Here is a 47,518-nt window from a genome sequence, read left to right as displayed (position 1 = left end):
GTCCAACTCGCCATGCCACTGATCGACATCAACGTCCGTCACAGGCAGACCAACGAACGCGAGCCGAACTCGATTCGCCTACTGCCGTTGCAGTATTAGCGGACATGGTCGGGCGGCGATACCTCAGGCGCTTTGGCCCGGACACGCAGGCAGCCCGTCGGCTGGCGTGGAGTAGCGGAGCCGGGCCGCGCCAACCAGACAAGCCGTGGGTTATGAGGGTGGGAAGATTTGGCCGGCGGCCGACCGGCACGGCCTGGACGACGTGCACCAGCTGCCCACGTCCGGCCGCAGAGCGCGTCACGGTCGTCGAGCTCCGGGTGCGGCGGCGCGCATGGTGTCCGGCCACCCCTCCACCGTCAAAGGCGCTTCGCGTCGCAGGCAACGGCCACAGACCGGTCGCCCTTGAGTAGCGGAGCCTCTGCGACCCTATGCGGTCAGGAGTCAAGCGGCAGGCCGGTACCTGCCCGCACGAGGCGCACGCTGCCGCACCCGTCATCGACTCGAGGGCAGTGTGAGCGAGCGTCAAGGCCGCCTCGACGTCTAACGAGCCGAACGGAGGAGACGGCATGTGCCGGACATGGCTACCCTTGATCACGGAGCCGGTCGGTTGAACCCAGTGTTGACCCACTGGGCCGTGGTGCTGATTTTCCTTAGTTTGGCTTGCATCTCAACCCTGGTCTCAGTGTCCGTATCGGCAATGAGTCCTGAGAGCAAGGTGAGCCGGATGGTAGCAACGCTTGTCACCGTTGTTATGTCTGTCGAAGCAGGTCTGATGACCAACTTGGCAGCGTCAGCACTGGGTTGAGTCGATCGTCTCCACCCCAGTTACCCTTCCGAGTCGTATGGCAATTGGCAGGCCGGAGATGACGGGGTGGACACTGTGACTGGACGTGAGATCGCCGAAGTGGGAACCTGCGAGACCTGTCATGATCCAGTTGACCCTACGAACGCGCAAGCCGTGGCGTACCACACTTTGCGTACCAACGATGCCGCCTGTGACGCGTGCTGGCACTGCTGGAACAAGCCTCGTTGTTACAGGTGCTTCAACGCCGACTGCGAGTGCTCAAACCACTAGATGACCGGGACGTCGGCAAGCACCGACTCAACATCCCGTTGACGCCCAACCGCGGCCACTTCGCCTCCTGGAACGGCACCGCACCGCTGGACACCTCGTCTGGCGACCAGAAACGCCACCGACTGTCCGGGCCGGAACCGGCGCATCAACCGGTTCCTGCACATCACGGCGATCGTCCAGGTGCGGCACGACACCGAAGGTCGCGCGTATTACCGGCGCAAACTCGCCGCCGGCAAGACTCCGATGGAAGCCATACGCCGCCTGAAACGACGCCTGTCCGACGCCGTCTACAAGCAGATGATCAAAGACGCCGTCTTTGCGAGGACGGGCCCGCCGAACAACTGCCTAGAACACCACTACTCGCCGCCCCTTGACACAGAGGGGTGCCAGATGAGCGCGCCCGCTAGTGGCGCCATTCGGTCGGCCAGGACCCGAGGCGGGGTATCCCTTGACTCTCGACCCGGTCGAGGGCTGCCCCTTCCTGGGTGACGTCTGAAGCGCGCGACCAACGATCAGTCCCTCCCGCGATTGACCTGGAGATGCTGCGGCCGGTACTGCGCGGCGGCTGGGGAGCGGATACCTGTGACCCGCACGATGTGCAGGATTGGCACACCGGCAACCCAGCCCGTGGTCAATGCGGGGTGACTGCCTTGATCATTCAGGACCTGCTCGGCGGAGAGCTGATCCTCGGCGAGGTCCTCGCCGGAGACGCCAAGCTCGGGTACCACTACTGGAATCGATTGGCCGACAGCCGCGAGGTCGACCTGACAGCTGACCAGTTCCAGCCACCGGAAGTCGTTGTCGGCGGTCATGGCCAGCAACGCCCGCCGGGCCCACCTCGGCGATGCCGCGTAGGAACCGTGTGGCGGCGATGTCGCCGCCCACGTCGACCGCGACCGGCGCGAAACGACAGCGCCGACTCAACCGCACGGGCCGTCTCCGGCGAGCCTGAAATGATCAGGCGCAGATTCTCGCCCGCCACCCGCTGACCGTAGGCGAACCGAGGCGCCTCCGGGTTGCCGGTTGATCACCTACGGGCCGGATCCGTCCCGGTTTCCGGCGTGGTCGATCCGGCCCGGACCGTGTCATGCTGCACGGACCCGAACGGAGGACGACGATGGCTGCTGGCGATGCGGTACAGGTGCGGCCGGCGCGAGGGTCGCTGCGACCGCTGGTGTCCGGGGCGACGCTGGTCGCGCTCCTGGCGTTGCTGTTCGGGCTGCCGTGGTGGACGTTGACGGTGGCGGCGCGGTGGCCGGCGCCGGTGGTGGCTGCCGGCACGAGCGTGTTCGTCGTCGCGCTGGTCGCGTTCCCCGTTCTGATGTATCTCGGGCACGGCCGCCGGCGGCTGGACGCGGCGGCCCGCGCGGGGGACAAACTCCTTGGCCTGGTCTGGATCCTGTTCGTCTGGGCGCTGCTCAGCAACGTGGCCCGGCTCCCGCTGGCCGCCGCGGGGGTCGCCGATCCGGTGCGGTCGCGGGCTGTGGCGGTCGGTGTAGCGGTCGTCTCGGTCGTCCTGGCCGTCTGGGGGTACGCCGAGGCGATGCGAGTGCCCCGGGTCCGGCGGGTGGACGTCACCGTGGATCGGCTGGGTGCGGGTCTCGACGGAGTCCGGGTGGTGCTGCTGACGGACACCCACTACGGACCGATCGACCGTGCCCGCTGGTCCGCGCGGACCACCGAGGTGGTCAACGGGTTGGCTGCCGACATCGTCTGCCACACCGGCGACATCGCCGACGGTACGGTCGACCAGCGCCGGGGGCAGGCCGCGCCGCTGGGCGCCGTCCGGGCCGGGCTGGCCCGGGTGTACGTGACGGGCAACCACGAGTACTACGGGGAGGCGGAGGGCTGGGTCGAGCACATGCGGACCCTCGGCTGGGAGCCGCTGCACAACCGGCACCTTGTGGTGGAGCGGGGCGGCGCCCGGCTCGTCGTCGCCGGGGTCGACGACGTGACCGCCGCCTCGTCCGGCGTCGCCGGTCACCGCGCCGACCACGCCGCGGCGCTCGCCGGCACCGACCCGCGGCTGCCCGTGCTGCTGCTGGCGCACCAGCCCAAGCAGATCGACGACGCGGTCGCGGCCGGCGTGGATCTGCAACTGTCCGGGCACACCCACGGCGGCCAGATGTGGCCGTTCCACTACCTGGTCCGGCTCGACCAGCCGGTCGTGCAGGGCCTCAGCCGGCATGGCCAGACCCAGCTCTACACGAGCCGGGGGACCGGTTTCTGGGGTCCGCCATTCCGGATCTTCGCGCCGAGCGAGATCACCCTGCTCACCCTCCGAGCGAGGTAGCCCCGACCGGGCCCAACACCTACCGCCTCACCTGAACGTGACCGGGATTCCCCGGTCAACTCCGCTGGCTACCCGGGCCCAGGGATCCACCCGCATGCACCCATGAGGTCGACGAACAGTTCTTGCCGGAGACGATGGGGTGGATCCATCGCGAGCGGCGCAGCGGCGGGATGGCACTCACCGACAGAGTCTCCGTCGTGAGGCGTTGGTCGCGAGGGCGATCCCGTCCTGTTCCGCCGGTTGGGTGCCGACCCGGGACGTGAACTGGGAAACGACGTCAATTGAAGGGTGTCAGGGCAGGTTGTCAGCGGTCGTGTTGGTAGCCGACGCCGGATCGCGGCGTGGTGGGCGGGAAGCGCGACGGCGGCCACGTCGTGGACGACGGAGTCCAGTAGGCGCTGGACGCGGGGCTGCTGGCGGGAGACGAGTCGAATGTCGTCGATGATCATCGCTAGGATGGTGTCGTACGAGATGCTTCTCATCCGAGCGCGGACAGTGCCGTCGTCGTCGCGGACGATGTGGGTCGGGTCGGGCGGGTGGCGAGCCGGCGCAGGAGGTCGTGTGCCTCCTGCACGGCGCGTGCGGCGGTGGTGACGTCGTTGATGTCGGGGGACAGCGCGCGTTCGGCGATGTCGGCGAGCTGGCGGAAGCCGAAACCGAGGTCCTGGCCCGGGGTGCGTTCCACGCCGATGGTCACGCCCTGTTCGGCCGCCTCGACTGGCACGGGGCGAGGCGTGGCGTCGGCGGCCCGGGGGATGTGCAGCAGCGGTGCTCCCGCGACGACGAAGTCACCCGGTGTGGGCACGACGGTGATGGCGCAGTCGTGCTCGCGGGCCAGCCGCGCGAGCAGGGGGAGACCGACGTTGCTGACCATGCCGGGTTCTGAGGCCGGCACGGTCTGTATCACCGCACCGAGGACAACGACCTGGGGGTCGTCGGGCGAAGGAAGGCCGGCTATCGATCGTCGGGTCTGCGCGCCGATGGAGCCGATGATGTGCGACACCCGCATCGCCGTGGTGATGTGGTGCAGGTAGTAGATGAAGGTGGCGCTGCTGACCAGGACGAGCGCTATCGACACCGCCAGGGACAGCTCGGGGCAGCCCCTGGTTCGCCTGGTCCGGTAGCGCGGCCAGCACCACCATGGCGAACATGAACGTCGCGAACCCTGTTGAGCTGCTGTGCGAGCAGATCGCGGGCGCGTCGCCTGATGTGTTGCAGGCGATGATCAAAACGTTCGCGCAGGAGGTAAGTCCGCCGAGGCCGACGCGATGTGCGGCGCGCACGCTGCGTCGTCGGACCGGCTTCTTGTCGTACCTTCTCGACGAGGCGCTCCCGACGTCGCCGTGCCGCCTCCCAGTAGGCGGCCAGTTCGCCCGAGATCAGCACCTCATCGGCGGCGCTCCAGAAATAGTGCGGGTCATCGCCTAACAGTCCGAAGTCGAGATCGCCGTCAGCCAGGCGAGCCTCGGCCGCTTGAGTGTCTGCCCCGTACCTCAGCAGTTTGTCCGCAGCCCGCAGGTAGGTCGCCAGCGCTCCCGGAGGGTTGCAATGCAGCCCGTCCGGAAGCGACAGCTGGTCGAGACCACCAGACTCAGGCTGACGGTGAACCATCTCCCTGCCACGGACCTTGACGCGAGTGCACTCCGGGTCGGCGTGCCACACCTGCCCCGTCTTCGTCGTCCACATCTGAACGGACACGCCCGCCCAAGGACCCAACGGCAGATCGGCCAGGGTGACCTCACCACCATTCCGATGATCATCGCGTACCAGGTGCATAGCGACCACTCGCCTACCACATCGCGGCCACACCCGGCCGATCATGGGTGAAGGACCTGAGGTCGTCGATCCAGCTCGCGGGTGCCGAAGCCGTCGCGGAAGGCCCGGACGAAGGGCAGGTCTTGACCGGCGGGGTCCGAGATGTTCCCGTCGATGTAAGCGCTTGCCGGTGTGACCTGGGCAGGCGTCTCCTTGATCAGCGGCCGACGACTTCAGCGAGGGACCCTCCGGGCTGACTGGCACCTCCGTACAACCCGTCCGAATCGTCCTTGTCGCGGGGACGCGGAGTCGATCGGTGATGGGCCGGAGAGTCGTGGGGAATATGGGACGCCGCGGCGCGGGTGTGTCCGACGGTGCCGACACAAGTCGATTTGTGTCGCCACACTTGTTGGAACGTCGGTAGACGCCGGGGTGTCAGCCACCTCGCCGATCGGACCCACTGCGGACAAGGTCACATGCCTGGCGAGGTCGTGGGGACCTGTTGGTCGGTCACCATGCGCGGGTCGGCGCCGGTTTCGCCGATGGCGCCCGTCTTCTACGGTGCCGGTCAGCGGTCCCTCATCGTTGCCCCTTTACCGATCAGCTGACCACGCCAGATCTCGCCCGCGTCGGCCGGGCCGTCCAGGCGAAGGTCGGCGAGCTGCTCATCGAGGATCGCGCCGTGCACCTCGACCCCGCCGGAAATGTCATAGCCTGTAGTTGCCGGCCACCTAGCGAAGATCCGCGAGTAGATGGACATTTGTCCCTCGCCCTCACTCCCTCGCGGCATGTTCGTTGCCGCGTTGGTAGTCCCGCTTCGGGCTCGCTCGACAGGGCCGGAGGTCCCCGGTGAGCGGACTCTGACGGGAAGACCGTGGAGGCGTAGCCCATCGGGAAGAGGAGAGACGCCATGAAGGGACTTGTGTACGGCGGCCCCGGTTCGCGGTCGTGGACCGTGATCCCGGACCCGACGATCCAGGAACCCCGGGACGCGATCATCAGGGTCGACGCGGTCACCATCTGCGGCACCGACCTGCACATCCTCGGCGGCGACGTGCCGGAGGTCGCCGTCGGTCGAGTGCTCGGCCACGAGGCGGTCGGCACGGTTGTCGAGACCGGCAGCGGTATCAGCGGACTGGCCAAGGGCGACCGAGTGCTCGCGTCCTGCATTTCCGCGTGCGGGATCTGCCGTTACTGTCGGCAGGGCACCTACGGTCAGTGCCTGGGTGGTGGCGGCTGGATCCTTGGTCATCTGGTAGACGGGGTGCAAGCCGAGTATGCCCGGATCCCGTTCGCGGACCTGTCCACGTACAAGCTGCCGGAGCAGGTGACCGACGAAACGGCGGTGCTGCTCGCCGACATCCTGCCCACGTCGTACGAGGTCGGCGTGCTCAACGGCGACGTTCGTCCCGGCGACACCGTCGTGGTGGTGGGCGCGGGCCCGATCGGGCTCGCCGCCGTGCTGACGGCGAGGCTCTACTCGCCGGCGCGCATCGTGATGATCGACAAGGCCGAGAGCCGTCTGCAGGCGGCCAAGACAATCGGCGCGGACGACACCATCCTGGTCGGCACCGACGACCCGCTCGGCATCGTCCAGGCTCTGACCGGAGGCCTCGGCGCGGACATCGTCATCGAGGCGGTCGGCACCCCGCAAACCTTCGAGCTTTGCACCACGCTCGTCCGGCCCGGCGGCCACATCGCCAACGTCGGTGTGCACGGCAAGCCAGCGACTCTGCACCTGGAAGACCTGTGGAGCCGCGACGTCACGATCACCACGGGCCTGGTGGACACGTACTCCACGCCGCAGCTGCTCGACATGCTCGTCGCCGGCCAACTCGATGTCGGCCACCTGGTCACCCACCGGTTCGAGCTGGGCGATGTCGCCGAGGCGTACGACGTCTTCGCCGACCCGGCGCGCACCGGCGCGCTCAAGGTGGTGCTCTCGCGATGAGGATGTCGCTGCCAGCCGGCGGCTGGCCGGCGCTGACGGGCAACCTTCTTGCCTGCACACCGCCAGCCAGCCAGATCCCAGTGTCAGTGGTGATCACCACGCGCTGCACCGGTTGGCCCGTCGGGAGGGGTCGATCGGCCCTGACCAGGGCGTCCCGGCACTCGTAGCGTCGGTGGTGAGGAGAGAGGGAGGGCTGTGATGAAGGCCTGGAAAGTGGACGATGTGATGACCGAGGCGGTCGTGTCAGTGCAACAGACCGCCTCCTATCGAAGCCTGGTCGATCTGCTGGTCGGCTGCCGGTTCAGCGCGGTGCCCGTCGTGGACGACTTCCAGCGGGTCACCGGGGTCGTGTCCGAGGCGGACCTGCTGCGAAAGATCGAGTACGCGGGCGCGGAAACCCCCCGGCTGTTCGACGGCCGACGCCGGCGCGGGGCGCGAGCGAAGGCACGGGCCGGAACCGCCGCCGAGCTGATGAGCAGCCCGCCGGTCGTTGCCCTCGTCGGCACACCGCTCGCCGCCGCAGCGCGGCTGATGGACGCCGAGCAGGTCAAGCGCCTCCCGGTCGTCAACGACCTGGGCCGGCTTGTCGGCATCGTCTCCCGCGGTGACCTACTCAAGGTGTATCTGCGGCTGGACGACGAGATCCAACAGGACGTGCACACCGGTGTCCTCACCCCGTTGCTGGCCGAAGCGGCCAACAACGTAACGGTTGCGGTGGCCCAGGGTGCCGTGACGCTGACCGGACGTGTCGAGCGTTGGACGACGGCCGACACGGCTGTCCGGCTGACGCACCAGGTCGCTGGAGTCGTCGAGGTGTTCGACGAAGTCGAATTCGACGTCGACGACCGCTACACGGTTGCCCCCGGGCTCGTCTATGGCGTGGCCTGAGGCAACGAGGCAAGACCTTGCACGACGCTCGCTGACCTGCCCGTGGACTGGCCGCACCGACGGCCCGACGCGAGCCGGGCTGTTGACGCACCTGGCGGCTGATCATCGCGGTGCCTCCTGCGAGTCGCGGAGTTGGTCATCAGCCACGCCAGGACCTGGTGCGAGCTCTCTTTCGCGCCGTGGCTGGGCCAGGCCGAATTGGCAGAGCCGAACGTCCCGAACGGTCGGGCCCGAGCTCCTGTCCGATCGCGGGTAACGGGACCTTCGACCCTGTCTCGGCCGGTGCCGCACCAGGTAGACAGGGGAGATGATCCGTGTTTTCCTCCTCGACGACCACGAGGTCGTCCGACGTGGCCTGGCCGACCTGCTACACGCCGCTGGTGACATCGAAGTGGTGGGCGAGTCAGGGTTGGCCCGGGAGGCCACGGCGCGCATACCAGCATTGCGGCCGGACGTGGCGATCCTCGACGCACGGCTGCCCGACGGCAGTGGAATCGACGTGTGTCGGGACGTCCGTGCCGTCGACTCGTCGATCCGGGGTTTGATTCTCACCTCCTACGAAGACGACGAGGCGCTGTTCGCGGCGATCATGGCGGGCGCAGACGGGTACGTGCTCAAGCAGATTCGCGGCACCGACCTCGTCGACGCGGTCCGCCGCGTGGCGGCGGGACAGTCGCTGCTCGACCCAGCGGTGACCCAGCGGGTGCTGGAACGCATCCGCAACGGCGTCGAGCAGCCGCGCGAGCTGGAGACGTTGACCGAGCAGGAGCGCCGGATCCTGGAGTACGTCGCGGAAGGGCTGACCAACCGTGAAATCGCCGGGAGGATGTCTCTCGCCGAGAAGACGGTCAAGAACTACATGTCGAGCCTGCTGGCGAAGCTTGGGCTGGAACGGCGTACCCAGGCCGCCGTACTGGCCACCCGGTTGCTCGGCCAGCGCTCCTGAACCTCAGTCACCCAGCGGATCGCTCCCAGCGCAGCCGCATGCCGCGCGGATCGGCTGGTTCCACAGCGCCTTCGCTACTCAGCCTCAAGGCGCGCTCACGCAGGTTCACCAGGCCGCCAATGGCCGCGTCGGGCCCGTGCCAATCCCAATGTCGTCAACGGTGGGCAACCTGGCAGCGGTGTCTACGGCGTCGCTGATCTCGGTCCACAGGTCCGCAGCCATCGGGGTCCGCAGTTCGAAGATGGCACGCCGGATGTCCCTGATCGTGGAATCGAGTTCGTCGACTGCGGCGATGATCCGAGAGCCGACCTCCGGGTCGGGCGATCAGCGGCGGGCTGCTCTGCACCTGCAGCCCGGTGGCGAACAGCCTCTGAATCACGACGAGGGCCACGATCTTTTGGCGATCGCGACACCAGCTTGCGCCGATAAGAGTGAAGCGATGCAGGGACTGCTGGTGCTTTGGGCACGACAATGCCCGACCGGTGCACCGGCCGGGCATTGTCGATCGCTTCGGTCAGATCAGCCAGCGGTTCTTCTGCACGAAGGGCAGCTTGGCCCACTGCCGGCCCAGGCCCCAAGTGTGCCCGGCGTAGGTCAGAGCGAGCACGATGGCGCCGATCGCGTAGACGACGTGGTAGTCGGTGACCGGGTTGGTGGAACCGCTCGGCTTGCCCGCGCTGGTGTGCTGGGCGAGCGGCCATTCGGCTGCCCACATCATGGCCATCATGACGCCGGCCGCCGCCGCGGCCAGGCGCATACCGATGCCGAGGATGAGCGCGAGGCCGATACCGAGCAGGCCGAGCATGAACGCCCAGTTGGCCCAGGCGTCGCCGGCGATGCTGTGGAAGAAGCCCTGCAACGGTCCCACCTCGACATTGGCCAGGAAACCCTTGGTCGGTGACCCGCCGTTGATCCACGACTTCGCCGCAGGCGTCGCGTAGCCGAAGCCGAAGGTCTTGTCCAAGAACGCCCACAGGAAGACGAACCCGGTGGAGACTCGCAGCACGGCGAGGGCCCGGGCGGCGGTCTTGGTGAGCATGGCCCCGGGCGCCTCGACGTGTTCGAGGTGCGCCGTACGGCTCCGGTCGATGGTGTTCATCGTTCCTCCTCAATCGTTTCTTCCGCCCCTGACTCTGCTCCGATCGACACTTCGCCGCCCGGGTCGAAGCACCCGACTCGTACGGGACCAAAGTCCTGACCGCTCGGCCGAGGTGCGATGGTGTGTCTCGGCAGCTGTGGCCCGCAGGCCGTGCTCGTCGAGCGGATCGTCCACGAGCATGCGGTTCACCAATGCCCTCGCTCGGATCGCTGGGTCATCGCACGTGAGGCCACTATTCGTAGGCCACTGCCCGCAGGAAGGCTCCCGGTCCTGTCGGGCTGGAAGGGACGCCCGCCGAGCCTTGGACGCGGGGCGCCCGAAGCGGCCGGAGGGGTCACGTGATGGCGTCCGGCACAATGCGCGCCGTGGGTGCGACGAGCTGATCGAGGGCGGCGATCGCGGGCATCGGCTCGGATCTTCCGCAGCACACCGACCAGCGTGTTGATCGTGACGAGGACGATGACGGCCGTGTCGGGCAGGTCGCCCAGGATGGGGTGACCGTTCTCAGCCGCCGGTCGGGACCCGCCAGGTCAATGTTGTCCCGGTACCTTCGCGTGCGGCGCCGATTTCGAAGCTGCCGCCCAGATCTTGTGCGCGTTCACCCATGTTGACGACACCGCCACGGGCGAGGGCCGGGTCGAAGCCTTTGCCGTCGTCCTCGACGCACATGACGACTTCGCCGTCGGCGGCCCGCAGCGAAACCCGGGCATTCGTGGCTTCGGCGTGCCGGGCGATGTTCGACAGGGCCTCCCGAAGTACGGCGATCAGTTCGGGCTTGATGTCGTCGGGAATGGCGCTGTCCACCGGTCCGGAGGTGTCCAGGACCGGTCGGAAACCAAGCGTCTCGGCTGCCGTGGCCACCGCCTCGTTCAATTCGGCGCGCAGGGACGGGCCGGTAGGGGTCCGTAGTTCGAAGATCGAGCGGCGGATGTCACGGATGGTGGCGTCGAGGTCGTCGACGGCGGCGTTGATGCGCTTGGCTACCTCCGGTCTTCCGGCCTGGTGCACAGCGCCCTGCAGCTGCATGCCGGTGGCGAACAGCCGCTGAATGACCACGTCATGCAGGTCCCGGGCAATGCGCTCCCGGTCCTCAAGTAACACGAGCTGCTGACGTTCCTCCTGAGCCCGGACCCGTTCGAGGGCCAGGGCCGCCTGCCCGGCAAAGGTCGACAGCTGTGCGGCGTCTTCGTCGCCGGATGATTGCCCGGGTGGCTGAGCCACGATGAGCACGCCGTGCAGGGTGTCCGGGCCGGCGAGCGGGACGGCCATTGCCGGACCGTCCGGCACCGGCCACGGCCACTCGATGGCGGCACGAAGGTTTTCGACGGCTCGGAACTTCTCCTTCCCGAACGCTGCTGCGGCAGCCGGCTCCACGGGAACGAGCTTGCCGGCGAGTTCGCCGTACGAAGGATCGGCGCCGTCGGCCACCTCGATCGAGTATCTGGCGTTGATCTCGTCGTACAGCATGACCAGGACGAGTTCGCTGCCGGACACCTCACGGGCCCGCCGGGCGATCAGCCGCAGCGCCTCGGTGCGCTGGACGGTGCCGAGGAGCACGCTGGTGATCTCAGCCGTGGCGGCGAGCCAGCGTTCGCGGCGCTGAGCCAGTTCGTAGAGCCGGGCGTTGTCGATGGCGACTCCGGCTGCCGCGGCCAGTGCGACGACGATCTCCTCGTCGTCCTGGCCGAACTCGTCTGCGCCCTGTTTCTCGGCGAGGTAGAGGTTGCCGAAGATCTGGTCGCGGGTACGAACCGGCACGCCGAGGAAGCTGTGCATCGGTGGGTGGTGCGGTGGGAAGCCGTACGAGTCGGGGTGTTTGATGATGTCGGGCAGCCGCACCGGGCGCGGGTCGGTGATCAGCAGGCCGAGGATCCCGCGGCCGTGTGGCAGGTCGCCGATATTGGCGTGCGCGGCCGGGTCGATGCCGTGGGTGATGAAATCGCTCAGGTCGGTGCGATCGGCGCCGAGTACGCCGAGCGCGCCGTAACGGGCGCCGGCGAGCGCGCACGCTGCCCCCACGATGCGTTGCAGGGTGCTGCGCAGGTCCAGATCTGTGCCGATGCCCACGACCGCGTCGAGTAGCGATCGCAGACGCTCCCGGCTCGCCATCACCTCGCCGACCCGGTCGAGCATCTCCTGCAGGAGTTCGTCAAGCCGGACACGGGAGAGCGGGCTGAGCCCGAGCGACGGCCGTTCGATCCGGTCGTCCGCCGATGGATGGTCCACCATGACGCTGAGACTAGCGCGGACCATGGGGTTACGGCTTGACGGCCGGCCTGCCTCTGCGAAAGGCCGCCGATGGCGGCCCCGCAGAGATCGAGGGCTGTCCGCCGCTCCGTTCGGTCAGCATCGACCGATCGCTGCGGAGTGACGGCGGCAGATGCCTGGTCCAGACGCAAGGGGCGGGTAGTGGGTCAAGTCCTGGGCTGCTCTGCGGGACACCATCGCCGGGCCGTGGACCTGCGGCCGGACGATGGTGTCCCGTCGATGACTGTGCGTGGTGTCAGATGAGCCAGCGATTCTTCTGAACGATGGGCAGGGAGGCCCACCATCTGCCTAGGCCCCAGGTCTGGCCGGCGTAGGTCAGCGCCAGGACGATGCCGGCGAGGCCGTAGATGATGTGGTAGTCGACGATCGGGTTGGTCGACCCGCTGGGTTCGCCACCGCTGGTGGTCTTGTCGAGCGGCCACTCGGCGGCCCACATGAGCAGCATCATGAGCGCGCCGGCGCCGGCAGCGAGGCGCATGCCGATGCCCAACATGAAGGCGAGGCCGATGGCGAGTAGGCCGAGCATGAAGGCCCAGTTGGCCCACGGATCGCCAGCGATGCCGTGGAAGAAGCTCTGCAACCAGCCGGGGCCGACCTCGACGCCGGCCAGGAAGCCCTTGGTGGGCGAGCCGCCGTTGATCCAGGCCCGCTCCGAGGTGGTGGCGAAGCCCCACCCGAACGTCTTGTCGAGGAACGCCCACAGGAAGACGAAGCCCGTGGAGATGCGCAGCACGGCCAGCGCCCGGGCGGCGGTCGTGGTGAGCATGGCGCCGGGGGCTTCGAGGTGCTCCAGGCGGGTGGCGGTGCCCCGGCCGATGGTTGTCATGGTGCCCTCCTTCATTGATGTCCGCACCTTGAGACTGCGCCATCTCAGGGCGCGCATCCCGAGGCCATGTGCCTGACCTGAACGGGACGAAGGTCCCGTCCTGCTGTGCGACCGGGCGGCGTACTCATCGAGGGTGAAGCGCGACATAGCCGGCGGCCGACCGGGACCAACAGCCCGGCCGATGGTGTCCGGAGACCGTGCCACCGGCGGCTGCCGGGGGCCTACCTTGCGGCTATGCGTAGCGACGTGTCGAATCCTCGGAACCCACCGGTCGTGGTCGCGGTGAACGGCTCGCGCATCGGACCGGTCTTGGTTGATCTCGCGGCCGCCGAAGCGGCCCTGTATCGAGCCCCGCTGCTCATCGTGCACGTCTGGCCCGGCCGGTACACCGGCGCCTATCGCGGACGTGGGGCTGTGGCGTCACGCGCCGACGCGCAACGGCTGCTCGACCTGTCGGCGCGCCGCGCACGGTTGCTGCGGGCAGACGTGCCGGTCACGAGCTACCTCTTCGACGGCGGTGCCGCCACCTTGCTGACCGAGGCATCCCGGTCCGCCCGCCTGCTCGTGCTCGGGCACCGAGATGAGTCGTGTGCGCGGCCGACGTGGGGCTCGACGACCGCGTACCTGGCACACCACAGCGCTTGTCCGCTGATGATCTACCGCGGACCCGCGCCGTCCCAGGGACCGGTCGTGGTGGCGGTCTCGGCCCGGCCGGAGGGCGACGCCACACTCGGATATGCCTTCGCGCGGGCCGCCCTGGTGGACGCACCACTGGTGGCGATGCACATGTGGACGAGGCCCGGCGCCGCAGAGGGGATTCCGCCCGCTGTTCGCCCCGGAGCGTACGTCGAGGAACGGGCGGCTGCGGAAAAGGCGCTGGCCGAGGCGTTGGTCAGCTGGACGGCACGCTTTCCCGATGTGGCTGTCGAACGCCTGGTCGTCAGTGACTCCGAGATGGAGTACACCGTCGGACGCGCCCTGCGGCGCGGTCGCCTCATGGTGGCGGGAATCGGGCTGAGCGGCAGCTTCGCCGAGCTCCTCTGCAGCGCGCGGGAGGACCGGGCGGGTGTGCGCAGGACGAGCCCGACTGTACTGATCCCACGCATGGTCCCTGCCGCGGACACGGTCGCCACGTCGTCGCGGGCGCATGTCCGCAGCGTGCTTCATGCCATCGACACGTAGGCCATGATCAGGTCCAACGGTCCTGGGAACGGTGTCGTTCGGGCGCCTCCGCCGGTCTATCAGCTTTCACTGACGACGACGTCGGCGACGTCCCGCCGCGGGGTGGGTCGTCCGGGCGTGCCGTAGCCGATGCGCAGGGCGAGCTGCGGGTATCCGGTCCGGCCGAGGGAGCGCCGCAGCTGGTCACGGGCAGCCGGTACCTCGATCGGTTGCGAGATCATCGAGGTGGCCAGGCCGGCGTCGGTTGCGGTCAGCAGGACCTTCTGCAGGGCCTGGCCGGCGTTGATCTGGTCCACCGGCCAGTCGCCGGCCACCCCGAGGACGCCGATCAGCGGTTCGGGATCGTGCGCACGGACGGGTGCGCGGCACCGGTTGCCGAAGGCCCGTTGTGGCAGCAGGTCCTGCGGTTCGGGCAGGGGTGCGCCGGCACCCACCGGAACGCCGTCGGGCGCGTCGTCGGCGTGGATCCAGCTGATCAGCTCGGCCTGGTAGCGGGCGTCGCGGCGCAGCACCCGGTCGGCGCTGCCGGCGATCTCCGCGAAGCCGGCCAGGGCGGTCATGCCGACCAGCAGGTCGAGCCACGCGGATTCGCTGCGCGCGGCGTCGATGAGGCGGATGCGAACGTCAGCCGGCACCGGTTCGGGCCAGAACGGCGTCCGGTTGCTGTGCCGGCGGCCGATGGCGGCGTACAGGTCCTGCTCGGGGTAGGTCGGTGGCCTTGCCGGGCCGGGGATGAGCCGGGTGATCACGGCGGATTCGGCGGAGCGGGGGCGCGGGTGCACCTCGGCGGGCCGGCTGCGCATGGCGAGGGCGAGGCGGGCGTTGTAGGTGGCGGCGCCGCATGCCAGGCGGATCGCCCAGCCGGACCGGTCTGCGACGGCGAGCTGCCGTGCCGGGTCGGCGACGACCTCGATGGCGCCGTCACGCAGTCGGAACAGCCACGGCTGGCTGTTGTGCATCGACGGCGCGCGGATGCCGGCCTCCGCCGCCGCTTGCAGGTCCGCGTCGCGGTAACCGTTCACAGCGGGTCTCCTTCGCGCTGGTCGAGGGGGACGACGACAACCGGGCAAGCTGCTTCGGTTGCCACCGTCAGGGGTACGTCGTGGCCTACTCCACGGTGGTGATGACGTCGCGAGGATCGCGACGCGGTGCGGCGGGGACGGGTGCGCGGTCGGGCCGGTAGCCGAGCCGGACCGCCAGGTACGGCTCTCCGATGTGGGAGACCAGGCGGCGCAGCAGATGGCGGGGCCACTCAGGCTCGACGGCGTCGCTCAGCGGAGCGGTGGCCAGGCCGTCGGCGGTGGCCAGCAGCAGCAGCGCGGACAGCGCCTCACCGCCGCGGAGCAGGTTGACGCGCTCGTCGCCGTTGCCGAAGAGGACGACGTAGGCCGCACCCTGGTCGTGGACAGCGCCGGCGGTGAGCTTCGCCGCGGCGTCGGGGAAGAAATCGCGGACGGGTACGCGCCGCAGCTCCGGCTTGACCGCGGTGGTCGGTGGCACTCCGTCGCCGGCATTCTCCGGCCGGTTCGTCCAGCGGTGCAGGTCGGCGCGGTAGGCAGGGTCGGCCAGCTCGACGGCGGCGGCGATCTCGGCCGAGACGGCGAGCATGGCCACCTGGTCGGGCCGCACCGTGTGTAGGTAGGCGCCCTCCGCCTCGACGAAGCGGCGCAGCTTGGTCAACTCGATGTCGGCCACCGGTCGGTCGTCGAAGGCTCGCCGATCGGTGCGGCGGTGGGGGATGGCGGCGGCCATGCGTACCGCCTCGGGATCTGGTGGCACCGGCCGGCCGAGGTCGATCCGGGCTAGCAGATCGGGCCGTGCCGGGTCGGGCAGGCGTTCGACAGTCACGGACCAGCCGGCCGCGGCCAGGTAGATGCGGGCATGATGCAGGGCGGCGCCGCAGCTGAGCAGCAACAGCCGGCCGTCGGGGTCGATGCTGTCGACGCGGCGGTCCGCCTCGGCGAACAGCTCCATCGTCTCGCCGCTGATCCGCCAGTTCCAGGGCTGGGTGTTGAAGACCGACGGTGCGTGCTGTGCGGCGCGGGCGGCCTGATCGAGCGGTGTCATGGGAAAACCTCCGTATCCGTCACCACCACCTTGCTGTTTGCCCGCCCCGGCCGTTCAGGGCCGAAGGTCCCGTTCCAGCGGCCGGCCGGTACCCGCCGGGCTCCACGCCAGTGGCGGTCAGTACACCGTCAGCCCGTGATCGTGGAACTGGGCACGGACCCGATGCAGCAGCGCCTCGTCCGGCGGCGGCGTGTCCGCCAGCGGAAACGGCAGGCCGAGGGCGGCGTACTTCTGAGCACCCAGCCGGTGGAAGGGCAGCACCTCGACGCGTTCGACGGTGGGCACGCTGGCCGCGATGGACGCGACGGCGTCGACGTTGCACGGGTCGTCGGTGAGACCGGGCACGAGGACGAAACGGACCCAGATCGGCATGCCACGGTCGGCCAGGCGGTGCGCGAACCGCACGGTCGGCGTCAGCAGCCCGGTGCGGGTCACCCTCCGGTACGTGGCCGGGTCGCCGGACTTGATGTCGAGCAGGACCAGGTCGGTGGCGTCGAGCAGGGCGTCGTCGGCGCGGTCGCCCAGCAGCCCGCTGGTGTCCAGGGTGGTGTGCAGCCGCATCTCCTTGCAGTGACGCAGCACCTCGCGGGTGAAGGCGGGCTGTTGCAGCGGTTCGCCGCCACTGAGGGTGACGCCGCCGTGGGCGACCTTCAGGAAACGTTCGTAGCGGCGGATCTCGGTGAGCAGGTCGTCGACCGAGGTAGGTCGGCCGAAACGGCGGTACTGGGTGTCGGGGCTGTGGCAGTAGAGGCAGCGCAGCGGGCAACCGGCCAGGAACGCGACGAACCGGGTGCCCGGCCCGTCCACTCCGGTGGAGATGTCGAAGGAGTGGAGCGAGCCGGTCACCGGCGTGACGACGACGGCCATCACAGCGATCCGTGGAAGGTCCGGGAGATGACGTCGCGCTGCTGCTCGGCAGTGAGCTTGACGAAGTTCACCGCGTACCCGGAGACGCGGATGGTCAGCTGCGGGTACCTCTCCGGGTGGGCCATGGCGTCCTCGAGCGTCGCCCGGTTCAGCACGTTGACGTTCATGTGGAAACCGCCGCCGTCGGTGTAGCCGTCGAGCACTCCGGCGAGGTTGGTGATCCGTTCGTCGCGGGCGTGGCCGAGGCCGTCCGGGGTAACGGTGATCGTCAGCGAGATCCCGTCGCGCGCGCAGCGGTACGGCAGCTTGGCGACTGACAACGCGGCGGCGACCATGCCGTGCGTGTCGCGGCCGTTCATCGGGTTCGCGCCCGGCGCGAACGGCTCACCGGCGCGCCGCCCGTCGGGCGTGTTGCCGGTGTGCGTGCCGTAGACCACGTTCGAGGTGATCGTGAGAACCGAGAGCGAAGGCTCGGCACCCCGGTAGGTGGGTTGCCGCCGGATCTTCGCCATGAATCGTTCGACCAGGTCGACGGCGATCGCGTCCGCGCGGTCGTCGTTGTTGCCGAAGGCGGGGAAGTCCCCGTCCACGGCATAGTCGACGGCCAGACCGGTGTCGTCGCGCAGCACCTTGACGTGGGCGTGCCTGATGGCGCTCAGGCTGTCCACGGCGACCGACAGGCCGGCGATGCCGGTGGCGAGGAAACGGTGCACGGGGTAGTCGTGCAGGGCCATCTCGATGCGCTCGTAGGCGTACTTGTCGTGCATGTAGTGGATGACGTTGAGCGCGTCGACGTAGGTCTCGGCCAGCCAGTCCAGCGTCCGGTCGTACGCGGCCAGGACCTCGTCGTAGTCGAGCACGTCGTCGGCGATCGGTTCGGCGACGAAGACCCGCTCGCCGGTCATCTCGTCGCGGCCGCCGTTGATCGCGTACAACAGGGCCTTGGCGAGGTTGGCGCGGGCGCCGAAGAACTGCATGTCCTTACCCACCCGCATGGCCGACACGCAGCAGGCGATGGCGGTGTCGTCGCTGTACGCGGGCCGGATCAGGTCGTCGTTCTCGTACTGGATGGCGCTCGTGTCGATGGAGACCTGGGCGCAGAACCGCTTGAACCCCTCGGGCAGCGCCGGCGACCACAACACGGTCAGGTTCGGCTCCGGGGCCGGGCCCAGGTTGTACAGGGTCTGCAGGTAGCGGAAGCTCGTGCGGGTGACCAGTGGGCGGCCGTCGCAGTCGATCCCCCCGAGCGCCTCGGTCACCCAGGTCGGATCGCCGGAGAACAACTGGTCGTACTCGGGCGTGCGCAGGAACCGGATGATCCGCAGCTTGATGACGAAGTCGTCGACCAGCTCCTGCGCCTCCTGCTCGGTGAGCCGGCCCTCTTCGATGTCGCGCTGCAGGTAGACGTCGACGAACGTGGCGGTCCGGCCCAGCGACATCGCCGCGCCGTTCTGCTCCTTGGTGGCCGCCAGGTAGGCGAAGTACAACCACTGGATCGCCTCGCGGCCGGTGCTCGCCGGGCCGGAGATGTCGCAACCGTACCGACTGGCCATGAATCGCAGCTCCTCCAGCGCCCTAATCTGCTCGGCAAGCTCCTCACGGTCGCGGATCACGTCCTCCGACGACAGCTGACCGTCGAGCGATGCCTTGACCGCCTGGCGCTCGGCGATCAGGCGGTCCACCCCGTACAGCGCGACGCGCCGGTAGTCGCCGATGATCCGGCCCCGGCCGTACGCGTCCGGCAATCCGGTGATGATGTGCGAGCGGCGGGCGGCCAACACGCCGGCCGGGTAGGCGTCGAAGACGCCGTCGTTGTGCGTCTTGCGGTATCGGCTGAAGATCGTCCGCACGGCCGGGTCGAGGGTGAAGCCGTACGCCTGGAGACCGGCCTCCACCATCCGCAGCCCGCCGTTGGGCATGATCGCGCGGCGCAGCGGTGCGCTGGTCTGCAGGCCCACGATGAGCTCGTGGCCCTGGTCGAGGTAGCCCGGCTCGTGCGAGGTGATCGTGGACGGGGTGTGGGCGTCCACGTCGTAGACCCCGCGGCGGCTCTCCTCGACGAACATGCGCTGCAGCTGCTGCCAGATCCGCTCGGTGCGGCGCGTCGGCCCGGTCAGGAACTCCGACCCACCGGAGTACGGCTCGATGTTGTCGTGGATGAACCCGGCGACGTCGATCGTCTCGCGCCAGCCGGTGCCGCGGAACCCGCGCCAGGCTTCGTGGGATGTGGTGGCCATTGCCCCTCCTTCGTCTCCTCCCAGCCTTGCCGAGCGACCACTCGCGGTTCAGGGCCAGAGGTCCCGGACGGGTCGGGACCGTCCGGGACCTCTGGGTGCGGGCGCGATCTTGTCGGCCCTGGATGGGTTGGTCATGGTGGCCCGGCGGCGTACGGGCGGACCACCTCAGCGCTGCTCGACGAGCCGGTGCGCGCGCAACAGGTGCGCCCACCAGGGCCGGTTCGTCGAGGCGGCGCGCAGCGGCGGCCTGCCGGTGCGCTTGAGACTGATCCAGCCGCCGGGACCCATCGTCACCGTGCCGATCGCCGGTCGTCGACGCAGGGCCAGGCCCGCCGCCACCGCGGCGGTGGCCACCGTCGCGGTGGCCAGCGCGGCCACCGCGATGGTGGTGGCATCCACGGCCGGCACGAAGCGTCCGTCGATGTAGGCGCCGATCTCCCGATCGCCGCGGCGGACCGGTGTCACCGTCGTCGTCATCGTGACCTCCTACCGGCTGTCCGAGCCGGCCGCCGCGCTCGCGGCGCGACCGGCCTCGAGCCGGGCGATCGGCACCCGGAACGGCGAGCAGGACACGTAGTCCAGGCCGGCGTCGTGGAAGAACCGCACCGAGGCCGGATCGCCGCCGTGCTCGCCGCAGACCCCGACGGTCAGGTCGGGCCGCGTGGCACGGCCGCGCTCGACGGCGGTGCGGACGAGCTCGCCCACACCGTCGCGGTCGATGCTCTCGAACGGTGATACCGCGAAGATGCCCAGCTCGAGGTACCGGCCGAAGAACGCGCCTTCCACGTCGTCGCGGGAGAAACCCCACGTCATCTGGGTCAGGTCGTTGGTGCCGAACGAGAAGAAATCGGCGACGCAGGCGATCTGCCCGGCGGTCAGGGCGGCCCGGGGCACCTCGATCATGGTGCCGATCCGGATCGGCGGCGCACCCGGCACGTTCGCCAGCACCGACTCCGCTTCCGCGCGTACCGTCTCGAGCTCCTGAACCGCTCCGACCAGTGGAACCATGATCTCCGGCTGCGGGTCGCCGCCTGCGGCGACCCGAGCGGCCGCGGCCTCCGCGATCGCGCGGACCTGCATGGCGATCAGCCCCGGGATCACCAGGCCCAGACGTACGCCGCGCAGCCCGAGCATCGGGTTCTGCTCGTGCATCCGCCGCACCGCCGTCAGCAGCGTGCCGTCGTGGCCCGGGTCCACGCCGAGCGCCTCCGCGTGGGCCACCCGGGCGGTCAGCTCCTCCAACGGGGGCAGGAACTCGTGCAGCGGGGGGTCGATGAGCCGCACGGTCACCGGCAGCCCGTCCATCGCGGCGAACAGCTCCTCGAAGTCGGCCCGCTGCAGGGGCAGCAGCGCCTGGAGGGCTCCGGCGCGCGCAACGTCGTCCTCGGCCAGGATCAGCCGCTCGACCAGCCGGCGGCGGTCGCCGAGGAACATGTGCTCGGTTCGGCACAAGCCGACCCCGGTGGCGCCGAAGCGGCGGGCTCGGGCGGCGTCGGCGCTGGTGTCGGCGTTGGCGTGCACACCGAGCCGGGCCCGGTGATCGGCGTGGATCATCAGCCGCTGCACCGCGGAGAGCAACGGGTCACCGTCCGCCGCCAGCTCGCCCTCGAAGTACCGCACCACCGCGGAGGGCCGCACGGCGACCGATCCCGGGTAGACCTTTCCGGTGGTCCCGTCGATCGAGATGACGTCACCGGCGTGCAGGGTGCGACCCGCCACGGTGACCGCGTCGCCGTCGATGCGCAGTTCCTCGGCGCCGCAGACACACGTCTTGCCCATGCCTCGGGCGACCACCGCGGCGTGCGACGTCTTGCCGCCGCGCGAGGTCAGGATGCCTTGAGCGGCGATCATGCCCGGCAGGTCGTCGGGATTGGTCTCCCGGCGCACCAGGATGACCGGCTCGGTCGCCGCCACAGCGGCGGCGGAGTCGAAGACGATCGCGCCGACGGCCGCGCCCGGAGAGGCCGGCACGCCGGTGATCAGCGGCGGGGGAGCGGCGGTGGTGTCGAAACTGGGGAACATCAGCTGGGCCAGTTGCTCGCCGGTGACCCGCTGCAGCGCCTCATCCAGGGTGATGCTGCCCTCGTCGACCAACTGGGCGGCGATGACGAACGCGGCGGCTGGCGTGCGCTTGCCGACCCGGGTCTGCAGCATCCACAACGTGCCGTTCTCGATGGTGAACTCGACGTCGCACAGGTCGCGGTAACGCCGCTCAAGCCGCTGCATGATCGACAGCAACTTCCGATGGCTCGCTGGATCGATGGCGGCGAGCTCGGCCAGCGGCACGGTGTTGCGGATCCCGGCGACCACGTCCTCCCCTTGAGCGTTGCGCAGGTAGTCGCCGTAGACGCCGCGCCGGCCGGTGGCCGGGTCCCGGGTGAAGGCGACCCCGGTGCCGGAGTTCGCCCCCCGGTTGCCAAAGACCATCGCCATGACGTTGACCGCGGTGCCCAGGTCCTGCGGGATGCGTTCCTGCCGGCGGTACACGATGGCGCGTTCGGCGTTCCATGAGCGGAACACCGCTCCGATCGCCAGGAACAGCTGTTCGTGCGGCGCCTGCGGAAAGTCCCGGCCGGTGTGCTCGCGGAACACCTTCTTGTACGCGTGTACCAGGTCCTGCAGTTGAGTCGTGCCGAGTTCCGGGTCCGTTGCGACGCCCGCGATCGACCGGGCGGCCGTCAGCTCCTCCTCGAAAGCTTCGCCTGGAACGTCGAAAACCGTCTTGCCGAACATCTGGATCAGGCGCCGGTACGAGTCCCAGGCGAACCGCTCATCCGCGCTCTGCCGGCCGAGTCCGACCACACTCGCGTCGTTCAGGCCGATGTCCAGGATTGTCTCCATCATCCCCGGCATCGAGAACTTGGCACCCGAGCGCACCGACAGCAACAGCGGATCCGCGGCTTCGCCGAAGGCCTTGCCCATCCGGTTTTGCATCAGCCGCAGGTGCTGCTCGACCTCGGTGAACAGGCCGGCGGGCATCGTGCCGGTGCGCAGGTACGCGCGGCACGCCTCGGTGGTGACGGTGAACCCCGGCGGCACCGGCAGACCCATCAGGGTCATCTCGGCCAGGTTGGCGCCCTTGCCGCCGAGTAGGTCCTTGAGGTCCTTGTTGCCGTCGGTGAAGTCGTAGACGTATCGGGTCATGGCACTTGTCACCCCTTCCCTTTTCCTCCTTTGTAGACCCGTCGAGGTTCTTCGCCGTAGGGCCGGACGACCCCCATCGGCGGGCCGTGGCGAGACGCGCGTGGTGACGTGGTCTTGGGGCCCTGACCTGCGTCCTTCCGGGCATCTACGCCACAGGTGGGAAGCAGGGAGGCGGGTGGCTGACCGCCACCCGCCTCGAGGTATTGCCGCTGCAGCCGGGCCGCGTCGGGAGACGGTGGCGCCAGTCGGCGCCTCCGTCTCGGTGCGGCTCAGCCGCGTGCGGCCCAGTCGCCGAGCGCCCAGTCGTGCACCTCGGGCATGTCCTCCAGGTGCTCCACCACGTACGTCTCGTGGCGGTCGAGCTGACTCTGGCACCACGCCTTGAGGTCCGCGGCGCCGCGGGGGAGTCGCTTGGCGTTGTTGATGGCGTCCATCACGAGGTGGTACCGCGACGCCCTGTTGCGGACCGTCATATCGAACGGGGTGGTGGTCGTGCCCTGCTCAATGAAGCCGCGGACGCGGAACCGGTCCGCGTCCGGGCGGCCGTGCACGAGCTGGTGGATCGCGCCGGGGTAGCCGTGGAAGGAGAACACCACGTCGACGGTGTCGGTGAACAGTTCGGTGAACAGGGTCTCGCTCATGCCGTGTGGGTGGTCCTTGGGTCGGACCAGGGCCATCAGGTCGACGACGTTGACCACGCGGACCTTGAAGCCGGGCAGCCGGTCGCGCAGGATCTGTGCCGCCGCGACCGTCTCCATGGTGACCACGTCGCCGGCGCAGGCGAGGACGATGTCGGGGTCGCTGGTGCCGTCGTCGGTGCCGGCCCAGTCCCAGACGCCCGCGCCGCGGGCGCAGTGCTCGATCGCCTCGTCGATGGAGAGGTACTGCAGCTGCGGCTGCTTGTCGATCACGATCAGGTTGATGTACGACCGCGACCGGAAGCAGTGATCGGCCACCGACAGCAGGGTGTTGGCGTCCGGCGGCAGGTAGACCCGGGCGACGTCGCCGCGTTGGGTGAGCACCACCTGGATCAGGCCGGGCCCCTGGTGGGAGAAGCCGTTGTGGTCGTTGCGCCACGCCGTCGAGGTGAGCAGCACGTTGAGGCTGGGCACCTTCTCGCGCCACGGCAGGTTCTTGGCCTCCTGCAACCACTTGCCGTGCTGCACGGTCTGCGAGGCGCTGACCATGGCGAACGCCTCGTACGTGGCGAACATGCCGTGCCGGCCGGTCAGGTTGTAGCCCTCCAGCCAGCCATGGCAGTTGTGCTCGCTGAGCACCTCCATGACCCGGCCGTGGCGGCTGAGCGCCACATCCTCCGGCGTCACTCGCTCCATGAAGGCGCGGTCGGAGACCTCGAAGATGGCACCGAGCCGGTTGCTGTTGGTCTCGTCGGGGCAGAACAACCGGAACCGGTCGGCGTTGCGGGTGTAGATGTCGCGCATCATCTCGCCCAGCTTGCGCGTCGACTCGGCTCGCTGCTGCGCGGGCCGGGGCACGTGGACCGCGTAGGCACGGAAGTCCGGCAGGTCCAGATCCCGGGTCAGCACCCCGCCGTTGGCATGCGGGCTGGCACTCATCCGCAGGTCACCGTCGGGAGCCTGGTCCCGGATCAACGCCACCGGCGCGCCGGCGGAATCGAACAGCTCCTCCGGACGGTACGACCTGAGCCAGCGCTCCAGCAGTGCCAGGTGCTCCGGGTTGTCCTTGACACCGGACAACGGCACCTGGTGTGACCGCCAGGTCCCGGTGACGGTGATCCCGTCGACGGAGTCCGGTCCGGTCCAGCCCTTCGGTGACCGCAGGATGATCAGCGGCCAGGTCGGGCGGGTACCGTCCCAGGAACCGTCACGGGCGGCGGTCTGGATGTCGCGGATCCTCGTCCAGGCAGCGGCGAGGGCGGCGGCGAAGCGGTGGTGCATGCCGGGTAGGTCGGAGCCCTCGACCTCGATGACGTCGTAGCCGTGGCCACGCAGCAGGTTGCGGACCTCCTCGAGATCCTTTCGCCCCAGCACGGTGGGCCCGGAGATCTTGGCGTCGTTGAGGTGCAGGATCGGCAGGATCGCGCCGTCGCGCTCGGGGTTGAGGAAGGACACGCCCTTCCAGGAGCCCTCGAGGGGCCCGGTCTCGGCCTCACCGTCGCCCACCACCGCGATGGCCAGCAGATCCGGGTTGTCCATGACCGCGCCGAACGCGTGGACCAGGACGTAGCCCAGCTCGCCGCCCTCGTGGATGGAGCCGGGGGTGGTCACCGACACGTGCGACGGGATACCACCCGGGCTGGAGAACTGCCGGAACAGGCGCAGCATCCCGGCCTCGTCCTGGCTGACGTCCGGGTAGACCTCGCTGTAGGTGCCTTCCAGGTAGCCGGCGGCCACCAGCGCCGGGCCGCCGTGACCCGGACCGGCCAGGTAGATCGCCTGCTGACCGGTGTGCCGGATCAACCGGGAGACGTGCGCGTAGATCAGCGACAGACCCGGGCTGGTCCCCCAGTGGCCGAGCAGCCGCGGCTTGATGTGCTCAGCCGACAGGGGCTCGCGCAGCAGCGGGTTGCCCTGCAGGTAGATCTGTCCGATGGTCAGGTAGTTGGCGGCGCGCCACCACGCGTCCAGACGGGCGAGTTCGGTGTCGTCGAGCTCGGCGAGCGTACGAGGTTGGGATACGACCGCGGTCACGGTAATTCCTTCCACAGATCTCGGCTGGTCAGGAGTCACGCTAGACCCAGCCGGGGTCGGCCACCCAGGGCCGGAAGCCGTCCGCCTAAGGACCTTTGGCCCCCCGCGCCGGGACCTCAGGGCACCGCCGCTCTGATCAGGAATACCGGGTACTCCGGCGCTATCGCGGTGAACTCAGCGAGTGAGGAATGCCTGTCGATCGGGAAGTGCGGGCGGGCACCCGGTGCCTTGGCGAGATATTCGCGCAGGATGGAGGCTCGTTCCGCCACGTCGACCTCGACCAGCCGGACCGGCTCCCGCCGGCCACGCCGCAGGGTGGCCGCGCCGTCGGCGGCCCGGACGTTGGCCACCCAGTTGGCCCGGCGCCCGAGCATCGAGACCACGTAGCGCTCCCCGTCATGAACGGTCATCACCAACGGGAAGGCCACCGTCCGCCCGCTCCTGCGGCCGACCACTTCCAGAGTCACCCAGGCCGGCGGCGCCAGGAATCCGCTGCTGTGCTGGGCGGCGGCGATCCGGTTGAGCACCCGCGCCAGGCGACCGGGGCGACCGCCCCGGTACATCCGGATGCGCCATGATCGTCGAATTGTCACTTGTCGCTCCTTCGCAGAACCTCCGACAGCGGCCGGCGCGGTGTCACCGCAGCCTGCGGTCCGTACCCGATCCGAATGATCATCTGCGCCCAACGGCCGGCCGCGGTGTCGGTGAGCAGTTCGCGGATCGCCGGAACCTCCACCGGTTGGCTGATGGGTGTGGTGGCCAGCCCCAGCCGGGTGGCCGCCAGCAGGACGTTCTGAAGCGCCTGACCGGCGCGGACCCAGTCGTGCCTGCCATCACCGACCGTCGCGAGCACGGCGATGGTCGGATGTGCCTCGAAGAACTCACTTGTCCGCCATGGTTGCGGGTGGACAAGGCCGAAGTCTCGGATCGGCATCCGTTCGAGGGCGTCCCACGGCCCGATGGCGGCGGCTGGGATGCCGTCGTGGCGGCCGGACGTGGGCCTCGTCCAGTGGCTCAGCTCGGCCCGGTAGCGACCGCTCGTGCGCAGCCGGCGCTCGGCCTGGTGCCCAAGCCCCAGGATGGCGTTGCGGGTGACCGGGCCGGCGATCGTGAGTGCCGCCCCCTGGTCCGCGGCGGCCGCGGTCAGCACCTCGATCGCGTCGGCAGACACCGCCGAGTCGGCGAACGGCCAGCGGTTGGTGTGCCGCCGGGCGATCGCTTTGGCCAACGTCGTCACGGCTTCCGTCGGTGGGGCTTCGCGATCGAGCAGCACCCGGGCCACCAGGTCGGGCGAGTCCGGTTCCGGGAAGAGGACGTGCGTCGTGCGCCAACCCTCTGCCCGCAGAGCCAGCCGCAGGGTGAACAGGGCCGCACCGACACTGATCAGGAGTTCGCGCCCGGACGCGTCCAGCGCGTCAAGTTGGCGGCTGCGGTCCGCGTACACCCGCACTTCCCGGCCGGTGACCCGGAAAAGCCATGGCTGGCTGTTGTGCAGCGAAGGGGCGAGCGTCGCCGCCGCCACGCACCGGGCGAGCACGTTCATGACGCGCCTTCCGCGCGCTGCTTGATACCCAGCAGCATCCGGCGCTCCATGACCAGACTCCCCGGCTCCATCACCAGGCGGTACGCGATCCGAGCCGGCCCGGGACTGCCCGCCAGGGCGATCCGGTTGCGGCTGATCAGCCGGGTGCCCGCCCCGTCAGGGCGCAGGTGGAAGGCCCAGACCCAGGTGCCATCGGCGGACCGGAACACCAGCGTCCGCTCCGGGTCGAGGACCTCGACCCGGATGGCGGGCCCGCTCTTGCCGAGCGGTAGTTCGTCGCCGGCGGCGAGGTGCTGGAACTGCGGCAGGATCTCGTCGGCGCTGTGCATGTCGAGCCCGAACAGGTTCTCGATCCAGTCGTAGGTGTAGGCGCCACCGCGACCGCTGCCCATCTGCACGAGCCAGGGCCAGACCGCCTCGGGTGGCGCGCCGATGGTGACCGCCCGGGTGGAGACGATGTCCGGGTCGGCGAGGAGCTCGTCGCCGGGCAGCGTGGCCGCCACCTCGCCCGTCGTGGCTCCCCACGTGAGCCACCGCCCGGGCCGTTGGAGCACTGTTCCCTTCATGACCTCTCCTTCCTGAGCGAAAGTGGCACTCCCGGCTTACTCAGCCGGCGGTCGCCGATCCGTAGTACGCGGCGCGCATCAGGTCCTGCATGTCGGCGAGCATCGGCATTCGGGGATTGGCCGGCGCGCACTGGTCCTCGTACGCGTTGAGCGCCTGCTGCGGCAGCGCCGCGAGGAAGGCCCGTTCGTCCGCGCCGACGGCCGCGAACGAGGGTTCGATGCCGACCTCGTCGCGCAGCCTCTCGATCGCTGTGGCCAGAGCTTCGACCGCTTCGGCGTCGGTCGCCGCGGGCAGCCCGAGGGTGCGGGCGATGTCCGCGAAGCGTTGCGGCGCCCGGTAGCTTTCGTACTTGGGCCAGCCGGTGAGCTTGCTCGGCACGGCCCCGTTGTAGCGGATGACGTGTGGGAGCAGGATCGCGTTGGTGCGTCCGTGTGCGACGTGGAAGGTCGCGCCCAGGGTGTGCGACATGGCGTGCACGATGCCGAGGAAGGCGCTGCCGAACGCCATGCCGGCGATCGTCCCGGCGTTGTGCATCTTCTCGCGGGCCTGCGGGTCGGCGGCGCCGTGGTGTACGGCCCGGGCGAGGTTGCCGAAGATGAGCCGGATGGCGTGCAGGGCCAGACCGTCGGTGAAGTCGCTGGCGTAGACCGACACGTACGACTCGATCGCATGGGTGAGCGCGTCGAAGCCGCTGTCCGCGGTGACCACCGCCGGCAGGTCGGCGGCCAGCACCGGGTCCACGATCGCCACACTCGGCGTGAGGGCGTAGTCGGCGAGCGGGTACTTCTTGCCGGACGCGGTGTCGGTGATGACGGCGAACGGGGTGACCTCAGCCCCGGTGCCGGAGGTGGTCGGGACGCAGACGAGTTGGGCCAGGGTGCCGAGGGTGGGGAACTTGAGGGCGCGTTTGCGGATGTCGAAGAACTTCTCCCGCAGATCGGCGAAGACCACCTCGGGGTGCTCGTAGCGCAGCCACATCACCTTGGCGGCATCCATCGCCGAACCCCCGCCGAGCGCGATGATGGTGTCCGGCCGAAACGAGCGCATCAACTCGGCGCCGCGGTCGACGGTGCGCACGCTGGGCTCCGGTTCGACGTCGTCGATGATCTGCAAGGCCACCTGCTCGCGGCGGCGGTGCAGCACGGACAGCACGCGGTCCACGTACCCCAGCTTGGTCATGGTGTGGTCGGTGACCACCGTGACCCGGTGCACGTCGGGCATGTCGGCGAGGTAACGGATCGCGTTCGGCTCGAAGTAGATCTTCGGCGGAACCTTGAACCACTGCAGATTGTTCGTACGCCGGGCAACCCGCTTGATGTTGATCAGATCGACCGCGGTGACGTTGTGCGACACCGAGTTGTGGCCGTAGCTGCCGCAGCCCAGCGTCAGTGACGGCAGGAAGGCGTTGTACATGTCGCCGATGCCGCCCTGCGAGGCCGGTGCGTTCCAGATGATCCGGACGGCCTTGACCCGACGGCCGTACGCCTCGGCCAGTTCTGCGTCCTGCGTGTGGATGACGGCGCTGTGGCCCAGACCGTCGAACTCGACCATCTGCTCGGCGTACGCGAAGGCCTGGTCGTGACCGGTGGCCGACAGCAGGGCGAGCACCGGGCAGAGCTTCTCCCGGGTCAGCGGCTCACCCGGGCCGACCCGATCGACCGGGGCCAGGATGATCGAGGTGTCCGGGGCGACCGGGAAACCGGCGTGTTCGGCGATCCAGGTCGCCGACTGCCCGACCACGTCCGGGTTGAGTTTTCCGCTGCCGAAGAGCAGCGTCTCCAGCAGCGACTTCTCCTCCGGCGTCGCGACGTGGGCGTGCAGTCGCCGGAACTCGGCAAGGGCGGCGGGCCGGATCGCGTCGTCGATGATGACGGCCTGCTCGGAGGCGCAGATCATGCCGTTGTCGAACGACTTGGACAGCACCACGTCGTTGACCGCGCGGGCCACGTCGGCCGAAGCCTCAAGGTACGCCGGGACGTTGCCGGCGCCGACGCCGAGCGCCGGCTTGCCCGTGGAGTAGGCGGCTCGAACCATGGCGTTACCGCCGGTCGCCAGGACCACCGAGACACCGGGATGCTGCATCAACTCGTTCGTCGCGGCCACCGACGGCTCCTCGATCCACTGGACGCAGTGCTCCGGCGCACCGGCGGCGACGGCCGCGTCGCGGACCGTGCGGGCGGCCTCCCGGCTACAGCGGTGCGCCGCCGGATGGAAGGCGAAGATCACCGGGTTGCGGGTCTTGAGGGCCAGCAGAGCCTTGAAGATGGTGGTCGAGGTCGGGTTGGTCACCGGCGTCACCGCGGCCACCACCCCGACCGGCTCGGCGATCTGGGTGATCCCCGCGATGTCGTCCTGGGCGATCACCCCGACGGTACGGATGTCGGCCATGTGGTTGGTGACGTGCTCGCAGGCGAAGATGTTCTTCACCGCCTTGTCCTCGAACACACCGCGGCCAGTCTCCTCGACCGCCAGCATCGCGAGTGCGGCGTGCCGGCTGAGCGCGGCCACCGACGCCTTCTTCACGATCTCGTCGACCTGTGTCTGGTCGTAGGAGTCGTAGTCGGCCAACGCCTTGAGACCGTTCTCAACCAAGGTCTCGATCATGCTTCTGCCCTCCGTCGGTCCGTCCTCTCGAACGTAGGTCTCCGTCGATCGGTAGCGGCACGGCCGATGGGCCCGCGAGGACAGGACCACCGGCCCGCGCCCGTACCGGGCGGCCGTCCGTTGGGTTTACAGCAGCACCAGCTTCGCCAAGCCGGCGGTGACCACCGGGCGGGCCTCGACGGACACCTTCGCCGGATTCGCGCCGCTGTTCGTACCTGGTTCGTCGGCGCTCAGCTCGTCGGCCTGTCGGCGGTCACGGTCATCGGTGTCGGTGACGCTGCGCGCTGGTGGCCATCGCTGCAGGCGGCTGGACCGCTGGAGACGGCTGGACCGCCCCGGCCGGCCGGGGCGGTCCAGCGTTCACGGCCAGGGTTCAGGCCTGCGGGATTTCCCGGACCACCGCCACCGTGCACGGCGACCGGTGCAGCAGGTGCTGGCTGACCGAGCCGAGCAGCATCCCGCGGAGAGCGCCGCGCCCACGGCTGCCGACCACCACCAGTTGCGCTCCGGCGGCCGCCTCGGTGAGCGCGTCGGCCGGATGCTCGGCCAGATATGTCGCGGTCGCCTGCACGTCCGGGTGCTTCTGGTGCCATTCGGCCAGTAGCTCGCCGACGGCGTCGCTCTGCTGCCGGATGATCTGCTCCACCACGCTCGGGCGTTCCTCGACCAGGCCGGCGGCGAAGGTGCCGCCTCGGATGACCCGCAGCGGGACACCGCGGGCGGCGGCCTGCTCGATGGCGAACTCGAGCGCGAGCCGGGCGCAGTCGGAGTCGTCCACACCGACTACCACGGGGGCATCCGGCGCAGGCGCGCCGCGTACCACCACGACCGGGCAGTGGGCGTGGGCGCTGACCGCCACGGTCAGCGACCCCAGCGCGGCGATCGCGTGGTGGCCACGGCTGCCGAGCACGACGACGCTCGCCTCGGCGGACCGGTCGATCAGCGTCAGCGCGGCGGGTGCGTGCACGATGGAGATCGTGGTGCGCACGTCGGGGTGGCTCAGCTTCGCGTCGCCCACCGCCTCCTCAAGGCCGGCGCGCAGGGAGCGCTCCGCTTCGCCGTCCGGCCAGACCTCCGCCGCTGGGATCATCGACGCCGCGGGCACCCAGGTGGGGCACTCCCAGGCGTAGAAGAACTCCACCGGGGCGCCGGTGCGGGCGGCTTCGTCCAGCGCCCAGGACGCGGCGGCCCTTGCCTCGGTCGACCGGTCGTAACCGACGATGATCTTCTTGGTGGTCATGACGTGACTCCTTTCTCGGTACGGCCGGCCGCGCTCGATCCGCGCGGCACGGGCGCGGTGCGTGGGTGGCGACCCGCTGGCTCACCGAGCCCGGCCACAGGCTGGCGAACCCGCCGTGCCTCCGGTTGCCGAACACCACCAATGCCGCGTTTCGCGGCAACATCGAGCGTCCAGCCGCATGCCGTGCCGCCGGTTGCGGCGATGATCTCCGTAGCCCTCATGGCGGGCTCCTCCCACGTTCTGCTTCGATCCTCGGAGTGCCCCCACCCAAGGGGCAGAGCGTGAGGTCCCGTCACCGCAGGTCTTCCGGCCCTCGCCGGCCTGGCTGGTGTGGGACGATCCGGCCTCGCGGGAGCTGGCCACATCGGAACCGGGCAGCCCGTCGCGGACGCACTCCTCGCTCACCAACCTGAGCGGGGTGTGTCGCTTCCGGCTGTGCCGAACGGCGGCTCTCCGTGGGCCGACAGGCCCCACCGGTGCCAGCACGTGGCCTCTCACCCTCCGCCTGGACGACAGGGGTGCCGCCGCTGGTGTCAAGCCGCACGGCAGGGTAGGAAGGACGCATGATCCGTGTCTTTCTGCTCGACGACCACGAGGTCGTCCGTCGCGGCCTGATTGACCTGCTGCAGGCGGCCGGCGACATCCAGGTGGTCGGCGAGTCCGGTCTGGCGCAGGAGGCGACTCGGCGGATCCCGGCGCTGCGGCCCGACGTCGCGGTGCTCGACGCCCGGCTGCCGGACGGCAACGGCATCGACGTGTGCCGCGACGTGCGGGCTGTCGATTCGACGATCAAAGGGCTGATCCTGACCTCGTACGAGGACGACGAGGCGTTGTTCGCGGCGATCATGGCTGGCGCCGCAGGATACGTGCTCAAGCAGATCAAGGGCACCGACCTGGTCGACGCGGTACGCCGGGTGGCGGCCGGCCAGTCACTGCTCGACCCCGCAGTCACCCAGCGAGTCCTGGAGCGCATTCGCAACGGCGTCGAGCAGCCGCGCGAACTCGCCGGTCTGACCGACCAGGAACGCCGGATCCTGGAATATGTGGCCGAGGGCCTGACCAACCGGGAGATCGCTGGCCGGATGTTCCTCGCCGAGAAGACCGTCAAGAACTACGTGTCCAGCCTGCTCGCCAAACTCGGTCTGGAACGCCGCACCCAGGCTGCGGTGCTGGCCACCAAGCTGCTCGGCGAGCGCCCACACTGACCCGGAGGGCAGCCGAAGACAGTGGTGGTGTCAGTCGCCGACCGCTGCGGTGTCGCAGACAGCGTGCAGCCGCCGGCGTAGCATTTCGCGGTGCGGCAATCGACCCAACGGCTCCTGGTCGCGGCACCGGTCGGTCGCGAATTGCCTGCCGGGGCTGGCGAAATCCGACTTCGGTTGCTAGCGCCCTCGCAGGCCTTGGCGACCGGCTGCACCCCCTTCGATTAATCCCGAAAACGTCGGCATTCGAAGCTGGCAGGGCCGCCAGCGCCTCGGCCCGCTGCAACACGTCGATTTATTGGGGCGATATTGACACGCACGGCTTCGAGATCCTCAACCGGATCCGGGAGATTTCCCCACGAAGCGTGATTTCTCTTCGCGTTTCGAGCGATCCCCGTCCCGTCGGGCGGGGATTTTCGCTTCCAGGAGATGGTCCTCTCGGACGTAGAGGGTCTTCTGTCGTCTCGATGAGGTGGGCCGGGTGCTGGTGTTGCCGTGGCGGCATCGGATTGAAGCCTACCTCTTTAGGGAGGGCATCACGGACGGTTCCAGACCTGCCGGACCCACCGTCATGCCGCGCTCGGAGGTGGATGGTTGCTCCGGCGACGAGGGTGACGAGAACGTTCTGGTCGCGTTCCCGCTGAAGAGGGCGACGAACTTGTCAGACCTGGGTTGGCCGTACGCGGCGCGGAGAGACCACCTGCTTCGTGACCGACTTCCTCTTACCCGACGCATAGGCCCCGCGGGACCCCCGTCGTCATCAGCGTAGATCGTCGTCATCTGACAGATGTCTCGACGCGGCGTGGCACCAAGACTGCAGGTAGTTCGATCGATGCGTGTTCGCACGCGCGATTACGCCTGCCGGAGGTCTGCCATGCCGACGACACACTCAGCATCCGCCCCACCGGGTCCGGCGAAGAAGCCGATTCTCCGGTGGCCACGGCGCTCCCGACAGCCGAGGCCAGCGATCGCCCTGCTCGTCCTGACCCTGGTCGCGACGACCGCGACAGCTGTCGCCGGTCCGGCCACGCCGGCCTTCGCCAACGACCACTACAGCAGCATCGGATCCGCCGCCGAGGCGAACCGGGACTGGATGTCACGGGTGTCGGACGACGCCAGCCTGGCCGATCTGTCGATTCCCGGCACCCACGACACTCTCGCCCTCTGCGGGCACTCGGCGAGCCAGAACGGCAGCGACTGCGAGTACATCTCGACGAGCCTCACCCAGACGCAGGAACGCCTCGGGTACAGCGCCGAGACCCTGGCCACCCAGCTGGATGCTGGTATCCGGTCGATCGACATCCGAGTCCGGGTGGACCAAGGGGACGCGGGGCTGACGTTCACCGTCCACCACGGGGTCTACTACCAGTGGGCCAATTTCACCGACGTCCTCACGAAGATCGAGACCTTCCTGCGGGCGAACCCGACCGAGACGGTGCTCCTGAATCTCAAGGCCGAGTGCCTGGCCGACGGAACGAGTTGTGCCGACGCCGAGGGCTACGGCAACACCGAATGGCGGCGGAAGGTGTTCGACTCGTACCTGACCGGGCGCTACCACACCGGCATCGGCGACGAGACGAGACAGGGTAAGGCCTGGGACAGCCTGTTCTGGAGCGACTCGGTCGACGGTGTCGAGCAGACGACCACGCCGACCCTCGGCGCCGTCCGCGGAAAGATCGTCCTGCTCGGCTTCCGTGGACCGGCCGGAGGTATCTACGGGGGTTACGGGATCGGGCAGCTCTACCCCGCTGGCGGCTCCTACGACGCCTACGTGCAGGACGACTACGACGTCCCCCAGATCAGCGACATCGACGACAAGTGGGAGAGGGTCCGAACGCAGTTGCGCAAGACCAACGGGGTGTGGGACGCCAACCGTGGCGAGCAGACTCGGCACGATCACGAGCCGGGCGCGTTGTACATGAACTTCACCAGCGGTACGGGTGGCCTCGCCCATCCGTACACGGTCGCCGGCGGTACCCCGGGGGCGACCGGGGTCAACGAGTTCCTCATTCAGTGCCTGCGGGGCGGCAACGACCGGTGCCCGGAGTTCTATCCGAACCGGGCGGGCAACTTCGGTGGACGAGAAACCATGGACCGCCTCGGCATCATGATGATGGACTTCCCGGGCGGGAAGTTGATCGACGAGATCGTCGCTCGCAACCCCGCCGGCCGGGCCGGTGGCAGCCGCAACGGCGGCGCCGGAGACCCGATGGAGGAGCATGCCGGCGGTGACAACGGCGGCACCCGCCCGGTGGTGCCGACCGACCACGCGCAGTGCCGCCCGGACGGCATGATCCCGACCGCCGGTACCGCCACCCCCTACTGCCGCGTGTACCAGGGCGACGGCCGGGAGTGGCTCGGCCAGGGCCGGAGCCGTCGGGTGATCGGCTACTTCAACGGCAGCCGTACCGGAGCCGACGGCAAGCCCTCCTACCTGGTCAAGAACATGCCGTGGTCCAAGCTCACCCACATCAACTACGCCTTCGCCCGAGTCGAGAACAACCGGATCTCGGTCGGCGCGGATGGCCCGAACAACCCGGCAACCGGCATGACCTGGAACGTTCCCGGCACCGAGATGGATCAGAGCCTGCCGTACCGGGGGCATTTCAACCTGTTGACCACCTACAAGCGTCAGCACCCCCGGGTGAAGACGCTGATCTCGGTGGGCGGCTGGGCGGAGAGCCGTGGCTTCTACGGCATGACCACCAACGCCGACGGTACGACCAACCAGGCCGGAATCAACACCTTCTCCGACTCGGTCGTCGACTTCCTCGGCCGGTACGGCTTCGACGGAGTCGACATCGACTTCGAGTACCCGACCGTGCTGGACGACACCGGCAACCCGAACGACTGGAACGATGCCCGGTCCCGCCGCAAGGGACTGCCGACCTCGTACACGGCCCTGATGAAGACGCTGCGGGAGAAGCTGGACCGGGCATCCGCCACCAATGGTCGCTACTACCTGCTCACCTCTGCCACGTCGGCCTCCGGCTATCTCGTGCGGGGGATGGAGAACCAGAAGGCGCTGCGCTACCAGGACTACACCAACCTGATGGCGTACGACTACCACGGCTCCTGGAACGAGGTGGTCGGTCCGAACGCCGCCCTACACGACGACGGCAAGGACCCGGAGCTGAGCGACCTGTACTCCACGCCGGAATATCAGAAGATCGGCTATTTCAACACCGACTGGGCCTTCCACCACCTGCGCGGCGCGATGCAGGCCGGGCGGATCAACATCGGCATCCCGTACTACACCCGGGGTTGGCGCAACGTCACAGGTGGCAGCAACGGTATGTGGGGCAGGTCCGTCGGCAGCAACTGTCAGCCGGGTACCGGCCTGGTCCGTCCGTGCGGCGGCGGCGCGCTCGGCATCGACAACATCTGGCACGACCTCGACGCCAACGGTCAGGAGGTCGGCGCCGGGGTCAACCCGATGTGGCACGCCAAGAACCTGGAACGCGACCTCACCCCCCGCTACGCGAAGTCGGTCGGCCTCACGCCGGACAGCGACCCGAACGACCGGCGCACCGGCACGTACGACCGGTACTGGGACGCGACGACCCGGACCGCGTGGCTGTGGAACCCGGAGAAGAAGACCTACCTCTCCATCCAGGACACCGAAGGTCTGGACCAGGTCGTCGACTACGTCAACCGCAAGGGCGCGGGTGGTGTGATGATGTGGGAACTCTCCGGTGACTACGAGTGCCCGGCCGAGGCGACCCCGGACAACCCCTGCGTGATGGGCTACACCCTGACCAACCGGCTGCACGAGCGGCTCCAGGGCGCCGCCGCGTACGGCGACAGCCGCGGCGCCGGCAGTTCGGTGCAGCGTCCGGCACTGGCCCTCGACGTGACAGTCGACCTGATCCGCTACCCGACCGACACGGCGAGTCTGTGGCCGCTGACCCCGACCGTCCGGATCAGCAACAACACCGGGGTGACCATCGGTGGCGGCAGGGACAACGTCATCTCCTTCGACCTGCCGACCTCGACACCCCCGCTGGTCAAGGACGGCAACTGGCAGACCGGCGCCCAGGGCGGCCGGTGGAAGGTGCAGGCCGGGCACACCGGCCCGAATGTCGGCACCGGGCTCTCCGGCGCCTTCCACCGGGTCAGCCTCACCCTGGACTACTGCCAGATCATCCCGGCCGGGCAGAGCCTGGACGTGCCGATCATCTACTACATCCCGGCGACCGGGCCGGTGAACACCACCCTCAAGCTGGGCGGCACCACGTTCGCCTCGGTGCCGGAGCAGAACCGGGGTGCCGCGAAGGTGATCCCGGCGACCGGCGGATGCTCGGCGCCGGCCTGGGACGCCGGCAAAATCTACAACCCGGCGACCCAGTCGGTGGAGAACATCAGCGTGAAGTACGCCGGCAAGGTCTGGCAGGCCAAGTGGTGGACCCAGGGCAACGTGCCCGGCACCGGGGCCAACGCGGACCTGGAGCCCTGGCGGCTCATCGGTCCGGCCAACTAGCGGCAGTGTGAGTGCCACCCGTCCGGGCCCGGCGAGGCCCCGACGGGTGGCACCGTCCGGTAACGCCCGTCAGCGGTCGACGATGCCGTCCGGGGCCTCGCGCAGCGCCGCGCCCGCGATCTCCACCCGGCTGCGGAGGCCGAGTTTCGCCAGGATCCGCGAGATGTGCGTCTGGGTCGTTCGGCGGGTGAGAAACAGGCTCTGCGCGATGTCCGACGTCGAACGGCCTGCCGCGACCAGCATCGCGACCTTCCGTTCGGTTGGCGTCAGCGCGGCCCAGCCATGCCTGGCCCGGTTGGCCCGGGTACCCCGTACGCCCCGCCGTACCCCGCGACTGCGCAGCCTGGCCTCGGCCCGGCGGATGTCCCAGGTAGCGCCGAACCCGCCGTACAGGTCGCTCGCCTCGTGCAGGGAGACCCGCGCCTGCGCGGTGTCGCCCCGCTCGGCCAGGACCACAGCGAGATCCTCCAGCGTCCCGGCGAGCTCCACCGGCACCCCGCTCGCCCGGTAGTGCGCCACGGCGGAACGAATAGTCGCCGGGTCGCCGCTGCGCAGGCCGCGACACCGATCAGCGGACGCGGCGGCTCGCGCCGGCACCTGCTCTGCCGCCGCCTCCGCCAGGCAGGCGCGTACCCCGGCCTCCGCCGCTGACCGGTCGTCGACCGCGAGAGCGAGTCGGACGAACCGCGGCAGCCACTGGTGGGTCAGGGTCATCTCCCCTGGCCGCCGGTCGAGAAGAGCGCCCAAATGATCCAACGCCATCCGCAGATCGCCGTCCTGCTCGGCGGCGAGGGACCGCGCCACGAGCAGGAAGTCGAGGTTTTCCCGATCGGCGACGGTCACGACCGGGCGGTCGAATCCCGCGCGAAGATGGGCGGCGGCCCTGGCCCGCTCGCCCCGGTGACCGGCGATGAGCGCGGACACACCGTGCCGGAGCCGCCCCGGGCCGCCTTCGCGCAGCCCACGGTACGTCGACGTCGAGGTGTCCTGCGCGACCGCGTCGAGTTCGGCCAGGGCGTCGTCCCACCGCCCCAGCCAGAACAGCAACACGGCGGCGGTCACCCCGGCGGTCGTGTCGTCCATGCGGTTGGCCGTGCGCAGAAAGTCCCGGGCTTCACGCAGCGCTGCCTCCGCGTCCGTCCACCGGCTCAGGTTCTGCAGCGAGAAGATCCGTCCGTGCAGGGCGAACGCCCTCAGGTCGACGTGGTCGGGGACGAAGCTCAGCGCCTCGATCGCCCCCTCCGCGCTGTGCAGGGCGAGCCGGTGCTGCCGTCGCACGGAGTGGCTGGCCCAGAGACCCGTCAGCGCGTACGCCGTCGCGAAAGCGTCGCCGGCCACGGCTGCCGTGCGCAGCGCGTCCCGAGCGGTGGCGTCCGCCGCCGCCAGGTCTCCGGAGCCCGCCCGCTGGAACATCGCCAGCGAGGCGAGCAGCCGGGCCCGCCAGGCGTCGGGTAGGTCAGCTCGGGCGAGGACCCGGTGCAGGTGGGCCACCGCCGCGGTGTTGTGCCCGCCACTGAACAGCGCGCGGGCGAGCATCCAGTGCAGCTGCCCGCGGTCGTCCGGGTCGACGACCAACCCCAGGGTCTGCCGCACCCGCTGCGCGGCTTCCTCGTGCTCGCCGCCAGCGATGAGGACCCGCGCCAGGTTCGTGCAGAGCCTCACCCGTACGTCCTCGTCACCCGGGTCGTGGTCCACTTCGCGACGGAGCAGTTCGGCCGCGAGGTGCGGTGCCCAACCGGCCAGCACCGGTCCGGCCTCGGCCAGCCACCGCCGCGCCCAGCGGTCCCCGACAACGCCGGAGGCGAGGAGATGCTGAGCGACACGCTGCGGTTCGACGCTGGCGGACTCCAAGGCCCGTGCCACGTCCAGGTGCAGTGCGGCGCGCAACGCGGCCGGCACCCCGTCGTACAGGGCCTGCCGGAGCAACGGATGCCGGAACCGCATCCGAGGGCCGGCCTCGACCAGGATGCCTGCCGTCACCGCCTCCTGGAGGTCGGCGGAGAAGTCGATCGCCGGACGGCCGAGCAGCGCGGCGAGTTCGGTGACCGCGAATTCGCCGCCGAGCAGCGCGGCCGTCCGCATCAGCTCGACGGTGCCGGCCGGGACGGAACTCAGCCTGCCTTCGAGGGCCGCGGCCAGCGACCTCGGGACCACGCCGACATCTGAGTCGCGCACCTCGGCCTGCGCGCCGATGTCCAGCAGGTCTTCGCGAACCAGTGACTCGACCAGTTCCCGCAGGAAGAGTGGATTGCCGACCGCCTGAGCGGCGAGCCGGACGAGGCCGCCCCCCGGTGGCACGCCCACAAGTGTGGCGAGCAGATCACGGACCGACTCCGGGGCCAGGGGACCGAGCGGGACGCGGACCACGTCCCGCCGGAGTGCGACGGCGCGCAACCGCCGCACGGTCGACCGGTGAGTGCCGGGACGGTAGCAGAGGACCAGCAGTAACGGCAGGTACGCGGCGACCGAGGCCAGCCGGCGGCACACATCGATGGACGCGTCATCGGCCCACTGCACGTCGTCGACGAGGAGCATCATCGGGCCGGCGGTGCACAATTCGTCGACCAGGGCGACGACCATCTCCACGGCCGCCGCGGCGTGACCGGCATCGGCCAGATCGAGGACGGATCGCCTGTCGGTCAGGAACTCCGCGATCCGCGCCCGGTGGGGATCCGTCGAGCGCGGCCTGATCTCCAGGCAGTCGAGTAGCACGCCCAGCAGTGGCGGATGAGCCAATTGGTCGGCGACACCCTCGGACACCTGGCAGCCCAGCTCTCTGCCAACGTGGGCAGCGGCGGCCACGAGGGACGACTTGCCGATTCCCGGCTCGCCCTCGATCCAGACCACGCCGCCGGTGCCGAGACGCAGCCGGTGCACGGCGTCCCACAGCTCCGCGAGTTCGGGCCCACGCCCGATCAGAAACCCTGGAGAGTCAGCGGAGGTCAGCATCGTCCTCAGATCCATCGGCTGCCCCGCGCGGTCAGCCCGGTCATCGACGGCCAGCCACGTCGGCGGCGAATGCGGCAACCCAGGTCAGTGCGGAGTTCCAGTTGATGGTGATCTCGTTGACCGACCAGGCTTCGAGATTGTCGACGTAGCAGAGCTGTGGGGCGCACCCGTGTAACCAACTCGCCGAGAGCGGGTCCTGGAGGCTGGAGTTGGGCCCACCGGCAACCGATCCCACCGGCGGGCTCGGCAACCGGGCGTCGAAGGATTTCGCGTACCACCGGCTGTGCTGGTTCTTCGCGTCGTTGCTGCCGTAGCCGGTGATGTAGGACTGCCCGAGGGCGTTTCGGCCCAACAGGTAGTCGAGCCCCTCGAAGACGGCGTCGGCGTACCTGTCGTTGCCGGTGAGGTCGTAGGCGGTGGCCAGGACGACCTGGTTGTTCAGCATGGACGCGTTCGAGCCCCAGTCGTAGCGTCCCGTGGTGGGGGTGTAGGTCTGCCCGAAGCGCTCGGCCTTCTGGAACGAGATCAACCGGTCCCCGGCGGCGACCACCCATCCCTTGATCTGTTCACGGTCGCTCAGCTCGGTGCCGAACCGCGCCAGGTCGAGTTGGGCCAGCGCGGCCACCGAACCCCAGTAGAAGCCGTTCTGGCTGAAGGCCGCACCGGCGGTGTGGAACCGGCTGACCCGGACGGCGGTGAGGTAGGTGGCGTCCTTGGTGGTCAGGTACAGCTCGGCCGCGGCCCAGTAGAACTCGTCGGAGACGTCCCCGTCGTTGTAGGGGCCCCCGCCGCTGCGGTCCTCGTATGGTGCGAAGAGTGCCGGGTTGGCCCGGGCCGCGGCGTACGCACGTTCGGCCGCCGCCCGCAGCCGGGCGGCGAAGCCGGCGTCGTATGCCTGGTAGATCCTCGCTGCCTGGGCCGCGACGGCGGCCAGGTTGAGGGTGGCCGCGGTCGACGGGCGGTGCAGTTCCCGGGGTTTCCGGTCCTGGTGCGGCAGCATCGGCGGCCCGGTCCAGGTCTCGTCGTGCACCTTGTGGTGGACCATGCCGGCCAGGGGGAGGCCGTCGGGCACCTGCATCTTCAGCATGAAGTCGAGGTTCCAGCGGGCCTCGTCGAGGATGTCCGGGACACCGTTTCCGCGTTCCGGCACGGCGAGGGTGCCGTCGCCGAGCGCCGCCGGCCGGTTGCGCTCCCAGGCCGACAGGAGTTGGTAAGTCGCGATGCCACCGTTGACGACGTACTTGCCGTGGTCGCCGGCGTCGTACCAGCCGCCGGTGACGTCCAGCCGGTAGGCGCAGGTCCAGTTGTTCAGGAACGTTTTCGGCTGCTGGCAGGGCACCTGGGTGTCGCCACCGCCGGGTGACTCCGCGACGTGCCCGGCCGGGCGGGCGTACGCCGCCCCGGCGATACCCCCGTCGATCGCGATGCCACTGCGGTTGGTGTAGAAGAAGCGTGTCGCGTCGGTGCGCAGCCGGTCGTACAGATCGGCGCGGATGTCGAACGGGTGACTGGGCTTGTCGACCCAGCCGTCGTACACCAACTCGAACCGGCCAGTGGCCGTGACGTGGCTGAAGTCGATCACGTGGGTGATGGCGCTGGCCGATGCGTCGAAGCCGGTCGGGGTGGTTCGGCCCGTCGCCACCGTCGCGCCGCCGCCGGCGCGGCGCAGCGTCCACGGCACCGCGTGGGACGCGCCGTACCGCAACGTCGCCCGTTTGGGCCCGTTGGGCAGGTAGCCGTGTTGGTTCACCGTCAGGTCCGGTCCGGTGGCGGCCTGGTACGCGTACTCGGCGCCGGTGAGCGTCACGTCGTCCATGCAGAACTCGTACGGCGTGCTGGACTTGCCGAGGCGGAACTGGAGCTGGGCCAACCGGTACGGCTCCGGGTAGGTCGTGGTGATGGTGTACTCGTACTCCTTCCAGGCGGTGCCGGTGGTGAAGCCCTTGTTCAGGTACGTGACGTTGCTGGGGTTGTCGAAGGGCGCGAGGTAGACCAGCGGGTTCGCCGCCGTGTTCGTGCGGGCGCGGAACCGCAGCGTGTACGTGGCGCCGCCGGGCAGGTAGATGCTGTTGTGCCCGACCAGGACGTCCCACGGGTTGGTGGACGCGGGCGCGGTCACGCAGAAGGTCCCGCCGTCCAGTTTCGGCGTCATCCCGGCGTTCACCCACCACGGTTTGTCCGTGCCGGTGAACGTGCTGTTCTGCAACAGCCGGCCGTCGAGCTGCGGTCGCGGTGGCCCACCCCCGTACGCCGGCAGCGTTCCCGCCGGCAGGTCCTGCCCGCCGCCCTGGCCGGGCTGCCCCGGGCCGGGATCCGCGCTGCCGTACCGGGGCAGCAGCCAACCGTCGAGGCCGCCGGAGGCGGCGCTGACCAGGACGAAGTCGCTGATCAGGTCGGCGTCGAGGTCGGCGAACAGGCCGGTGGTGCCGGCGAACGGGCCATCGTCACGGATCGGGCCCAGTGACCGCCAGCCGGTCGTTGCGCTCCACGGTGCGCCGGTGTTCTCCCAGGCCTGCACTTTGCCGCTGGGGTAGTCGACGCGCAGCACGTCGGCCCGGCGGTCACCTGTGACATCCGTGAACGACGTCTGGTAATAGCCGTCGGCGGGGGTCGCGAAGCCGCTGACCGAGTGCCAGTCGCCCGGCACCGGCGTCCGGCCCGGGGACCGGTTCTCCCAGAGGCTGGCGTGGCTCAGCCGATCCGAGTTGATCAGGTCGTCGTCTCCGTCGCCGTCGATGTCGACGAAGCGCGGGTTCTCGTAGAGCAGGTTGTTGGCCACGGTGGTGGGTGATCCCCATCGTTTCTGCGCGCCGTCGGACTCGTTGCGGGACATCCAGATGACCCGGGTCCCGGTGGGCGACTCGTCTGCGGTCAGCAACCGGAGGTAGTCGTCCCGGTCGTCGCCGTCGAGGTCGCCGAAGTGCACAGTCCCGGGCAGACCCCGGTCCGGAGGGCTGATGTCACCGAGGGCGGTCCAGGTGGATCGGGCGCCGTCGTTGCGCCACGCCGGTATCCGACCGTCGGGCTGGACGATGACGTGATCGGCGTCGCCGTCGCCGTCGAGGTCGGGGAAGTGGGTCTCCGAGCCGGCCGGGGTGGCGTCCCGGAACTCACCGATCGGGTCCCAGCGCGGGCCGATGCCGTTGCGGGGCTCCGGGCGCCACTGGTAGAAGTCCTGCCCGACCACCAGCCGCGCTCCGAGAGCGTTGGCGGAGGGTTGCAGGGAACCGCCGAGCCCAGGCGTGAAGATCTGCCCGTCCTTGAACTGCCACCGGGACACCTCTGCCTGCTCCGAGCAGAGGGTGCTGCCGGTGCTCCGGGAGTTCGCGTCCCAGGACAGGCACCGCTCGGTCGCCGGGTCGGCCTGCGGCCAGGCGAGCTGGTACTGGCCTCCCGCCGTGCTGAAGCGCACCTGGAGGGCCTCGTCGAGGCTGCCGCGCGGCGTCCTGACGTGTGGGCCGATGTCGTCGCCGTCGTTCGTCTTCAACGCGATCACCGCGTGCTCCAGGTGGCGGGCGAAGAAGCGGTACGTGTCGCCGGGGACCGGGGCGTAACAGTCCCGCTCGGCGGTCGTCCGGGGCGCGAGGCCACCGCCGGAGCCACAGCCGGCGTTCGCGACGTAACGGACATACCTGTGGTCGGAGTTCCCGCCGCGAACCTCGGCGTTGATGGTGTTGTTGTTCCCGTTGCTGGCATAGGCGAAGTCCAGCTCTTCGCCGCCCTCGTGGGTGGGCTGGCCCGCCGCGACGATGTGGCTCTGCAACGCGGCCGGCATCCGTGCCGGGTCCTGGTTGAAGTCGGCGAGCACCATCCATTCGCCGGTGGGGCGGCCGGCCATGAACTGCCGCGCCGTCTCGATGATGTCGGCGGCGTCGTTGGCGCGGTCCGCACCGTTGGACAGCGCGTGGGCGGTGAAGTACCAGTCAGAGCCGATCTGGACGCCCATCATCGGCCGCGAGTTGAATCGCCCGCCTACCGGCAGGATCACGGCGTCGCTCACCGTCTCCCGGGTGACGATGGCCAGGCCGTTGCGTTGTTGACCGGTGTCGGCCCAGTAGATCTGCACGAGGTCCGGGCGGTCGTTCGTGCCGATGTTGTACAGATGCTCGGTGACGCCGGCCTCGGTGAACCTCCGATCGGTCCACACGGCCCGGGGGGGAGGTTCGCTGCCCGCCTCCTGGAGCGCGGCGACCTGCACCCCTTCCTGGTTGAGCATCTGCTGCACACCGGCCACCCACCGCGACTCCGGAGGCCCTTCGCCCCCTTGACGCTGGCCCTGCATGTTCCAGGACCCCACGGTCAGGTCCCGTGCTACCGCTGCCGCCGGTGTCGACGGTTCCAGGGCGTACAGAACCGTCGACACCGTCGTCAATGCGATGATCGCGGCCAGCCGCCTGCGCACCATGCCCACGTCAGATCCTCCAGACCGACCTCGTCGCCCGCCACCGAGATCACGGAGACGATGCGGCAGCGGAGCCCCGCACCGCATCGGTAGAAATTGCCTATCCGGGCCTGAGCGGCCTCGACGTGCCCTGGTCCAGAGCGGATCCGGTGTGGTCAGCCCAGTCGATTCAGTTTCTCGCGAGCGGCGGTGTCGGGCCGAGGCGTGAGGACCACGAGGCGCAGGTCGGTGTTCTGGGTGGTCAAAACGTTGGCGTCCAGCGGGATGGCGCCCACGTCCGGGTGTACGGCGGTCTTGTGCGCGCTCTCGTGAGGGGCCACCGCGCCGAGGGCCCAGAGGTGGCAGAACCTGTCGTTTCCGGCCATCCGCGAGATCAGTGCCGCCACGTCGGGATCGTTGGGATAGCGGGCGCTGGTGGCGCGCAGGTCGGCCACCAACGACTGCTCGAAGTAGGCGCGCTCGGTGTCGGTCTGGCGGACTCGGGGGTTTCGGGATTCGAACTGGACGATCAGGGCGTTGCGATCGTCGGCGATGGCGCCGGTGGGGTCGCCGAAGACGGCCGCGAACAGCCGGTTCCAGTGCAGCAGCCGCCACACGGCGTCGTAGACGGCCACCGGGGTGTCGTCGAGGTGGTCGATGACGCGGTGCAGGCTGCCGGGGATCAGGTGGGGTATCCGGTCCGGGGCCGCGGCGAAGCCAGCAAGGCGCATCAGGTGCGCCTCCTCGTCGTCGGAGAGTCGTAGCGCGCGGGCCAGGGCGGTGCACACCTGCGCCGATGGTGTGGCGGCCCGGCCCTGTTCGAGGCGTGCCACGTATTCGGGGGAGATGCCGGCCAGTGCTGCCAGCTCGCCGCGTCGTAGCCCGACGACGCGGCGAGGTGATGCGTTCGGGAGACCGACAGCGGCCGGGTCCGTGCGATCCCGCCAGGCCCGCAGCGCGGCTCCGAGGTCATTCATGAACCCCATGATCCGCCATCGGTCCTCCGGGGAGCTGGGTGGTACCGGCGGTACGCGGAAGACCTGTGCCTTCCACAGTGGTAGCTCGGCCCTTCAGGATGGGGATCATGAGCAAAGTGACCAGGATGCATCACATCGGAGTGCCGGTCAGCGATTTGACGCGGTCGGTGAGGTGGTACGAGGACGTCCTCGGCATCGCGCCGAACGGCGTGACGATCTCGGCGACGAACCCGGCGATCGGTGCGGTTGTCGAGGTCGAGAACGCGTCGATGCGGGCATCCTTCGCGTTGGCCGGTGACAACGTCCTGCTGGAACTCATCCAGTACGACAGCCCGCAGCCGAGGCCCTTCACCGGGCGCAACTCTGACGTTGGGGTGATGCACCTGTGTTTTGAGGTCGACGACCTCGACTCGGCGCACCGCGACCTGGTGCGGCGGGGCGTGCACGTCAACGCCGATCCGGTCGTGCTCCAGGACGGCGATGGCGTCGAAGCGGGGGCGCTGGCCGGGACGAAGATCCTCTATCTCCGTGACCCCGACGGCATCCAGCTGGAACTGTTCGAGTTGCCCTCGTAGGAGCGCCGACTCCGGACCCGGCGCCCGTCCCGGTCGGTGCGCTGCTCTGGATACCATCGGTGGGGCCGAACAACCGGAGGGCACCATTCGTCTGGCGACACGCAGAAGCTGATGACAGATATCAGGTCGGGAATGTTCGTCGCTCGCGAGGCGGAGTTGGGCGAGATCGCCTCGGTGACGGCAGCCGCGGCGCGGGGCCGTGGCGGGGCGATGCTCGTTCTCGGTGACGCGGGGATCGGCAAGTCGACGCTCATCGGTGCGGCCGTTTCGCGGCTCGACGGATGGCGGGTGCTGCGGGCCGGTGGTGTCGAGTTCGAGAGCGAACTGCCCTACGCGGCCCTGCACCAGTTGTGCGCGCCCGTGCTCGACCACCGCGCCGGGCTCCCCGTACCGCAGCAAAGCGCGCTCGACGCGGTGTTCGGGCTGCACGCCGGGGTCACGCCGACCCCGATGCTTGTCGGGCTGGCCGTCCTGGGCCTGCTGAGTGCCGTAGGCCGGCGCAGGCCGGTGTTCTGCGTGGTCGACGACGTGCAGTGGATCGACGCCGGCTCGCGGCAGGTACTGGCCTTCGTCGCGGCACGCGTGGCGGTGGAGCGGGTCACCATGGTGTTCGCTGCCCGCGACGCCGCCTCGGTGTCGGAGCTCGGTCGCCTGCCCGCCCTCACTCTCACCGGGCTCTCCGATTCGGAATCCCTCACCCTGCTGCGGTATCGGGCACCATTCGGCCACGAGGCGGCGATCGTGCAACGGATCCTCGCCGAAGCGGCCGGCAACCCGCTCGCCCTGGTGGAGTTCGCCCGCGACGCCGGACCGTTCGGGCTACCCGGGGACGCCGGGCACCGCGCCGTGGAGCACCGGTTCGTGCGTCGGTTCCTGCGGCTGCCGACACCCACGCGCTCGGTTCTGGCGCTGGCCGCGGCGGAGCCGACCGGCGACCTCGTTCTGCTGCGCCGCGCGATGGCGATCCAGGGGCTGGACGCCGTGGACCTGGCCGCGGCCGAGGACAGCGGCCTGTTGGTGACCGGGCCCCGGGTGCACTTCCGACATCCGTTGGCGCGTTCCGCGGTGTACCTGTCGACTGGCGCCGGGGCGCGCCGGCAGGCACACGCGGCGCTCGCCGCCGGTACGGACGCCGACGTCGATCCCGACCGTCGCGCCTGGCACCAGGCGAACGCGATCACCGGCCCGGACGATGAGACCGCGGCCGAGTTGGAGCGTTCGGCCGGGCGGGCACAGCGCCGCGGCGGATTCGCGGCCGTGGCCGCGTTCCTCGAGCGTGCGGCCCGACTGACACCCGGCCGGTCGCGGCAGGCCCGGCGGTTGTTGGCCGCGGCGAGGGCGCGGTTGGGTTCGGGGGAACCCTCTGCCGCCCGGGAGTTGGTGGACGAGGCCGAGCGTCTCCAGCCGGACCACGCCGGCCGCTGCGCCGCGCGACTGCTGCGCGCGATGATCGACTATCACGTGACGCGCAGTATCCCGGCGACGATCGCGCTCATCGACGCGGCCGACGGCGTGGGGCCCGACGAGGTCCGCGAGACCTACCTGGAGGCGTTCGCATCGCTCATGTTCAGCGTCGACGAGCCGGGGAGGTTACGGCATCTCGCCCTGCACATCCGGGAACGGGTGCCCCAGCGTCAGCCGCCACGTCCGGTCGACCTGCTGCTGCAGGCGTTGGTCGAGCAGAACCTCCGCCCGGTGGACGAGGCGATGCCCATGATGCGCCGTACGGT

The 47,518-nt window shown here is 69.6% G+C and carries 31 protein-coding genes and 4 pseudogenes (1 of these 35 cut by a window edge); 12 read left to right on the top strand and 23 right to left on the bottom strand.

Annotation, left to right across the window (positions count from 1 at the left end; genetic code table 11):
• Window positions 1-1,587 precede the first annotated feature (1,587 nt).
• Entirely contained in the window at window positions 1,588-1,887 is a 300-nt protein-coding gene (locus AB0B57_RS30455) for a hypothetical protein (RefSeq protein ID WP_357077470.1), read from the bottom strand.
• 305 nt (window positions 1,888-2,192) lie between these two features.
• Here AB0B57_RS30455 and AB0B57_RS30450 point away from each other — a divergent pair, with 305 nt between their 5' ends.
• Window positions 2,193-3,368, top strand: a complete 1,176-nt coding sequence (locus AB0B57_RS30450; protein ID WP_357077467.1) for a metallophosphoesterase — start codon at window positions 2,193-2,195, stop codon at window positions 3,366-3,368.
• Window positions 3,369-3,846: 478 nt separating this feature from the next.
• On the opposite strand, the pseudogene AB0B57_RS30445 reads toward AB0B57_RS30450, so the two are convergent.
• Window positions 3,847-4,461 (bottom strand): annotated as a pseudogene (locus AB0B57_RS30445) (DUF2254 family protein); the annotation flags it as partial.
• Between the two features lie 56 nt (window positions 4,462-4,517).
• On the opposite strand from AB0B57_RS30445, the gene AB0B57_RS30440 reads away from it, so the two are divergent.
• The gene (locus tag AB0B57_RS30440; protein WP_357077464.1) at window positions 4,518-4,796 is read left to right on the top strand and encodes a hypothetical protein; all 279 of its coding nucleotides are present in this window, start codon (window positions 4,518-4,520) and stop codon (window positions 4,794-4,796) included.
• Window positions 4,797-5,691: 895 nt separating this feature from the next.
• On the opposite strand, the gene AB0B57_RS30435 is transcribed toward AB0B57_RS30440, so the two are convergent.
• The gene (locus AB0B57_RS30435; RefSeq protein WP_357077461.1) at window positions 5,692-5,883 is read right to left on the bottom strand and encodes a hypothetical protein; all 192 of its coding nucleotides are present in this window, start codon (window positions 5,881-5,883) and stop codon (window positions 5,692-5,694) included.
• A gap of 150 nt (window positions 5,884-6,033) precedes the next feature.
• Between AB0B57_RS30435 and AB0B57_RS30430 the strand changes: the two genes are divergently transcribed.
• From AB0B57_RS30430 to AB0B57_RS30420, 3 genes are all read left to right on the top strand, one after another.
• Window positions 6,034-7,074 (top strand): zinc-dependent alcohol dehydrogenase family protein, encoded by a 1,041-nt coding sequence (locus tag AB0B57_RS30430; RefSeq protein WP_357077458.1) that lies wholly within the window; start codon window positions 6,034-6,036, stop codon window positions 7,072-7,074.
• A 198-nt stretch (window positions 7,075-7,272) separates the two neighbouring features.
• Window positions 7,273-7,962, top strand: coding sequence for a CBS domain-containing protein (locus tag AB0B57_RS30425; protein WP_357077455.1), 690 nt, complete (start codon window positions 7,273-7,275; stop codon window positions 7,960-7,962).
• Between the two features lie 307 nt (window positions 7,963-8,269).
• Complete coding sequence (locus tag AB0B57_RS30420; protein WP_357077452.1) at window positions 8,270-8,908, top strand: response regulator transcription factor; 639 nt, start codon at window positions 8,270-8,272, stop codon at window positions 8,906-8,908.
• Window positions 8,909-8,915: 7 nt separating this feature from the next.
• On the opposite strand, the pseudogene AB0B57_RS30415 reads toward AB0B57_RS30420, so the two are convergent.
• From AB0B57_RS30415 to AB0B57_RS30400, 4 genes and pseudogenes are all read right to left on the bottom strand, one after another.
• Window positions 8,916-9,314: pseudogene (locus AB0B57_RS30415) on the bottom strand (ATPase); the annotation flags it as partial.
• 108 nt (window positions 9,315-9,422) lie between these two features.
• Window positions 9,423-10,007 (bottom strand): DoxX family membrane protein, encoded by a 585-nt coding sequence (locus AB0B57_RS30410; protein ID WP_357077449.1) that lies wholly within the window; start codon window positions 10,005-10,007, stop codon window positions 9,423-9,425.
• A gap of 504 nt (window positions 10,008-10,511) precedes the next feature.
• Window positions 10,512-12,236, bottom strand: a complete 1,725-nt coding sequence (locus AB0B57_RS30405) for a GAF domain-containing sensor histidine kinase (protein ID WP_357077446.1) — start codon at window positions 12,234-12,236, stop codon at window positions 10,512-10,514.
• 274 nt (window positions 12,237-12,510) lie between these two features.
• Window positions 12,511-13,101 carry a hypothetical protein gene (locus AB0B57_RS30400; protein ID WP_357077443.1) on the bottom strand — a complete coding sequence of 197 codons (591 nt, stop codon included), beginning with the start codon at window positions 13,099-13,101 and terminating at the stop codon, window positions 12,511-12,513.
• A gap of 234 nt (window positions 13,102-13,335) precedes the next feature.
• Here AB0B57_RS30400 and AB0B57_RS30395 point away from each other — a divergent pair, with 234 nt between their 5' ends.
• Entirely contained in the window at window positions 13,336-14,283 is a 948-nt protein-coding gene (locus AB0B57_RS30395; protein ID WP_357077440.1) for a universal stress protein, read from the top strand.
• A gap of 59 nt (window positions 14,284-14,342) precedes the next feature.
• Here the strand turns inward: AB0B57_RS30395 and AB0B57_RS30390 are convergent, their stop codons facing one another.
• The 11 genes from AB0B57_RS30390 to adhE form a co-directional block, all read right to left on the bottom strand.
• Window positions 14,343-15,305: a nitroreductase gene (locus AB0B57_RS30390; protein ID WP_357077437.1), complete on the bottom strand. Its 963-nt coding sequence runs from the start codon at window positions 15,303-15,305 to the stop codon at window positions 14,343-14,345.
• Between the two features lie 85 nt (window positions 15,306-15,390).
• On the bottom strand, window positions 15,391-16,350 hold the full coding sequence (locus tag AB0B57_RS30385) for a nitroreductase (RefSeq protein ID WP_357077434.1): 960 nt from the start codon (window positions 16,348-16,350) through the stop codon (window positions 15,391-15,393).
• A 117-nt stretch (window positions 16,351-16,467) separates the two neighbouring features.
• Window positions 16,468-17,217, bottom strand: coding sequence for a pyruvate formate-lyase-activating protein (gene pflA, locus AB0B57_RS30380; RefSeq protein WP_357077431.1), 750 nt, complete (start codon window positions 17,215-17,217; stop codon window positions 16,468-16,470).
• Window positions 17,217-19,454: a formate C-acetyltransferase gene (gene pflB, locus AB0B57_RS30375; protein WP_357077428.1), complete on the bottom strand. Its 2,238-nt coding sequence runs from the start codon at window positions 19,452-19,454 to the stop codon at window positions 17,217-17,219. Before pflB ends, pflA begins: the two co-directional genes overlap by 1 nt.
• Before the next feature lie 165 nt (window positions 19,455-19,619).
• On the bottom strand, window positions 19,620-19,931 hold the full coding sequence (locus tag AB0B57_RS30370) for a hypothetical protein (RefSeq protein ID WP_357077425.1): 312 nt from the start codon (window positions 19,929-19,931) through the stop codon (window positions 19,620-19,622).
• A gap of 9 nt (window positions 19,932-19,940) precedes the next feature.
• On the bottom strand, window positions 19,941-22,598 hold the full coding sequence (ppdK, locus tag AB0B57_RS30365; RefSeq protein ID WP_357077422.1) for a pyruvate, phosphate dikinase: 2,658 nt from the start codon (window positions 22,596-22,598) through the stop codon (window positions 19,941-19,943).
• A 269-nt stretch (window positions 22,599-22,867) separates the two neighbouring features.
• Window positions 22,868-25,270 (bottom strand): phosphoketolase family protein, encoded by a 2,403-nt coding sequence (locus tag AB0B57_RS30360; RefSeq protein WP_357077419.1) that lies wholly within the window; start codon window positions 25,268-25,270, stop codon window positions 22,868-22,870.
• Window positions 25,271-25,386: 116 nt separating this feature from the next.
• On the bottom strand, window positions 25,387-25,863 hold the full coding sequence (locus tag AB0B57_RS30355; protein ID WP_357077416.1) for a nitroreductase/quinone reductase family protein: 477 nt from the start codon (window positions 25,861-25,863) through the stop codon (window positions 25,387-25,389).
• Complete coding sequence (locus tag AB0B57_RS30350) at window positions 25,860-26,813, bottom strand: nitroreductase family protein (RefSeq protein WP_357077413.1); 954 nt, start codon at window positions 26,811-26,813, stop codon at window positions 25,860-25,862. The genes AB0B57_RS30355 and AB0B57_RS30350 overlap by 4 nt, the downstream gene beginning before the upstream one ends.
• Window positions 26,810-27,379, bottom strand: a complete 570-nt coding sequence (locus tag AB0B57_RS30345) for an SRPBCC family protein (protein WP_357077411.1) — start codon at window positions 27,377-27,379, stop codon at window positions 26,810-26,812. Before AB0B57_RS30345 ends, AB0B57_RS30350 begins: the two co-directional genes overlap by 4 nt.
• A gap of 40 nt (window positions 27,380-27,419) precedes the next feature.
• Window positions 27,420-29,984, bottom strand: a complete 2,565-nt coding sequence (gene adhE, locus AB0B57_RS30340; protein ID WP_357077408.1) for a bifunctional acetaldehyde-CoA/alcohol dehydrogenase — start codon at window positions 29,982-29,984, stop codon at window positions 27,420-27,422.
• Window positions 29,985-30,114: 130 nt separating this feature from the next.
• Here adhE and AB0B57_RS30335 point away from each other — a divergent pair.
• Window positions 30,115-30,257: pseudogene (locus tag AB0B57_RS30335) on the top strand (aquaporin family protein); the annotation flags it as partial.
• Window positions 30,258-30,357: 100 nt separating this feature from the next.
• Here AB0B57_RS30335 and AB0B57_RS30330 read toward each other — a convergent pair.
• Both AB0B57_RS30330 and AB0B57_RS30325 read right to left on the bottom strand, forming a co-directional pair.
• Window positions 30,358-31,224, bottom strand: a complete 867-nt coding sequence (locus tag AB0B57_RS30330) for a universal stress protein (protein WP_357077404.1) — start codon at window positions 31,222-31,224, stop codon at window positions 30,358-30,360.
• A gap of 61 nt (window positions 31,225-31,285) precedes the next feature.
• Window positions 31,286-31,387: pseudogene (locus AB0B57_RS30325) on the bottom strand (universal stress protein); the annotation flags it as partial.
• A 400-nt stretch (window positions 31,388-31,787) separates the two neighbouring features.
• Between AB0B57_RS30325 and AB0B57_RS30320 the strand changes: the two are divergent.
• From AB0B57_RS30320 to AB0B57_RS30310, 3 genes are all read left to right on the top strand, one after another.
• Window positions 31,788-32,429, top strand: coding sequence for a response regulator transcription factor (locus AB0B57_RS30320; protein ID WP_357077401.1), 642 nt, complete (start codon window positions 31,788-31,790; stop codon window positions 32,427-32,429).
• Complete coding sequence (locus tag AB0B57_RS30315) at window positions 32,426-33,070, top strand: Wadjet anti-phage system protein JetD domain-containing protein (protein WP_357077479.1); 645 nt, start codon at window positions 32,426-32,428, stop codon at window positions 33,068-33,070. The genes AB0B57_RS30320 and AB0B57_RS30315 overlap by 4 nt, the downstream gene beginning before the upstream one ends.
• 230 nt (window positions 33,071-33,300) lie before the next feature.
• Window positions 33,301-36,906, top strand: a complete 3,606-nt coding sequence (locus AB0B57_RS30310; RefSeq protein ID WP_357077398.1) for a phosphatidylinositol-specific phospholipase C domain-containing protein — start codon at window positions 33,301-33,303, stop codon at window positions 36,904-36,906.
• A 69-nt stretch (window positions 36,907-36,975) separates the two neighbouring features.
• Here AB0B57_RS30310 and AB0B57_RS30305 read toward each other — a convergent pair whose 3' ends face one another.
• The 3 genes from AB0B57_RS30305 to AB0B57_RS30295 all read right to left on the bottom strand — a co-directional run bounded on the left by AB0B57_RS30305 (window position 36,976) and on the right by AB0B57_RS30295 (window position 45,213).
• Window positions 36,976-39,870 carry an AAA family ATPase gene (locus AB0B57_RS30305; RefSeq protein ID WP_357077395.1) on the bottom strand — a complete coding sequence of 965 codons (2,895 nt, stop codon included), beginning with the start codon at window positions 39,868-39,870 and terminating at the stop codon, window positions 36,976-36,978.
• Window positions 39,871-39,895: 25 nt separating this feature from the next.
• Window positions 39,896-44,260: a glycoside hydrolase family 9 protein gene (locus AB0B57_RS30300; RefSeq protein ID WP_357077476.1), complete on the bottom strand. Its 4,365-nt coding sequence runs from the start codon at window positions 44,258-44,260 to the stop codon at window positions 39,896-39,898.
• 152 nt (window positions 44,261-44,412) lie between these two features.
• Complete coding sequence (locus tag AB0B57_RS30295) at window positions 44,413-45,213, bottom strand: helix-turn-helix transcriptional regulator (RefSeq protein ID WP_357077392.1); 801 nt, start codon at window positions 45,211-45,213, stop codon at window positions 44,413-44,415.
• Window positions 45,214-45,320: 107 nt separating this feature from the next.
• On the opposite strand from AB0B57_RS30295, the gene AB0B57_RS30290 reads away from it, so the two are divergent.
• Window positions 45,321-45,788 (top strand): VOC family protein, encoded by a 468-nt coding sequence (locus tag AB0B57_RS30290; protein WP_357077388.1) that lies wholly within the window; start codon window positions 45,321-45,323, stop codon window positions 45,786-45,788.
• A gap of 111 nt (window positions 45,789-45,899) precedes the next feature.
• Window positions 45,900-47,518 carry the 5' portion of an AAA family ATPase gene (locus tag AB0B57_RS30285; RefSeq protein ID WP_357077385.1) on the top strand. It continues 1,078 nt past the right edge of the window, so the window shows 1,619 of its 2,697 coding nt (coding positions 1-1,619); it begins with the start codon at window positions 45,900-45,902; its stop codon lies off the right edge, out of view.

The organism is Micromonospora sp. NPDC049101, from assembly GCF_040648675.1.
GTDB lineage: Bacteria > Actinomycetota > Actinomycetes > Mycobacteriales > Micromonosporaceae > Micromonospora.
This window is presented reverse-complemented; position numbering and strand designations above follow the sequence as displayed.

Excerpts from the sequence above, each read along its gene's own strand:
- AB0B57_RS30310 (WP_357077398.1), top strand. The coding sequence starts at position 33,301 with ATGCCGACGACACACTCAGCATCCGCCCCACCGGGTCCGGCGAAGAAG.
- AB0B57_RS30430 (WP_357077458.1), top strand. The coding sequence starts at position 6,034 with ATGAAGGGACTTGTGTACGGCGGCCCCGGTTCGCGGTCGTGGACCGTG.
- AB0B57_RS30295 (WP_357077392.1), bottom strand. The coding sequence starts at position 45,213 with ATGAATGACCTCGGAGCCGCGCTGCGGGCCTGGCGGGATCGCACGGAC.
- AB0B57_RS30385 (WP_357077434.1), bottom strand. The coding sequence starts at position 16,350 with ATGACACCGCTCGATCAGGCCGCCCGCGCCGCACAGCACGCACCGTCG.
- AB0B57_RS30425 (WP_357077455.1), top strand. The coding sequence starts at position 7,273 with ATGAAGGCCTGGAAAGTGGACGATGTGATGACCGAGGCGGTCGTGTCA.
- AB0B57_RS30370 (WP_357077425.1), bottom strand. The coding sequence starts at position 19,931 with ATGACGACGACGGTGACACCGGTCCGCCGCGGCGATCGGGAGATCGGC.
- AB0B57_RS30305 (WP_357077395.1), bottom strand. The coding sequence starts at position 39,870 with ATGGATCTGAGGACGATGCTGACCTCCGCTGACTCTCCAGGGTTTCTG.
- pflB (WP_357077428.1), bottom strand. The coding sequence starts at position 19,454 with ATGGCCACCACATCCCACGAAGCCTGGCGCGGGTTCCGCGGCACCGGC.
- AB0B57_RS30420 (WP_357077452.1), top strand. The coding sequence starts at position 8,270 with ATGATCCGTGTTTTCCTCCTCGACGACCACGAGGTCGTCCGACGTGGC.
- AB0B57_RS30320 (WP_357077401.1), top strand. The coding sequence starts at position 31,788 with ATGATCCGTGTCTTTCTGCTCGACGACCACGAGGTCGTCCGTCGCGGC.
- AB0B57_RS30455 (WP_357077470.1), bottom strand. The coding sequence starts at position 1,887 with ATGACCGCCGACAACGACTTCCGGTGGCTGGAACTGGTCAGCTGTCAG.
- AB0B57_RS30395 (WP_357077440.1), top strand. The coding sequence starts at position 13,336 with ATGCGTAGCGACGTGTCGAATCCTCGGAACCCACCGGTCGTGGTCGCG.
- pflA (WP_357077431.1), bottom strand. The coding sequence starts at position 17,217 with ATGGCCGTCGTCGTCACGCCGGTGACCGGCTCGCTCCACTCCTTCGAC.
- AB0B57_RS30410 (WP_357077449.1), bottom strand. The coding sequence starts at position 10,007 with ATGAACACCATCGACCGGAGCCGTACGGCGCACCTCGAACACGTCGAG.
- AB0B57_RS30330 (WP_357077404.1), bottom strand. The coding sequence starts at position 31,224 with ATGACCACCAAGAAGATCATCGTCGGTTACGACCGGTCGACCGAGGCA.
- AB0B57_RS30440 (WP_357077464.1), top strand. The coding sequence starts at position 4,518 with ATGAACGTCGCGAACCCTGTTGAGCTGCTGTGCGAGCAGATCGCGGGC.
- ppdK (WP_357077422.1), bottom strand. The coding sequence starts at position 22,598 with ATGACCCGATACGTCTACGACTTCACCGACGGCAACAAGGACCTCAAG.
- AB0B57_RS30405 (WP_357077446.1), bottom strand. The coding sequence starts at position 12,236 with ATGGTGGACCATCCATCGGCGGACGACCGGATCGAACGGCCGTCGCTC.
- AB0B57_RS30435 (WP_357077461.1), bottom strand. The coding sequence starts at position 5,883 with ATGTCCATCTACTCGCGGATCTTCGCTAGGTGGCCGGCAACTACAGGC.
- AB0B57_RS30290 (WP_357077388.1), top strand. The coding sequence starts at position 45,321 with ATGAGCAAAGTGACCAGGATGCATCACATCGGAGTGCCGGTCAGCGAT.
- AB0B57_RS30450 (WP_357077467.1), top strand. The coding sequence starts at position 2,193 with ATGGCTGCTGGCGATGCGGTACAGGTGCGGCCGGCGCGAGGGTCGCTG.
- AB0B57_RS30400 (WP_357077443.1), bottom strand. The coding sequence starts at position 13,101 with ATGACAACCATCGGCCGGGGCACCGCCACCCGCCTGGAGCACCTCGAA.
- AB0B57_RS30345 (WP_357077411.1), bottom strand. The coding sequence starts at position 27,379 with ATGAAGGGAACAGTGCTCCAACGGCCCGGGCGGTGGCTCACGTGGGGA.
- AB0B57_RS30350 (WP_357077413.1), bottom strand. The coding sequence starts at position 26,813 with ATGAACGTGCTCGCCCGGTGCGTGGCGGCGGCGACGCTCGCCCCTTCG.
- AB0B57_RS30300 (WP_357077476.1), bottom strand. The coding sequence starts at position 44,260 with ATGGTGCGCAGGCGGCTGGCCGCGATCATCGCATTGACGACGGTGTCG.
- adhE (WP_357077408.1), bottom strand. The coding sequence starts at position 29,984 with ATGATCGAGACCTTGGTTGAGAACGGTCTCAAGGCGTTGGCCGACTAC.